The following is a 57,671-nucleotide window of genomic DNA, read 5'->3' on the forward strand; positions in this document are numbered from 1 at the left end:
GGTTGACCTGCTAATTCAAAAGAAATAAAAGGCGCTGGATCGCCAGGAGCATTTGTAAACGGACTCACCGTAAATGCCGTTATATCTCCATTTGGCACTGCCGTTGTAGGCTCTTCAGATGGATAAACATCTAAACAATCACCTGTACATGTACTATTATTACTAGCATCTAGAACCGCCAGATTTGTACCTGGGTATGTTGCTCCTATTACTGTACCGTCTGGATTAGTAGCTGGAGGGTTTCCAGTTCCATAGGCTTCTCCATCACCTCCATCGGCGTTAGGATCTAAATAGGCCTCATTGGCATCACTACAACCGTCACCATCACTATCGGTGTCTAAATGATTAGGGATGCCATCATCATCGGTATCAAATACATCTGGAACTCCATTACCATTTAAGTCTGTATAATCTGTTGTTGACCCATCTCCAGCTCCACCATTATCAATGGTATCAACAAAGTTTGGAACACCATCTCCATCCTCATCTCCTATAGGATTATTTCCACCTTCAGCTTCAGCTGTATCTAAAATCCCATCATTATCGTCATCTAAATCTTCTGTATCTAGTACTCCATCACCATCTGAATCAATCACATCTCTAAAATCGACGTCATTTATACCATCAGTATTTTGTAATATAGACGTTGCATTAATTATACCATTAGGATCTTCCAATCCTGCGGTAACGTCTATGGCGTCATCCAGTCCATCGAAATCTGTATCATTTCCAGTAAGGGTAATTACTGCTTCAATTGTATCTGATTGACCGTCGTTGTCGGAATCTAAATCTAAGTAATCTGGTATAGTATCACTTGTAGCCAAAAGCCCATCAGTATTTACTGGTGAAATACCATTACTGCCAGCTGGACCACCACTTGGAGTGGTGTCGTAAGTATCTGCTAAACCGTCACCATCTGAATCGTCTGGAATTCCATCGCTATTTGAGTCTAAAGGTGCGACATAAGCTCCGGTAGTCTGGGCTTCGTTATTATCTGGAATTCCATCACCGTCTGAATCTAAGTCGTAACCGTTTGGGATTCCATCACCATCCGTATCCGTAAAGTTGGTAAGCGGGTTGTTATCTAAATCTATGTTTTCATCTTCCTCCGTATCGAGAATCCCATCATTATCATCATCAATATCTGCAGTATCTATAATACCATCTCCATCCCAATCCAGAGGATTCGCTCCAATCTCACAACCAAATCCATCATTCTGGCCTGATGGGTCAGCTATTAAAACTTTTGTAAAGGCAGAGCCTGTTGTGGCCGTGGTAACATCTAAAACTTGATAAATATCACCATTGCCATTATTAAATGCATAAAAATTGTCTTGTTCATCTTGCCATACAGCACCAAAAGTAGCATTTGTTATAGGGTCTGTATTTGTAGTTGCGTTAGCAAGGGTTAAATTAAACCTTTGCGAAAGACCCGTTGTAACATCAACTTTTGTTAATCGAGGTGTAGTTAAAGCACCATTCATTGTCATACCATAAACATGATTTCCAACCAAGGCGTAGTCAGCTGCACCGCTAAACCCACCATTAGGACCTGGATCATTAGACACAACTATTTCACTTGCCGCTACCGTCGCTGGATAAGAACTAATCCCAGTAACATCGAAAGTGACCAGGTAATTTGTACCTGCATTAGAATTTATGTAGCCAACTGTATTACCAATTGAAAATAACCTAAATGTAAAAGGTGCTGAAGCGCCTGTGACAGTTATTTCACCAACAAAAGCGTAATTATTACTTGGGTCATAAACTCTAACTACATTAGCAGCATTACTCGAATATATATATTGTGTAGCCGCACTGTATGCACTATTTGTAGCTGATGTATTTGGAACTCCAGGCAATGTACCTATATTTACATATGCCTGTAGAAATGGATTTAATCTAAATATCTCGGTAGTTCCATTGCCACTATTCCCTCTTGTTTGATACAGAGAATTAATCACCCCACATTGTAAGGAGGCCAACGCACAAACCGATGAGATTCCGTCCGTAACCGCAAAATTAGTTCCTAAGGAATATACCACACCAACTTCGATGACCAAACCATTGCCATCTACTGTGGCAGGATCACCAATTCCAAACTGGCCACCATCTCCACCATCAGCTCCGTTAAATCCATAAGCTTCATTAGCATCACTACAACTGTCATTATCGCTATCTAAGTTTTGAAAATCGAAACTACCATCACTATTTGTATCGATTGGTGTTGCTAGTTCTGCAATGTCGTCAGCTCCGTTTGAGTTAAAATCGTTAAAACCGGCATCATTAATATCTATACGACCGTCTGTATTAGTATCTTGAGATCCGTAACCAGCCTCCTGTAAATCATAAATACCATCGTTGTCAGAATCTAAATCTAAATAGTCTGGTATGCCATCACTATCTGTATCAGTAGGATTTGTTGAAGGATCATTATCAGAATCGGAATTTAAATCTTCAATATTATCTGGTATGCCATCGTTATCATCATCAACATCAGAAGCATTTAAAACTGAGTCAAAATCACAATCACCTGTCGGTGAAACATCAGCGCATTGCGCCGACAGACTCAAAGTGGTCATAGCAAGGAAAAATGCTAAAATAAATACGGTTCTGAATTCTTTGTAAGAAGACGAGTTTTGAGTATAGGTTTCCATATTATATGTAGTTGATGTTGTATTTAAATATATTTTGTATTGTAAATTTCTTATTATCAATACTTTAATCCTTTACCAAATAAAAATTGTGTTATAATAATTTCAATACACTTTTATCGATAATACGCAAATATATTCGATAAAGTGTATTTAACAAATTATAATTCTAATATTTTTAGAATATTTTAATAGTCTATATCGGCTTAATATCCTTAAGACACTTTAAGCCTAAGCCAAGTCACAAATAATAAAAAAACTCTGAGGGATAGTTTTAGAAGAGTATAGCTATTAATCTTCTTAAAAATAGGTTGTTTATTTCTGTTATTTGGGACAGGGTTGAAATCAATTCTATTTTGTCAATTCAATTTATTCGAAAGCAAAGTACAGATTATTACAATCTACTTACTAATTATTCGATTAAAAGTCAAATTTTCAACTGAACGAATCTTTTTGGGCGTTTTTAAGTCTTTATTTCTTTATCCAGACCACTTTAACTACTGTTTATTTTTACATTTGCAGCCAATAAAACGGCCATATGAATTTTAAAGCTGAAATAAATAGACGACGTACGTTTGGGATAATTTCTCACCCTGATGCTGGTAAAACTACCCTGACAGAAAAACTCCTATTATTTGGTGGTGCCATACAAGAGGCTGGTGCTGTAAAAAGTAATAAAATAAAAAAAGGCGCGACGAGTGATTTTATGGAGATTGAGCGTCAACGGGGCATTTCAGTGGCTACTTCGGTTTTAGCATTTGAGTATAAAGACATTAAAATAAATATTCTCGATACACCTGGTCATAAAGATTTTGCTGAAGATACCTTTAGAACATTAACTGCTGTTGATAGCGCTATTGTTGTTATTGACGTTGCCAAAGGTGTTGAGGAGCAAACAGAAAAGCTCGTTGAAGTTTGCCGTATGCGCAATATTCCCATGATTGTATTTATAAACAAATTAGACCGCGAGGGAAAAGATGCCTTTGATTTACTCGACGAAGTTGAGCAAAAGCTAGGGTTACGAGTTACTCCTTTGAGTTTCCCTATTGGCATGGGCTATGACTTTAAAGGTATATACAATATTTGGGAGCACAACGTAAATCTTTTTACAGGTAATAGCAAACAACATATAAATGACACGATTGAGATTAGCGATTTAACGTCTTCAAAACTCGATGAATTGGTTGGGGAAAATGGAGCACAAACACTACGAGAAGAAATTGAACTTGTAAAAGGTATTTATCCGGAATTTAAGAAAGATGAATATCTTGATGGACACCTACAACCCGTATTTTTTGGTTCGGCCTTAAATAACTTTGGTGTCAGGGAACTTTTAGATTGTTTTATTGAAATAGCACCAAAACCAAGACCCAAACAAAGTGAGGAACGATTAGTGCATCCGGATGAGGATAAATTCACAGGGTTTGTTTTTAAGATTCATGCTAATATGGATCCCAACCATAGAAACCGTCTGGCCTTTGTAAAAATCGTTTCTGGCGAGTTTAAGCGTAATACACCTTATTTACACGTACGGCATAATAAGAACCTAAAATTCTCTAGTCCCAATGCTTTCTTTGCGGAGAAAAAAGAAATTGTAGATGTGTCCTTCCCTGGAGATATTGTAGGTCTACAAGATAGCGGAAACTTTAAAATAGGTGACACCCTTACGGAAGGTGAAATAATAAATTACAAAGGCGTTCCAAGCTTTTCGCCAGAACATTTTAGATATATAAATAATGCTGACCCTTTAAAATCGAAACAGCTCAACAAAGGCATTGACCAATTAATGGATGAAGGTGTAGCCCAATTATTTACATTAGACTACAACGGAAGAAAGGTTATTGGAACCGTTGGAGCTTTACAATATGAAGTGATTCAATATAGACTTGAACATGAATATGGCGCTAAATGCACGTATGAGAATCTTAATGTACATAAGGCTTGTTGGGTAGAAACCAAAGATGAAAAATCTGAAGAATATAAAGATTTTCTGAGGGTAAAACAGCGCTTTCTTGCGAGAGACAAACAGAATCAATTGGTTTTCTTAGCAGATTCCATGTTTTCATTACAGATGACCCAGCAAAAGTATCCGAGTATTATCTTTCACATGTCTTCTGAATTCTAGTTATTGGATTGTGTAGTTCGTCGAATTATTATTTAAATTATTGTGTTTTACCGACGAAATTTACTTTTAATCGATAATGTAGACTTTGTATTTCTTTAAATCCTACCTTCTTTCTCAGATTAACCCCAAATAATCTACTTATTATGGAACCGAATCCTAATTGTTTCAGTAATGAAGAAATTACTGTAACCTACAACCCAAAGTGCTGTAAAAATGTTGGTTTTTGTGCGGCACAACTTTCGAACGTCTTTAGAACTACGGTAATCCCATGGATTGATTTAGATGGCGCAAGTAGCGATGCTATAATCGCCCAGATTAAAAAATGTCCATCGGGAGCGCTAACCTATTACGTCAATAAAAAAGAAGTGGCTTAAAACTTATTAGATGTTCTGAACCCCTCTAAAACCCGTAACCCAAAATAGCAGCTCTTACTCATTAAACTTGACCCGTTGGTCCGAAATTTAATGGTATTGGCGGTTGCTGCATGTAAACATGTCGAGCAACCTCTCATAACCTAGGCTTGACCCGTTGGTCCGAAATTTAATGGTATTGGCGGTTGCTCGTAATCCTTGATTTCTCCATGAGCTTTCTCAAAACGCGCAACGTTATCACCTAAAGCTTTTAATAACCGTTTGGCATGTTGTGGTGTTAAAATAATGCGGGATTTGACCTTACTTTTTGGTGTACCTGGCATAATACTCACAAAATCAACCACAAACTCAGATACTGAATGGTTAATTATCGCCAAATTAGAATAGGTTCCCTCAGCAACCTTCTCGTCTAATTCTATATTTATTTGTCCCTTCTTAGGGTTTTTTTTGTCTTCTGCCATTTCTATATGTTTTAAAAATTAAATATAAAAGCCTTCATGCCATAGGCTTGAAGGCTTTTTATTATCTCAAAGTCTAGATTTCCTTGAATTAATTAAAATTCAATTCTTCCTTTGCTTTCATCATTTCGTCAAACTCTGCTTTAGAGCCAACGATAATATTATCATAGTCCCTAACACCTGTACCAGCAGGGATTCTATGACCAACAATAACATTCTCTTTAAGACCTTCAAGACTATCAATCTTACCATTAACAGCTGCTTCGTTAAGAACTTTTGTTGTTTCTTGGAATGAAGCTGCCGAAATAAAGGATTTTGTTTGAAGCGAGGCTCTAGTAATACCTTGTAATATAGGTGTTGCTGTTGCTGGTTTTGCTTCTCTTGCTGTTACAAGATTTTTATCCTCTCTTCTTAAAATCGAATTTTCATCTCTCAATTGTCTTACAGAAACCATTTGACCAGATTTTAAGTTTTCAGAGTCACCCGCATCTTCAACAATCTTCATTCCGAAAATCTTATCATTCTCTTCAATGAAATCTGATTTGTGAACTAATTGATTTTCTAAGAATATCGTATCGCCAGAGTCTATAATTCTGACTTTACGCATCATTTGTCTAACAACTACCTCAAAGTGCTTGTCGTTAATCTTAACACCTTGTAAACGATATACTTCTTGTACTTCGTTAACTAAGTATTGTTGCACTGCAGAAGGCCCTTTAATATTTAAAATATCATTCGGTGTAATTGAACCATCAGATAAAGGCATACCCGCTTTTACATAATCATTTTCTTGAACAAGAATTTGATTAGATAACTTCACTAAGTACTTTTTAATTTCACCTAATTTAGACTCAATTATAATCTCACGGTTACCACGTTTAATCTTACCAAAAGACACCACACCATCAATCTCACTTACAACAGCAGGATTAGACGGATTACGTGCTTCAAATAATTCTGTTACACGAGGAAGACCACCAGTAATATCACCAGCCTTAGCAGACTTACGAGGAATCTTAACAAGGATTTTACCTATATCAATTTTATCACCATCGTCAATCATTATATGTGCTCCAACTGGTAAGTTGTATGAACGAATAGTTTCTCCTTTAGAATCTTCGATTAATAAAGTTGGTATTAACTTTTTGTTTCTTGATTCTGAAATAACTTTCTCTTGGAAACCTGTTTGCTCATCTATTTCTACTTGGTAAGTTACACCTTGCTCAATATTCTCATAACGTACTTTACCAGCAAATTCTGAAATAATAACACCGTTGTATGGGTCCCATTGACAAATAACATCACCTGTCTTAACCTTAGCACCAGGTTTAACAAAAATATGAGAACCATATGGTATGTTATTGGTGCTTAATACAATACCTGTTTTAGCGTCTACCAATTTAAGTTCTGAAGTCCTAGAAATTACTACGTCTACTTCTTTGCCTTCGTTATCTTTAGATTTAACCGTTTTTAAATCATCAATTTCTGCAACACCATCGAATTTAACAGTTAACTTATTCTCCTCAGAAATATTACCTGCAATACCACCAACGTGGAATGTACGCAATGTTAACTGAGTTCCTGGCTCTCCAATGGATTGTGCGGCTACAACACCAACAGCCTCGCCTCTTTGTACCATTTTACCAGTCGCTAGATTACGACCGTAACAATTAACACATATTCCCTTTTTGGCTTCACATGTCAGTGGCGAACGCACTTCAATTGATTCAACTGGAGAATTCTCAATTCTCTTGGCAATTTCATCGTTTATATGAGCGCCAGCTTCAACAAGTAATTCCTCAGTTAACGGATGATAGACATCGTTAAGCGATGTTCTACCTACAATTCTATCTTCTAACTTTTCTACGACTTCTTCGTTCTTCTTAAGGGCTGATACCTCAATACCTCTTAATGTGCCACAATCTTCTTCATAAACTATAACATCTTGCGATACATCTACTAAACGACGTGTTAAATAACCAGCATCGGCAGTCTTAAGAGCCGTATCTGCTAATCCTTTACGTGCGCCGTGAGTTGAAATAAAGTATTCTAAAATTGAAAGTCCTTCCTTAAAGTTAGATAGAATCGGATTTTCAATAATCTCGCCACCACCTGCATTAGATTTTTTAGGTTTAGCCATTAAACCACGCATACCGGTTAACTGACGAATTTGCTCTTTAGAACCACGAGCTCCTGAATCTAACATCATATATACAGAGTTAAATCCTTGCTGATCTTCTCTAATTCGCTTCATTGAAAGCTCAGTCAATTCGGCATTGGTAGATGTCCAAATATCAATAACTTGGTTATAACGTTCATTATTGGTAATAAGACCCATGTTATAATTAGCCATAATACCATCAACTTGCTTATTAGCCGAGTCTATCATCCCTTGTTTTTCTTGAGGAATGATAATGTCACCTAAACTAAAAGATAAACCTCCTTGAAATGCAAATTTATACCCTAAGGTTTTGATTTCATCAAGGAATTCTGCAGTTTCAGGAACACTAGTTACTTTTAAGATGTTACCAATAATATCTCTTAAAGACTTTTTGGTCAATACTTCATTAACATATCCTGCTGCCTCAGGTACTTTTTCGTTGAACAATACCCTTCCAACAGTAGTTTCAATAATTTGGCTTGTTAATTCACCTTCTTCATTGAAGTCTTTTGTTCTTACCTTAATGCCAGCATTCAAATCAACTTGTTTCTCATTGTAGGCAATAGTTACTTCTTCTGGAGAATAAAAAGTTAGGCCTTCACCTTTAACCTTATATTCCTTATCCGTTTTTCTATGCTTGGTCATATAATATAGACCAAGTACCATATCTTGAGAAGGTACTGTTACTGGTGATCCATTAGCTGGATTTAATATGTTATGTGAAGCCAACATTAATAGTTGAGCTTCTAATATTGCTTCTGGTCCTAATGGCAAGTGCACGGCCATTTGGTCGCCATCGAAATCCGCATTAAATGCCGTACATACTAACGGATGCAACTGTATTGCTTTTCCTTCAATAAGTTTTGGCTGGAATGCTTGAATACCCAGTCTGTGTAATGTAGGAGCACGGTTTAGTAATACGGGATGTCCTTTAAGAACATTTTCTAAGATATCCCAAACAACAGGCTCTTTTCTATCTATAATTTTCTTAGCAGACTTTACTGTTTTTACAATACCTCTTTCAATCAGTTTTCTGATGATGAAAGGTTTGTAAAGTTCAGCTGCCATATTTTTTGGCAATCCACATTCGAATAATTTTAATTCTGGTCCAACAACAATTACAGAACGTGCAGAGTAATCAACACGCTTACCAAGCAAGTTTTGACGAAAACGCCCTTGCTTACCTTTTAAAGAATCAGAAAGAGATTTTAATGGTCTGTTTGAGTCTGTTTTAACCGCAGACGATTTACGTGTGTTGTCAAATAAAGAGTCTACCGATTCTTGTAACATACGCTTTTCGTTGCGTAAAATCACCTCTGGAGCCTTAATCTCAACTAACCTTTTAAGACGATTATTTCTTATAATTACACGACGATATAAATCATTTAAATCAGACGTTGCAAAACGGCCACCATCTAAAGGCACTAAAGGTCTTAATTCTGGTGGTATTACCGGAATAGCCTTCATGATCATCCATTCTGGCTTATTCTCTCTATTCATATTAGACTCTCTAAATGCTTCTACTACTTGCAGACGCTTTAAAGCTTCTGTTTTACGTTGCTTGGATGTTTCGTTGTTTGCTTTGTGTCTTAGGTCATAAGATAATTGATCTAAATCAATTCTTGCCAAAATATCAATAAGGCACTCTGCACCCATCTTTGCAATAAACTTGTTTGGATCGGAATCCTCTAAGTATTGGTTTTCTTGAGGAAGCGTTTCTAAAATATTTAGATATTCTTCTTCTGTCAGGAAGTCCATTTTCTGAACTGGTTCACCTTCAGCATTCATGGCAATTCCTGGTTGAATTACCACGTATCGCTCATAATAAATGATCATATCTAATTTCTTAGACGGTAAACCAAGTAGATAACCAATTTTATTAGGTAGTGAACGGAAGTACCAAATATGAGCAACAGGAACTACTAAATTAATATGCCCCACTCTATCTCTTCGTACTTTTTTCTCAGTTACCTCAACACCACATCTGTCACAAACAATACCTTTATAGCGTATTCTTTTATATTTACCACAAGCACATTCGTAATCCTTTACAGGACCAAAAATTCGCTCACAGAACAAACCATCTCTCTCAGGTTTGTGTGTCCGATAATTTATAGTTTCCGGCTTTAAAACCTCACCTCTTGATGCCGCTAAAACGGATTCTGGTGATGCTAAACCGATTGAAATTTTATTAAATTTCACTACTGTGTTCTTATCTTGTCTTCTAGCCATGTTTTGTTTAGTATTCAGTCTCAGTCTCAGTAATCAGTTCACTCAGATTGTAAACTGAGTACTGCGACTGCCTACTATTTTATTATTCTTCTAATCTAATGTCTAATCCTAATCCTTTTAATTCGTGCATAAGTACGTTGAAGGATTCTGGAAGTCCTGGTTCTGGCATTGGCTCTCCTTTGACGATTGCTTCGTAAGTTTTAGCTCTACCTATTACATCATCTGATTTTACAGTAAGTATCTCACGTAAGGTGCTAGAAGCTCCATAGGCTTCTAATGCCCAAACTTCCATTTCACCAAACCTTTGACCACCAAACTGAGCCTTACCACCCAATGGTTGTTGTGTAATCAATGAGTATGGACCAATAGATCTTGCATGCATCTTATCGTCAATCATGTGCCCTAACTTAATCATGTAAATCACACCAACTGTTGCTGCTTGGTCAAAACGCTCTCCAGTACCACCGTCATAAAGATAAGTATGTCCAAACCTTGGAATACCAGCTTCATCAGTATACTCATTGATTTGATCAAGTGTTGCTCCGTCAAAAATTGGAGTCGCATATGTTCTACCAAGGTCTTGACCGGCCCATCCAAGGACTGTTTCATAGATCTGTCCAATATTCATACGTGATGGTACACCTAATGGATTTAATACAATATCTACAGGTGTTCCATCCTCCAAGAATGGCATATCTTCCTGACGCACAATTCTGGCTACAATACCTTTGTTACCATGACGACCTGCCATCTTATCACCAACTTTAAGTTTACGCTTTTTAGCAATATAAACTTTAGCTAACTTAATAATACCTGCAGGTAACTCATCTCCAACAGAAATTGTAAACTTCTCACGTCTTAATGACCCTTGCAAATCGTTCTCCTTTATTTTGTAATTATGGATTAGATCAGCTACGAGTGTATTAGTATGGTCATCTGTAGTCCATTTTCCCGATGTTAAGTGGGTATAATCATCTACAGCATTCAACATCTTCAAAGTATATTTCTTACCTTTTGGGATAATCTCCTCACCTAAATCATTGTAAATACCTTGGGCTGTTTTACCATTTACTATTGCAAATAATTTTTCAACTAAGACATTTTTTAGATCATCAAAACGGTTATCGTAAGCATTCTCTAAAGCCTCGATATCTTCTTTATCTTGAGCTCTCTTACGTTTATCCTTAACTGCACGAGCAAACAATTTTTTATCAATTACCACTCCATTTAATGAAGGAGAAGCCTTTAAAGAGGCATCTTTAACATCACCTGCTTTGTCACCAAAAATAGCTCTTAAGAGCTTTTCTTCTGGTGTTGGATCAGATTCTCCTTTTGGTGTTATTTTACCAATAAGAATATCGCCAGGCCTAATCTCTGCACCAACTCTAATCATACCATTTTCATCAAGATCTTTAGTCGCCTCTTCCGAAACATTAGGTATGTCATTAGTCAATTCTTCATTTCCAAGTTTAGTGTCTCTAACCTCTAACGAATATTCATCAATGTGAATGGATGTAAAAATATCATCTCGTACTACTTTTTCGGAAATTACGATGGCGTCCTCAAAATTATAACCTTTCCAAGGCATGAAAGCAACTTTCATATTTCTTCCTAAGGCCAACTCACCATTCTGAGTTGCATATCCTTCACAAAGCACTTGTCCCCTCGAGACTTTATCACCTTTTTGAACAATTGGCTTAAGGTTGATTGAAGTTCCTTGGTTTGTTTTTCTAAACTTAACCAATTGGTATTCTTTGGTATCACTATCAAAGCTTACCATAGCTTCTTCATCGGTGCGCTCGTACTTTATAACAATTTTATCCGCATCAACATATTCTACTACACCATCACCTTCAGCATTTATCAGAACCCTTGAATCTGAAGCCACTTGGCGTTCTAATCCTGTTCCAACAATTGGAGCTTCTGGTCTTAATAATGGCACTGCTTGGCGCATCATATTAGATCCCATTAAGGCACGGTTTGCATCATCATGCTCTAAGAAAGGAATCAAGGATGCTGAGATAGAAGCAATTTGATTTGGTGCTACATCTGTATAATTAACATTTGATGGCTCAATTACTGGGAAATCACCTTCTTGACGAGCAATTACCTTATCGTGAGTTATTTTACCTTTGCTATCAACATCAACTGTAGCTTGTGCAATTAGCATATCTTCTTCCTCTTCTGCACTAAGGTATGTTGGTACATTTTTAATATCGACTGCTCCATTTTCAACCTTACGATATGGTGTCTCAATGAAGCCCATTGAATTAACCTTTGCATAAACTGAAAGAGAAGAAATAAGTCCAATGTTTGGTCCCTCTGGTGTTTCTATAGGACATAAACGCCCATAATGTGTATAATGAACATCACGCACCTCGAAACCTGCTCTTTCTCTTGACAGACCACCAGGACCTAGGGCGGACAATCTTCTCTTGTGTGTTATCTCTGCTAGAGGATTAGTTTGATCCATAAACTGAGACAATTGGTTTGTGCCAAAGAACGAATTAATTACCGAAGATAAGGTCTTAGCATTAATTAAATCTATTGGTGTAAACACTTCATTATCACGGACGTTCATACGCTCACGAATAGTACGCGCCATACGAGCCAAGCCAACACCAAATTGAGAAGACAACTGCTCACCTACAGTACGTACACGACGGTTAGATAAGTGATCGATATCATCAATCTCTGCTTTTGAGTTGATTAGTTCTATTAAATATTTAATGATAGTTATGATATCTTCTTTGGTAAGCACTTGCTTATCCATACCAATATCTAACTGTAATTTCTTATTCATTCTATAACGACCTACTTCTCCTAAAGAATAACGTTGATCAGAAAAGAATAATTTGTCTATAATACCCCGTGCCGTCTCTTCGTCTGGTGGTTCTGCATTACGCAGTTGACGGTAAATATGTTCAACAGCTTCTTTCTCTGAATTTGTTGGATCTTTTTGTAAGGTATTATGAATTATTGCGTAATCGCCTTGTTGTGCACTTTCTTTGTGTAAAAGAATCGTTTTAACATCAGCTTCAAGAATTTCTTCAATGTTTTCTTTGTCGATTACAGTATCGCGATCTAGGACTATTTCGTTACGCTCAATAGATACAACTTCACCAGTATCTTCGTCTACAAAATCCTCATGCCACGTATTTAGAACACGCGCTGCAAGCTTACGACCAATTACCTTTTTTAATCCTGTTTTTGAAACTTTAACTTCTTCAGCTAAATCAAAAATCTCTAAAATATCTTTGTCCCTTTCAAATCCAATTGCTCGGAAAAGAGTTGTAACAGGAAGTTTTTTCTTTCTATCAATGTAAGCATACATAACACTATTGATATCCGTTGCAAACTCTATCCAAGAACCTTTAAATGGTATAACTCTTGCAGAGTACAACTTTGTACCATTAGCGTGAAAAGATTGGCTAAAGAATACACCTGGAGACCTATGTAATTGAGATACAACTACACGTTCTGCACCATTGATACAGAATGTACCACTCGGTGTCATGTATGGAATAGTCCCTAGATACACATCTTGGACAATCGTCTCAAAATCTTCATGCTCTGGGTCGGTACAATACAGTTTTAATCTAGCTTTTAACGGCACGCTGTATGTTAATCCTCTTTCGATACACTCTTCAATGGTATATCTTGGCGGATCTATAAAATAATCTAGAAACTCTAGTACAAATTGGTTACGAGTATCCGTAATTGGGAAGTTCTCCATGAAGGTATTGTACAAGCCTTCGTTCCCTCTTTCTTCTGACTTTGTTTCTAATTGGAAAAAATCCTGGAAGGATTTAATTTGGATATCCAAAAAGTCTGGGTAATCTGTCCTATTTACAATAGAAGAGAAATTAATTCTTTCAGCCTTTTTTGCTAACATTGATGAACGAGATTTTTATTAAATAAAAACTAAATTTTGTGCCTATCCTTTATATACACAAAAGGGTCTAAGTCTTATCCCGCAAAAAAATGCGGGATAGACCTAAACCATATATTGTAGGTTAAGATGAGCTTACTTAAGCTCAACCTCAGCTCCTGCTTCTTCTAAAGAAGATTTTAAGCCTTCAGCTTCATCTTTAGAAACACCTTCTTTAATTGTGCTTGGTGCTTCATCTACTAAACCTTTAGCGTCTTTTAAACCAAGGCCTGTTAATTCCTTAACTAATTTTACAACTGCAAGTTTAGAACCTCCTGCGGCTTTTAATACTACATCAAATTCAGTTTTTTCGTCTGCGGCGTCTTCACCACCAGCAGCACCACCACCAGCAGCAACTGCAACCGCAGCAGCAGCAGGCTCAATGCCATACTCATCCTTTAATATAGTAGCTAATTCATTAACTTCCTTTACGGTTAAATTAACTAATTGTTCTGCGAAATCTTTTAAATCTGCCATTTTTCTATTGTTTTAAATATATGTGTGTTTTCTTTTAATTGTATTTTTTATCCTTCTTTTTCGGATAAAGTTTTTACTATTCCAGCTATGGTACCTCCACTAGATTTAAGTGCAGAGATGACGTTCTTAGCAGGAGACTGTAGTATTGTTACTATTTCTCCAAGAAGTTCTTCTCTTGACTTAATGTTTACTAATGTATCTAATAAATCGTCACCAATATAAATAGCTTCTTCTATGAACGCACCTTTAAGTAAAGGTCTTTCAGATTTCTTGCGAAATTCCTTTATCACCTTTGCAGGAGCGTTTCCAGTTTCTGCATACATTACTGAAGTATTACCTTTTAAAGTCGTAGGCAAGTCTCCAAAATCTTTATCAGAGGCTTCCATGGCCTTTTCGAGTAATGTGTTTTTTACAACAGCTAACTTGATATTAGATTTGAAACATGCTCTTCTTAATTTTGAAGTTGTTCCTGCGTCTAATCCAGAAATATCTGTTAAGTAGATATTTGTATTTTCACCTAATTGAGCAGTTAACTCTTCAATTACTTGGGATTTTTCTTCTCTTGTCATAATATTCTAAGTTTAACTACTATCCTATTTTTGTGTCAATTGGAATACTTGGACTCATGGTACTTGACATAAAAATACTTTTCATGTAAGTTCCTTTTGAAGCAGTTGGCTTCATCTTTAATAAGGTTGTAAGCAACTCGTTGGCGTTACCAACTAGTTTTTCTGTACTGAACGAAGCTTTCCCTATTGGAGCATGTACAATACCGGTCTTATCAACCCTAAAATCAATTTTACCAGCCTTAACTTCGCTTACTGCCTTTGCTACATCCATTGTAACCGTCCCTGTCTTTGGATTAGGCATAAGACCTCTTGGTCCTAATACCCTACCTAATGGTCCTAACTTACCCATAACACTTGGCATGGTGATGATAACATCTACATCTGTCCATCCCTCTTTTATTTTCTGTAAGTATTCGTCTAACCCTACATAATCAGCACCCGCATCTTTAGCTTCTGCTTCTTTATCTGGAGTCACTAACGCAAGTACCTTCATATCTTTACCTGTACCGTGAGGTAAGGAAACTACTCCACGCACCATTTGGTTCGCTTTCCGTGGATCAACCCCTAATCTAACCGCTAAGTCTACAGAAGCATCAAACTTGGTAAAAGTGATTTCCTTAAGTAAAGCTGAAGCTTCTTCAAGAGAATAAAGTTTATTTCTATCGACCTTAGCTCTCGCTTCTTTTTGCTTTTTTGTTAATCTTGCCATTTCAAAAAATTTAGTTTGGGGCCTCGCCTCCTTTAACAGTGATACCCATCGATCTTGCTGTACCAGCTACCATTTTCATAGCTGACTCAATCGTAAATGCATTTAAATCCTGCATTTTGTCTTCTGCAATAGCCTTTACTTGATCCCAAGTGACTTTTGCTACTTTACGTCGGTTAGGTTCTCCTGATCCTTTCTTTACTTTGGCCGCTTCTAATAATTGTACTGCTGCTGGTGGCGTTTTGATTACAAAGTCAAATGATTTGTCTTTGAAAACGCTAATTACCACAGGTAATACTTTACCTGGTTTATCCTGAGTTCTAGCATTAAACTGCTTACAGAACTCCATGATATTAACTCCAGCGGCACCTAAAGCGGGTCCAACCGGTGGCGATGGATTCGCAGCACCTCCCCGAACTTGTAATTTAACTACTTTATCTAGTTCTTTTGCCATTTTTAATAGTTTATGCGCTTGTTATCTTAGTTGGAAGCAATAACTACACGCTTTATATAGTGTAACAATTATTACAATTTTTCTACTTGCATATAACTTAATTCCAATGGTGTTTTTCTTCCGAAAATTTTCACCATTACCTCAAGTTTACGTTTTTCTTCGTTTATTTTCTCAATGGTACCATCGAAACCATTAAAAGGTCCATCAATCACTTTTACAGTTTCACCTTTTGTAAATGGTATTGCCACATTAGAATCTGCTTCAATAGCCAGCTCGTCAACCTTACCTAACATTCTGTTAACTTCGGATTGTCTCAATGGTACAGGGTCGCCTCCCTTTGTTTCTCCCAGAAAGCCAATAACATTAGTTATAGATTTTATGATATGAGGAATCTCACCACTTAAATTAGCCTGAATCATAATGTAACCTGGAAAATAAACTTTTTCTTTATTAATTTTTTTTCCGTTTCGTATTTGAATAACCTTTTCAGTTGGCACTAAAACCTGTTCAACATAATCTTCGAGCCCTAACCTTGCGATTTCATTCTCGATGTAGGTCTTTATCTTATTTTCCTGACCACTTACCGCTCTAACAACATACCACTTTTTTTCAGACATCTTCTTAAGTATTGTTAGTTAATAAATTGAAAATAAGCTTTGACCGCTTTACTAAAAACAGTATCAACACCCCAAATCGCTAAAGAAAAAATAATTGAAAATACAGCTACTATAACCGTTAATCTTTGTGCCTCTGGCCAAGGGGTCCAAGACACATTATTCTTTAACTCTTCGAACGATTCTTTAATGTATATTATTAATCCTGTCATGTGTTATTCTTTTATTGGGTTGGGCTAACTCATCACCCAATGTTTAATCGCACGGGTTGAGAGACTCGAACTCCCGACACCTGGTTTTGGAGACCAGTGCTCTACCAACTGAGCTAAACCCGTAAATAATAATCAAGGCATCCCGATTTTTCGAGACACCTTAATTACTTATTTAACTGTAATGCTTAGTCTAAAATTTCAGTAACCTGACCAGCACCAACTGTACGCCCACCCTCACGGATAGCAAAACGTAAACCTACGTTCATTGCAATTGGCTGAATCAATTCTACAGTAATAGTAAGGTTATCACCAGGCATTACCATTTCAACTCCATCAGGAAGCGCAATGTTTCCAGTTACATCAGTTGTACGCACGTAGAACTGTGGACGGTAGTTATTGTGGAATGGTGTGTGACGACCACCTTCTTCTTTTTTAAGGATATAAACCTCAGCTTTAAATTTAGCATGTGGTGTTACAGATCCAGGCTTGGTAATTACCATACCTCTCGAGATTTGAGTTTTCTCAATACCTCTTAATAAGATACCTGCGTTATCTCCTGCCTCACCTCTGTCAAGAATCTGACGGAACATTTCGATACCTGTAATAGTAGATGTCAATTTCTCAGCACCCATACCGATGATTTCAACAGGATCACCAGTTGAAGCCACACCAGTCTCTATACGACCAGTTGCAACTGTACCACGCCCAGTAATTGAAAATACATCTTCAATAGGCATTAAGAAAGGCTTATCCATATCTCTCACTGGCTCTTCGATCCAGCTATCAACAGCTTCCATTAATTCTAATACTGTATCAACCCACTTTTGCTCACCGTTAAGTGCACCTAAAGCAGAACCGGATACAACAGGCCCGTTATCTCCATCATACTCATAGAAGTTTAATAAGTCTCTAACTTCCATATCTACAAGCTCTAAAAGCTCTTCATCGTCAACCATGTCAACTTTGTTCAAAAAGACAACAATTCTTGGGATACCTACCTGACGTCCTAATAAGATGTGCTCACGAGTTTGTGGCATTGGGCCATCAGTTGCAGCAACAACCAAAATTGCACCGTCCATTTGAGCAGCACCGGTAACCATATTCTTTACGTAATCCGCGTGACCTGGACAGTCAACGTGTGCGTAGTGACGGTTAGCTGTCTGATACTCAACGTGAGACGTATTAATTGTAATACCTCTCTCTTTTTCTTCTGGAGCGTTATCAATTTGATCAAAAGATCTAGCTTCAGAATATCCTGCATCTGCTAATACTTTAGTAATTGCAGCAGTTAATGTTGTTTTACCATGATCTACGTGTCCAATAGTACCTATATTAAGGTGTGGTTTTGAACGATCGAAAGTTGCCTTTGCCATTTTAAATGTATTTAATCTTATTTAATATTAGTGTTCAATTTTATTCTAAATCTAATTTAGAAAAAGAGCCAATGACGAGATTTGAACTCGTGACCTCTTCCTTACCAAGGAAACGCTCTACCCCTGAGCTACACCGGCGTAAAGTGTTTACTTCCCCATTTTACCAATGAGATTCCTGCCTTCGCAGGAATTTTAGAGCGGGAGACCGGGTTCGAACCGGCGACATTCAGCTTGGAAGGCTGACGCTCTACCAACTGAGCTACTCCCGCAATACTTACTTTTCAATACTTCAAATCCCAAACATCCACGCAATTCTTGATATTTGGGTCTGGAATCAATAATTCCATTTAATGTGGGGAGAGCAGGATTCGAACCTGCGAAGGTGAAAACCAACAGATTTACAGTCTGTCCTCGTTGGCCGCTTGAGTATCTCCCCAATTCGTAAAACAAAACCCAAAACTCAACGAAGTGGGACTTTTCAAAGAGCCGATAGAGGGACTCGAACCCACGACCTGCTGATTACAAATCAGCTGCTCTAGCCAGCTGAGCTATATCGGCTTTTCTTACTTTTTTTCCATTAAAAAATGACCATAAAAAAGCCCGCTATTTCTAACGGACTGCAAATGTAGTGTTTTATTTTTTTTTTCAAAACATTTTTGAGAAATTTTTGACTATGCTCTTGACCTTAGTTTTTGCTTTCTCTTTTTAATCTGCCTTTCTAAAGAAGCGATAGCTATATCTGCTCCTTCTTCAAATGTTTTGCACTGTTTTTTTACAATGAAACTATCACCAGGAACTTTGAGCTTGGCTTCAAAAATCTTATTCTCTTTGTCACTCGTGTTTTCGACCTTTAAATAAACATCTGATTGAATAATTTTATCGTAAAACAAATCTAATTTATCCATTCGTTTTTGAATGAAATCAATAAGCTTTTTATCGGCCGTAAAATTTACAGATTGGGTGTTTACTTTCATATATAAGATTTTAGGTTAAACAAGTCTTTAAGTTATAACACGGAATTTCATATTGATAATTAAACATCTACCTTTTGTTTCTTGGATGTGCCTTGACATAAACCTTTTTTAACTCTGCAATACTGTTATGCGTATATACCTGAGTTGCTGCTAAACTAGTATGTCCGAGAAGTTCTTTCACCGCATTTAAATCCGCTCCTCCATTTAGCAAATGCGTAGCAAATGAATGTCTTAAGACATGCGGACTACATTTTGCTTTTGAAGAAGCTTTACTAAAATACTTATTTATAATTCTGTAAACAAGCGTTTCATAAATTTTAAGACCCTTTTCTGTTAAGAACAAATACTCAAAATCCTCTATGTGTGATAATCCTTTCCTAAACTCTAAATAATTATGAAGCGATTGAATTGTAGAGTCTAAAAGTGGTATATATCTCTCTTTATTTCGCTTTCCTAATACTTTTAACTGCTTTAAATTAAAATCTAAATCTGCTATTTTAATATTAATCAGTTCTATTCTTCTTATTCCCGTGGTATAAAATAACTCTATGATGGTATAATTTCTAGAGCTAACGAAATCATCAACTAGTATTGTTTCATTTAAAACCAGCCTTAATTCTTCTTGAGAAAACGGTACGTTTATTTTTTTTCCAACTTTTAAGGCTTTGTGCTGATTTAATGGGTTGGTATCTGTTATACCAATTTTCTGTAGAAATTTGAAATATACATTGAGAGAAGAAACCTTTCTATTTATAGTTCTGTTAGATATCCCTTTTTCGACTAAAATTACAATCCACTGTCTTATCTCGGAATAGCCAATTTCTTTAATTTTTACGACATCATGCTCTTGTTTTAAGAAATCCTGGAACGCCTTTATATCGTTAAGATATGCCTTTACGGTATGGTCTGAATAGTTTCGTTCTAGAATTAAATAATCTGAAAATTCAGTTTTACTCACGGTTTAATCAAATATCCTTAAAGATAATCAAATGATTTTGGATTTTATATTTAAAAAAAATCCCACGGAAGTCGTGGGATCAATTTTGTTTATCTTAGTTTAAGACAACTCCATATCTTTCAAAATCTGAATGTACTTAGCCTTTTGGAGTTGTTTTCTCCTTTTAACTGAAGGCTTGGCAAACTCTTTACACGTTTGCAATTGGCGCTTTGCTCCTGCTCTATCAAACTTTTGCTTGTAACGCTTTAAAGCTCTTTCAATATTCTCACCTTCGCTAACTGCAATTTTGAACATATCGCCTTAACCTCACCTCGTTTAAATTTGCGGCGCAAATATAACAAGTAAATAATTATCTACAATTCATTTTACTTCATTGAGTCTCTTACTATAAATCTTTCTGATTCATCTTAGCGTTAATTTGGAATAATTTTCGCCAATCTGGCTATTTAAAACCTATGTTGCGGGCTTATAGTCTTTATCGTCGATTACCATCTTGGCGATAATTTGGGATAATTTTCGCCAATCCAGCTATTTAAAACCTATGTTGCGGGCTTATAGTCTTTTTCGTCCATTACCATCTTGGCGATAATTTGAAATATTTTTCGCCAATCTGGTTATTTAAAACCTATGTTGCGGGCTTATAGTCTTTATCGTCGATTACCATCTTGGCGATAATTTGGGATAATTTTCGCCAATCTGGCTATTTAAAACCTATGTTGCAGGCTTATAGTCTTTATCGTCGATTACCATCTTGGCGATAATTTGGGATAATTTTCGCCAATCTGGCTATTTAAAACCTATGTTGCGGGCTTATAGTCTTTATCGTCGATTACCATCTTGGCGATAATTTCTCTTAAAATTTCAGAAGTACCGCCTCCGATTGGTCCTAAACGACTATCTCTCGACATTCTTGCTAAAGGATACTCTTCCATGTAGCCATATCCTCCTAAGAATTGTAAGCATTGATAAATCACATCATCTGCCATTTTAGTGGATTGTAGCTTGGACATTGTAGCTTCTTTAACTACATAGTCTCCCTTATCTAGTCTTTTAGTTACATAATAATTGAATTGCTTACAAATCTCCATTTGGGTTTCGCAATCCGCAAAGGTGTGTCTTAACGCTTGAAATTTATCAATAGTTTTACCAAAGGCTGTTCTTTCGCTCATATACCGTTTTGCATACTCCAAGGCATATTGTGCTCTAGCATGAGCATTTACGCCCATAATTAGACGCTCAAGAGCAAAGTGCTGCATTATATAAGGAAATCCTTGATTTACCTCACCCATTAAATTAGTGGCAGGAATCTCAACATTGTCAAAGGCTATTTCTCCAGTATCAGAAGCGCGCCATCCAAGTTTATCGAGTTTTGTAGCTGAAACACCTGCAGTATCTCTATCTACTAGAAAAATACTAATTCCCTTATTTCCTAATTCAGGACTAGTCTTTGCTGCCACCACTAAATAATCACTATAAACACCATTCGTTATAAATGTTTTTGAACCGTTGATAACATAGCTATCTCCTTTTTTTACAGCGGTGGTTCTCATACCTGCTACATCGCTTCCGCCAAACGGTTCCGTGATACAGAGGCAACCTATCATATCTCCACTTATACTCGCAGTCAAATATTTATTCTTCATTGCCTCATCCCCTTCTTTATTGAGATGAGTCATAGCCAAATAGGCGTGTGCCCAAATAGCAGCCGCAAAGCCACCCGAATTTATTCGTTGTAATTCTTCTAATAGTATTATAGTATAGAATAAGTCTAGATCTAGACCTCCATATGCTTCTGGATAAGCCAAACCAAAGTAGCCCATATCTCCAAACTTCTTCCAAATAAAACGCTCTATCTGTCCCGTTTCTTCCCATTTTTCTATGTGTGGAACAACCTCTTTTTGCAAGAAATCACGCAGACTTTCTCTAAACAATTCATGTTCTTCGTTAAAGTATAGATTTGGCATTTTTTTATCAATTTTGATTATAAATGCAAATATAACTTAATAATCTCTATTTTTTTGACAGGAAATTGTTCAACTTTTGTTAATTCCTCAAAAGCTTTAAAGCCTTCTCTAAGGGTTCTTTCTTCGATAATATTATTAGCAATTTCGTAATCGATATACTTGATTTTAACCAAATCGTCTCGCGTGGCAGTATTTAAATCAAGCTTTGTAATTGATCTAGGTGTCTTTACAGTAAAGTTGTCTTTTATACGTTCTATGACTTCGGGTGTTAGCCCATAGACTTCAATCAACTCTACGTCGCTGTGGAATCCTCCCGAAAATTTACTTCTATATGCAACAATTCGTTCAGAAAGCTTTTCACCTACACCATAGACTTTTTGCAATTGAGAAGCCGAAGCCTTATTTAAATCTATTTTTTCATCATACGTCTTGGAAATATTATTGTCCTTTATATATGATGCTCGATTATTCCTATTTGAGCCAGGGTTTGTCACCCATTCAGGAAATTTGAAATATGGAGCTAATACTTTGAGTAGAGAATCTGAAACTTTTGTAACGTTCTGAAATTGTTTCACCGAATTTATCCATTGCTCCCTAGCCCTAAACTGATGGAGTCTGTCTATTTCTTCAGTAGACATTCCCAGAGTGTACCCTTTGTAGTCAGTAATATAATTAGGATTAAAAGGGTAAATTTTTGGCTTTCTATTTTCAATTTCTACTAGTATAATTGAATCTAACTCCTTTCTAAAGACGTCAAGTTCTCGAGCATCAATAGGAACATTATCTTTTGAAAAATCGACAAAAGCATAAACGCATTGTGCTAAAATGATAATAACGATCAATAAAAAAATCCCATTCCGTTCGTTATTAGAAAACTGAAAATGGGATTTCATATTAAGTTAATTTTTTTCTACAGCATTTCGTTCAAATCCTCTGCACCTTCTTCTATAGCTTCTTCTTTAACACTAATTGCCTTATAGTATTTATTCAATTCTTTCTTAATAATTGGCGAGAGCATTATAACACCAATGATGTTTGGCACTACCATTGCAAATATCATGGCATCCGAAAAATCAATTACCGCTCCAAGACTTATAGAAGCACCTATAACAACAAATATTAAAAACAAAAGTTTGTATGCCAAGTCTGAAACCTTGCCTTTACCAAACAAGAACACCCAACCTTGCATTCCATAATAAGACCATGAAATCATAGTTGAAAATGCAAATAATATAACAGCTATAGTTAAAATAATGGAAAAATGAGGTATTACCGAATCAAAAGCAGTAGCAGTGATTTCTACACCTTCCTTAATTTCAACGCCATATTCCATAAATGCTCCATCAAAGTTTGTAATCACAATTACCAATGCGGTCATAGTACAAATAACTACAGTATCTACAAATGGCTCTAATAACGCTACGATACCTTCGGATGCGGGATATTTAGTTCTAACAGCTGAATGCGCTATGGCAGCAGAACCTACTCCTGCTTCATTTGAAAATGCTCCTCTTCTTATACCTTGAATCATAACACCAATCAATCCTCCGGCGATTCCCAAACCAGAAAAGGCACCTTCATAAATCAGGCTGAAGGCATCATCTATTAAGGTAAAATTAGCTCCTAAAATAATAAGAGCAGCCAACACATATATTCCTGCCATAAACGGCACTATCTTCTCAGTAACCTTGGCTATACGTTTAATTCCTCCAATTATTACAATTGCAACAAGTACTGCCATTACAAGTCCAAAATATAAACCAGCATTAGAGCCTTCTAAATCAAATAATTTAATGAATTGTGCTGCCGCTTGATTGGCTTGGAACATGTTCCCTCCTCCGAAAGAACCACCAATAACAAATATGGCAAATAAAACAGCCAATACTTTACCCAAGCCCGCCATTCCTTTAGCCCGTAATCCCTTTGTAAGGTAATACATTGGACCTCCATAAACTGTTCCGTCTTCTCCAACGTCGCGATATTTTACGCCAAGAGTACATTCTGCAAACTTAGAAGCCATTCCCAGTAAACCGGCCAAAATCATCCAAAAGGTTGCACCTGGCCCACCAATAGATAGTGCCACAGCAACACCTGCTATATTTCCTAAACCAACCGTAGCGGACAACGCTGCTGTTAATGCCTGAAAATGTGAAACTTCTCCGTCTGCGCCTTCATCTCTAATGGTTTCAATTATATCTGCTCCTTCATTGGGTGTACTGTCGCCATATAAAGTATCAGCGCCATGTTTTTCAATATCTTCATACTTACCGCTAACCACTCTGATTGCAGTCCTAAAACCGGTTACATTGATAAACTTAAAGTAAATTGTAAAAAACAATGCACCTCCCACCAATACTATTAATACCCAAGGAATCTTATATTGTTCAGAAAAGGGTATTTCATAAAAAATGGCGTCGACAAACCATCCCGTATAATCCTTAAAAATAGTATCAATTTTTTCTGATATTGTCTCTTGAGCAAAATTGAGTAAAGGGAATAAAAGAGCACAAGTAAGTATGAATGCCTTCTTCATTTAGTTTATTTGTTAGTTAGATTATGATTTTTAAAGCTGACAAGATGCTAAAAAAAAATGAGGTTTTAAAGCCTAATTCGTTAAAATGGATTTAAAATCTAGCCAATATTGTATTCTGAATTTAGTCTTTGAATCTGTTCGGGGCGACCCAAGACCACAATTTTAGAACCTGATACGAGTTTTGTATCTGCCTCAGGATTTACTATGTATTCCCCTTTTTCATCCTTAAAGCCAATAACCGAACAGCCTGTTTTCTTTCTTAAGTCTAATTCTCTAATGGTTTTTACTTGTTTAGTATCATATAATTGGTCGGCCTTAACTTCTTCTACATTAATATTGCGTTCACCGACAATTCCTAAATTGTCGATAAACTCCACAAGATCCGGAATAACAACTAGAGAGGCCATATGGTCGCCACCAATTTTATCAGGTAAAATTACGTTGTTGGCACCTGCTAATTTTAATTTATTGTAAGAAGTCTCTTCTGAGGCCCTACTAATAATTATTAAATTTTTATTTATTTGCCTTGCAGAAAGCACCACAAACAGATTATCTGCATCGCTAGGCAATGCACTTATTAAAGTACTAGCCTTTTCAATACCAGCTTCAAGAAGAGTTTCGTCTTCATTAGCATTTCCATATACAAAGGGAATATTATCTTCTTGGAATCTTTCAACAATCTCTTTATCGCGTTCAATTATTACAAATGGTCTTTTGTAAGCCAATAGTTTTCTGGCAGCTTGCTTTCCGTTGCGACCAAAACCACATATAATAATATGGTCTGTCATTGAATTTATTCGCTTTTGCATCTTCCTTTGTTTTATATCTTCAAAATTATTTCTGCTTAATATATATTCGGTAATTATAGATATGGCATAACCGACAATAACCACACTTGCCAGTATTAAAAAAATGGTAAATATTTTTGAGGCGGTATCTAGGGGATTAACTTCCGCAAACCCAACCGTGGTAATGGTTATAACCGTCATATAGGCGGCATCAATCCATTCATAGCCAGATATAAATTTATAACCTAAAACACCTATGCACATTAAAATGATAAGCATCACTAATGCCGTATATATCTTAGAACGGAATAATCGGATTAATGGGTTACTCATAGTTTACAAATCAAATACCGACGTGCGTTTTGTATAGATAATGTCTTTAATTCGCATCCAGAATGCTAAGAATAGATATAGCGCAAAACCAAAGCCTAAGGTGACAAAGGTGAGGTATATAAAAGAAGTTCTTACTATTTTTGCTCTAATTCCCAAACGGTCTGCAATCCTTTGACACACGTAGTATCCACGCTTTTGAAAATATAGTAATAGAGCATAAAACCATTTCATATCGCAATGTAATTATTTTTTAAGGATTAGACTATTGCCAATACGACAATATAGGCATCTGTTTTTATCACAATATTCTTGTTTTAATTCTAGCAGCGCTTGTGAAACCAATGCACTTTTGTTTAAGGATTTTAGGTCTAAAAATTTATTGACAATCGAATTACTTTCAATTTTTATATTTTGAACAAGGTCTAACAAGTTATCTTCTACAGAATTACTATATGTTTTAGCATAACTAAACTTAATTGGAATTATGGTATTGATTAAAAGTAGGTCTATAAATAATTTTGAAAGTTTTTTATTTGATGATTTTGATGATTTTGAAAATGTATAGTGGGTCTTCCAAAATTCTGATGTGCCAACACCAAAAAAATCATAAAATTCCTTAAGCTCTTTCATCTCAATAATTTTTGAGAATAATGCCGTTCTTTGGGCATAAATATTTGCCAATTGCGATAATCTTATTGTTGGAAAACTAGAAGGTCTCAATCTAAAAAAATTAACTTGGGCTACACTAGAATTATCTAATGTGAATTTATGCCTGAGAAAAGTATATCGTTCCTTTAAATCCTTGAAATAACTTTCCTCAAAATCTTTCTCTAACAATTTTCCTTGTCCAAAAAACAAAGCCTCTATGTCTAGGTTATTATTTTGAAGTTTTCTAACAATAGAAAAATCAAATGAGTTTGAAATACTCTTAAAGGAATTAGCATTGACTTTAAGTCCAAAATTTTTAAATAGCATTTTAAACAATACAGCTTCCCAATCATTATTTGAAACTACCAACAACTCCTGTATTCTCTGTGATTTACGTTCTAGACGGTGCACGTACAATCGATCTAACCAGTTGTCTAATAAAAAATCATCGACTTCTGAAAAATTGGATTCGCAATTAATCCAAGATTTAGATTTAATTAAACTGAGATAATTATTTTCTAGACTACGGTCAACATAGGGCTTAATTTCTAAAGTTGGTATCTCGGTGTTATTGTTTCGGTAAACGGCTGAATCATGTACCCAAACCACATGTAAGATAACATTGTCATAGGCCTTATCAATTTCATGATGATGGGCGTACCAATCTGATGCCTTAATATGAATCTCAACATTACCAGCCCAAAGCTGACCTCCTATTCTAATTTTTGCATTGAAAAAATCTGGACCAGTATTTTTATTGTATTGCCCAGGATTTACAATTTCAATTGGCTCCTTGTCTGAAGAAACAAATTGAAGCGTATTGAATTTTTGATATTTCCAGATATAGTGAAGAAACTCTTCTTGCATACCAATAAAAATAAAAAATCTCAACTTCAAAAGTCAAGATTTTTTAATTCAATTTTATTTATTGATTCTTTTAGTCCCGTAGCTTAATCTACATATCCCATCTTTCGCATCCAATCATCATTAAACATCTTACCTACATAGCGACTACCATGATCGTGAAACAGCACCACCACAACATCTTCTGGTTTAAAATGTTCTTTTAATTGTAAAACGCCCTTTATAGCAGCACCAGCGGAGTTTCCCAAGAACATACCTTCTTCCTTAGCAAGCCTCTGTGTATAAATTGCCGCATCTTTATCTGTTACCTTCGTAAATCCATCAATTACTCCAAAATTTACATTGGCTGGTAAGATATCTTCTCCAATACCTTCGGTAACATAAGGGTAAATCTCCTTTTCATCAAAAATGCCAGTCTCATGATACTTCTTAAATACAGAACCGTAGGTATCTACTCCCCAAATCTTTACGTTAGGGTTTTTCATTTTTAGATAACTCCCTACTCCAGAAATAGTACCACCTGTTCCTACACCAACTACAAAGTGGGTGACTTTACCATCTGTTTGTTCCCAAATTTCTGGTCCTGTAGTTTTAAAATGCGCCTTGCAATTACTAGGATTATCATATTGATTTACATACCAAGCGTTTGGGGTTTCTTTAGCCAAACGTTTTGAAACGGAATAGTAACTCCTTGGGTCATCGGGTTCTACTTCTGTAGGACAAACAACAACCTCCGCTCCAACGGCTCTTAAGATGTCCATTTTTTCCTTTGACTGTTTATCACTAATCACAAAAACACACTTATAGCCTTTGACGATTGCTGCAAGTGCCAGTCCCATTCCTGTATTACCAGACGTACCTTCAATTATGGTTCCTCCTGGTTTTAATCTTCCATCTGCCTCAGCATCTTCGATCATTTGCAAGGCCATACGGTCTTTAACTGAATTGCCTGGGTTGAACGTTTCGTATTTCGCTAAAACCAGGCACGGCAAATCTTCAACGAGCTTATTGATTTTTACCATTGGGGTGTTACCGATAGTACCAAGTATATTTTCTGAGTAATCCATAGCATAATTTTGCGCTGCAAAAATAAGTTAATCTTATATTTTTATGGCAATAGTTCTATTATTGTTCTACAAAACTTTAGCTAAACAATGATAAATTCTTAATCAAATCTTATGGCTTTTACAGGAGAAATTTTAGAAATGATTACTGATGGAACCAATAACATAACTAAGCAACAAATAAATGTCCCTAAATTTAGAAGTAGAATATAATCTAAACTGAGATATACCGGAGCTTCCGTTACGTAATACGTTTCTGGATTAAGTGGAAATAGTTTAAAATATTTCTGGATGAATAAAATCCCTAAACCAATGAGGTTTCCCCAAAAAAGACCTAAACCAATGAGGTAAGACGCATTTAGCAGAAACACCTTTCTAATTGACCAATTTGAACTCCCAAGAGCCTTGAGAATACCAATCATTGTAGTGCGTTCTAATATGAGAACAAGCAAGGCGGTAATCATGTTAATACCTGCAACAATTATCATTATTACTATAATGCCAAAGGTATTATTATCAAATACCTTTATCCATTCAAAAATGGTATAATATTTTTGAGTTACTGGTGTTGCATCGAGTAGGGAAGGGATATCGTTGTAGACAGCCTCAGCCCTACCGTTAATATCATTAAAATCCTCAATAAAAACCTCGAAAGAACCGACTTGATTAGATTCCCACTTGTTCAAACGTTGAATGTGCCTTATATCGGCAATACAAAATTTTTCGTCCAATTCTTGAAATCCAGAATTGTAAATTCCAACAATTTTGTAATTTATAATTTGAGGTATACGGTTGAAATTTTCCCCAAAAAGAGTTTGAAATTTATCACCAACTTTAAACCCTAAGCGATTGGCAATGTAACTTGATACTAAAATCTCTTCGTTACGTTTTTTAGAAAAATCGGGCAATCGCCCATCTACTAAAAATTCTTCAAAATAAGACCAGTTGTAGTCATTACCAACGCCCTTTATAATTACACCTTCAAAATCAGATTCGGTTCGTATTACCGCGAACTTAGCAGCAACACCTTGGATATGAGTTATCCCTTCCACAGAATGGAATTTTGGATAGAATTTTTGCGCTGTTGAAATTGGAACCTGAGATTCATCAGAGTTATTAGTATCGTAGTTGGTAATTTCTATATGACCATTGAAAGCAACCACTTTATCCCTGATTTTTTGCTGAAGTCCTAATCCGGTAGCAATAGCTATAAGCATCACAATAATACCAATGGCAATAGCAGCAATACCAATTTTAATTATTGGTGCCGAAACACTACTTTTATACGCTTTACTACTTATTATGCGTTTAGCTATAAAAAACTCAAAATTCAAAGTCTAATAATGGAATTAAAGGTCTTCAAAAATACAGTTTTATTATTTGTCTTTATAGCAGTTTCATGCGTTAATAAGACAAAACAAAACTTGGCAATTTCAAAAGGAGGAGGAAATAAAAGCACCCATTCCAATAAACACGTTACACAGCATAAGGAAGTAATTGTTGGTGCAAACAAAACTGACCTCTACCTGCCTATTCTTGACGGCAAAAATATTGGTCTTGTGGCTAACCAGACCTCCGTGATTTTTAAAAGCACAACGAACAACTCGGCAAATGATTCTGAGAGGAACTATATTCATTTAGTCGATTCTCTGCTCAAACTCAATATTAGCGTTAAGAGTGTTTTTGCCCCAGAACATGGATTTAGAGGAACAGCTGATGCTGGCGAAGCTGTTAAAGACGGCATAGATATTAAAACGGGATTACCACTTGTTTCACTTTATGGCAATAATAAAAAACCAAACGCAAAACAATTAGAAGGTATCGATTTTGTGGTTTTTGATATACAAGATGTTGGTGCACGATTTTACACCTACATCTCAACATTGCATTATGTCATGGAAGCTTGCGCCGAATTGGATATTCCTGTTTTAGTTTTAGATCGACCAAATCCTAACGGACATTATATAGACGGCCCTATTTTGGAACCAGAGCATAAAAGTTTTGTGGGTATGCATCCTGTTCCTGTTGTCCATGGAATGACTATCGGTGAATATGCCAAGATGATAAATGGCGAAGGTTGGTTGAAAAATAGCATCACCTGTGAATTAACAGTTATTCCAGTAAGTAATTATACTCACAAAACCGCATACAGCCTCCCGATAAAACCATCTCCTAATCTTCCAAACGACGTTTCAATCAACCTTTATCCAAGTCTTTGCTTTTTTGAAGGGACCAATGTGAGCGTTGGTAGAGGAACGGACAAACAATTTCAAATAGTTGGTTCTCCGTTCTTTAAAATAGCACAAGAGACTTTTAATTTTACTCCTAAACCCAATGATGGTGCAAAATATCCCAAGCATCAAGACAAGGTATGTTATGGTTATGATTTGTCAAAATCTAAGTCATTAGATCAAATCAACCTAAGCTGGCTGATAGAGTTCTATGAGGCTAACACCAAAAAAGCCCCTAATAAACTATTTTTTACTGATTTTTTCACAACCCTTGCGGGTACAAAAACTCTGCAACAACAAATAGAGAAAGGTCTAAAGCAAAAAGAGATTAAGGCAGGTTGGCAAGAAGGTTTGAATAACTACAAAGAGCTACGACAACATTATCTTTTATATAAGGACTAAAAATTAGTTGTTCTCAGCTACTTCTACCTTAATAGGCTCAACAGCTTTAGAATTGCCCTGGGTAAACTTTTCTTCTTGGTCTAGATCCTCTAATATATGAACTACAAAAACAATTCGTTTAGGCGATTGTACCGCCACCATGACGTGCTTACCTTTTGATAATTTCTTCAATGGGAGTTTGAACGATTTGGCATTGACATAAAGGTCATACTCCCTACCGTAATTTTTGTTAATAGTGTATAGATAATTAATCTTCTTCTCACTTTCTAGAATAAGCGTATCCCTCGTTTCATTTAAATAGTGAACGAGTTCTTTGGCTTCAATATTTTTGTTTTTTTCGAGTTTGGCCAAGTAGGACTGGGCCTTCAAAGAGAAACTCAGCAGGAAGATAAGCACTACTAATAAGCAGATGCGAATAAAATTTTTCAAAAGCGTACTATTAAGTTAAACAATATGTTTGTACTCAACAGTAATTAATCAATCCACGCTAAACATAGAAGTATTTTCTTACCAAAAATAATTTTTCCTTTGAAATGCATAAAAATTAGAGCAACAGAACAAATTGTTAATAACTCTGTTAATAACCTCTATTTGAGAATATCTAGTAATATGTTTGGGTAGTCCGTTATAATGCCGTCTGCGCCCCAAGACAAAAGCTTTTTCATATCTGCTTTAGCATTTACAGTCCATGGAATCACTAAGAAGTTTTTATTTTGATATTTCCGAACACTTTCTTTAGACAGAAGTTTGTAATAAGGACTTAAAAGTTCTGGTTGAAAGCTTAACTGGCTTAGCTTTTTATCGATATCCTCATCTTCATCAACGAGCAAGGCTACTACCGTATCTGGCGACTGTAATTTAATTTCTTCAAGAATATTTAAATCGAAGGACTGCAAATTACTTTTCTCCTTCATACCGTTAGCCTCAATTTCATTTAGAACTAACATTACATACTCTTCAGGTTCTGGTGTATAAATTCCGTAGTATTCTGGCTTGGATTTAATTTCAATATTGAATCGTACTTTGGTATTATTTGCTTTTACCAAATCAAAAACTTCTCTTAATAAGGGTTTATAAACCGTAATTTTTTGCTGTTCTGGATAACCCTTATGAAATTTTTTACCACAATCAAAAGCCTTGATTTCCGTATGAGACATATTGTAAAGGTTATATGCCTTATCCTTTGACTCAGGAATCCCTTGCCCCGTTGAATCCAAGCATATCACTCGACTCATAAAAGGCTCATGAGAAACTACAACTTGCTTATCTTTTGTAATAGCGATATCTAACTCTAAGGTATTTACACCTAAATCAATGGCTTTCTTAAATGCAGGTAAACTGTTTTCTGGCATTAATCCTCTACAACCTCGGTGACCTTGAACATCAATATCTTCTTTTGTGGAACAGGCCATTATAAAAAGAATTAAAAGACATAAAAAGCTAGACTTCTGACTCTGCAGAAAGCGTGGGTTTTTCATATTTCTGAAAGGGCTGTTTTAGGAGTTCACCAATATGACTGTTCTTTTGTTCATCAGGAAATACATCAACGCCATAAACCAACTTCTCTCGATCTAAATACATATACGTGCCTAACAATCTATCCCAAATACTAAAAATGTTTCCGTAATTAGAGTCCGTAAATGGCAATCTGTAGTGGTGGTGTGTTTTATGCATATCTGGAGAAACAATGACATAACTCAATGCCTTATCTAATTTTTTCGACAATTTGAGGTTGGCATGAGTGAATTGAGAAAACACCAACGATAAAGATTGATATAAAAAGACCAATGCTATCGGTGTCCCAACAAGAAAGACACCTAATAATGTAAACGCAAAACGGATAACACTCTCTAAAGGATGATGTCTATTAGCAGTTGTAGTATCTACTTTATGATCGGTATGATGGACCAAATGCACCATCCATAAAGGTTTTACCCTATGCTCAACATAATGGGCCAAATACGCACCAAAAAAGTCTAGCAGCAAAACACCTAACAACGCATATAACCACAACGGCATTTCTGGAAGCCAGTTTATTATCCCAAATTTATTTGTTTTTACCCAATCAGCTGTACCTAAAAGCATCCAAGCCAGACCGAAATTGATAACCACAGTTGTTAAGGTAAAAAATAAATTCGGCAGTGCATGTCTCCATTTACTATACTTAAATCTAAAAAGTGGTAATCCACTCTCCAGCAACCAAAATAAGGTTAAACCACCAACAAGTATGATACTTCTGTGTGATGAAGGAATGGTTTCAAAATAGTTAATTATAGTCTCCAAACCGCTAATTATTGAGGTTTATAATTTTTTGAGATTTTTTCAAATTTACAGAAGAAATATTAGACTTCCATGCACTCGCCTCTTTTGGACGATCTAAACACATATTTGTGGTATAAAACAAAAAAGAGTACATGGTTAAATTAGCTTCTTCGATACCGTCTTTTTCCATACGTTTTAATTTACGGATTGCAGGTCTTGGCTTATCAGTAATCAAATCCTTCTGTATTTCCAATAATTCTAGACGCTGCCTTATCACAGGTTTTTCTTCCGTGTTGGTTTTATCTAACAAAAGATGAATATCATTAATGTAGAGCTCTGCCAATTCAATCACTTCAGCTCTTATATTCTTTTCCATTAACATGGCAAAATCTAAATATTTTGAAGCTAAATAATATCCAGAATATACATCTTTTTTATCGCGATAATTTCTTAATTCCGTATTTATAAATTCAGTATGTAAAGCATATTTCTGTATTATTTTAGAAATATTTTCATACATATCATAACTTGGAGAGGCATTAAGAATGTAGCCATTAACATCCATGATTTTTATACTGTCATCATTAAACTTCTCCAAATAGCTTTGCTTGCGCTTTTCTTCAAGATTAGCATACATATCCTCATACTGATCTTCGCTGACAATAACAGGAACAAAGTAATCCCAAATAATTGGGCTAATATATTCATCTGTAAACAAATCTCTTACAATTAGTTTACGGCCTTTATCATCCTCTACTATCACTGGGTAAGGATACCGTGTCGTTTCCTCCCAAACCATAAGAACCATTTTGTCTTGTACTAAAGCGAGGTTTTGAGCCACAGAAAGTGACCTCATCCATTCTTGACCTTTGATGCTATTGGAAAATAACGAGCAAAAAATTAAAAAGATAAAATACTTCTTCATAGTCACAATTTCTTTTTAGGCCGCAAAAATTATTCCGAATAAATTTATCATAATGTAATGCGTTTTTTCATTTCCTCAACGATGTTGAACGCCGCAGGACAAATAGCTATATTTTTTAATGTGAGATTAGAAATCTGCTGAAACTTTTTTCTATCTGTATGCGGAAATTCACGGCAGGCCTTTGGCCTGACATCATATATTGAACAATAATTATCGTCACCTAAAAATGCACATGGTACGCGCTGTAAAACATAATCATTATCCTCATCTAACCTCAAATAAGTATCTATGAAAAGTTGCGCTTTCATTTTGAAATACTTAGAGATACGTTGTATATCTTTATCTGTGAAAAGAGGTCCTGTAGTCTTGCAACAATTAGCGCATTGCAAACAATCCGTCCGTTCAAATTCTTGAGTATGCAAATCTTGCATCAGGTAATCTAATTGCTTTGGTGGCTTTTTTCTCAGCTTGGTAAAAAAACCCTTATTCTCATTATGTCTCTTTTTTGCCAATTCGGGCAACCTGTCAATTTTATCTTGCATATAGTAAAAATACAAAGTTGTAAGATTTCCTGTTGTACCTTTATGTTTTATTTAAGTTGATGAAAGACCTATTCGGCAAAGCACTTTTAGATTATTACCAAGGTAATTATTCGGTAGACATTGTCACATCTACCAACATTTCTGAGGAGGACACCTTACCCTTGCCCTATTTGTTCAGGGATTTTTCAGAGATGCCTACGCTAGAACAAAACGCTTTAAATTTATGCAAAGGTCATATTTTAGATGTTGGATGTGGAGCTGGCAACCACGCGCTGTGGTTGCAAAGTAAAGGATTCAACGTGAAGGCCATAGATAATTCGAAAGGTGCCATTGAAGTCACCAAAAAGCGTGGTGTTATCAATGCCGAATTTAAATCGCTTTTAAACGAAACCGAAACATTTGACACTATTCTCTTATTAATGAATGGCACAGGGATTTTTCAATACTTAGATTCAGCCCCAAGGTATTTAAAGCATCTAAAATCACTTCTTAATAAAGAAGGCCAAATACTAATAGATTCCTCTGATATTAAATACATGTATGAAGATGATGATGGTGGCTATTGGTTAGATATCAATGCTAATTACTACGGCGAGTTAGATTACTATATCTCTTATAAAGGAGAGAAAGACATTGCTTTGAAATGGCTTTATTTAGATTTCGACACCTTAAATGAACTATGCATGCACGCAGGATTACGTTGTGAAAAAGTAGCGGTTGGCGCACATTATGACTATCTCGCTAAATTAACTCACCTCATAAACTAGAAATCAAATTGATAGGTAGCTCCTGCCAAAACTTGAATGCCCTGAACAGAGAAATTTAAATACCTCTGATAATCCTGATTTAGCAAATTATTACCTTTTGCAAAAACAGTAAATTGATCATTTACCCTATAACCCAAGTGCGTATTAAGATCTAAATAACTATCTAAAGTAACAATACGTGCTGATGATGGGCCTAATGTCCCAATCAATTGCTCTCTGTCTTTTCGCTCTCCAACAAAAAAGGCACTTGCCCCTGCGTACCATTGGTCTGTAATTTGAACATCTGCAAAAATTGATGCGGTAACATCAGGTAAGTTCCAAGGCTCAGCTTGGTTCTCCATTGAATAATTAAAATATGCCCCTTTTATTCCTAAGGTTACATTTCTGTTAACATCGAAGTTAAGTTCTCCCTCAATAGATAAGGTAGTTACATCATCATAAACCACACCAAATGAATTACCAAATTGATAATCTCTTGTAGCAAAAGTTTGTGCATCATTTAATCTAAATAAGACCCTATTCTCTTCCGCGAAATAATTACCCTTGACATTATAACTCACACTGCTAGAGAGTTTACCTTTTAAACCAATAAAACCATTATACCTTTGGTCCGTAGGCGCAATTAACAATGTGGGTGACACAAAAGGATTTTCATTAGCTAATTGGTTATATGAATTTTGGATTAAACCTCCCTTAATACCACCATAAGCGATAAGGATATCACTTACTACTCTATAAGTAGCTTCAATATCAGGGTATATAAAGAATTTGTTTTCACTAAATTCAGTATCGTTTAAAAAAACCAAACCTACACCCAAATCAACCGTTAGATTATCTTGCTTTAATTGATAGCTTGGTGATAGGCCTACGGTAATATTGCCATAGTTTATCTCGGTATTAGAAGCAAAGTCATTATCAAAATTTCCACTAATATAATCGATATAAACATCTGTTTTTATCATCTCGCCGCTAATGGGAATATCTAAGCCTGTCTTAGCGATAAAACGGTTTTCTCCGGAGTCTTGGTCGTCAGAAAATCGCCTAAAGCGTACACTTCCTTTTTTTACAATACCATCATCAAATCCAATTACTCCTCCAATATTGAAACCACTAAAAGCATGACCTGGATCTATAAGATTGGCTTCTGCCTGACCAAAGAAATTCTCTGGCAATCCATACCAGTTGTACGACTGGAGGCTGAACCCTGTATCAACTTTCCAAGAAAAATCTCTCATCTTTTGAGAATAATAGGCATTGATATTGGTTTTTGTAAAATCGTCATCCAATAATAAGCCATTAATACCACCCTGCGAAGAGTGATGACTTAAATAACCACCAACATTTGTGGTATTATTGAGCTCATGGTTAAGATAAACCTCACCCAAAATTGTAGTGTAAGACCCAAAACCTAATGACGCATAATTATCATATAGCTTTATAGATTTTGCTTTTTCTACATTAGCAGCTTTGCCTTTAGCAGGCGTGAAGGTTGAGGCCACGGGAATAGAAAAGATATTGTACTTAACAACCTTTTTCTTAATTGCATTGGAATCACTCAAGCGAGGCACATCCTTAATTTTAAAAGCATCTGAAATTGTTGGCTTATATGGCTTTACCACATTTACAACCTGATTATCAATAGTATCCTTTTTCCGATCTTGTGCATTTATTTTACCAATAAAAGCGACTAAAAAAAATACTATTACATACTTAGATTTCATTTTACCCATTTTGATTTTTTGATTGATACAAACCGATAAAACCTTTAATTATCTTCGGTTTCAATTGATGAATTTGTTTTGGCCTGTTCTGCTTTAATTCTGTCCAGTTCTTGACTAGCTTCTTCTACTACATCTTCAAACTCAGGGAAATTAGAAACCACGCTTTCTAAAATATAGGTAGCCTGAAAAGCATCCTTTAGCTCATAAAAATTCTTAGCCATTATCACTAGACCTTTAGAGCTATAGTATTTATAGCCGCTATAGTCTTTTGCCAATTTCTGTATAGTAACATTTGAAGCCTCAAACTTCCCTTCTTTATGCTTAAAATACGCGTTATAATAAAGTGCCTCAGCAGCAATTTTGCCAATTGCTATCTTTTCAAGATTAGCGTAAGCAGCTTTGGCTTTAGAGTAATTGCCAGTTTTAATGGCCGACCTAGCTATAACTAACTGCGCATCACTTTTTACCTTTTTATCTAATTTGTCGTTACCTAAAACCTTATCTGCATAAGCCTCAGCTTTAGAATAATCTTGCATTTGATAATAGGCGTTCATAAGGTTGGATTGTGCATAAAGTTCATTTTGCGGATAGCTCGCCTCGCTCTCTAGGCGCTCAAGTAATGGCACAGCTTCTGTCCAGTTATTTGAAGTCAAATAAATTTCACACAATCTAACTAGTGCCTGTTCTGAAAATTCGCTTTTAGAAGCTTCAACAACATAGATGTAATGTGGCTGTGCATTTTCCAACAAATCCTTTTTGAAATATAATTGTGCTAGATAGAAGTGTGATTTTAACACATGAATACCGTTTGGAAATTGATTTAAATACTTATTGAATTGCCTAATACTTTTGTCCGTATCACCATCTAAGAAAGGTTTTTCAGCAGCTGAGTACATCGTATTATCTAATTCTACATCTGAAACCTCAACATAATCCAAACTACTCACCCAATTGGCGTAATCATCTACCCTACCAAGATCAATATAAATTAACCTGGCAGTAGCAACAGCCTGGACAGCCTCACCCGAACCCGGAAAATCACCGGCGACCTTTTTAAATTTTACAAGCGCTTTTTCATTTTCATTTGAATTGTAATATACCAAGCCTTGGCGCAATAAAGCTTTAGAAGCAAATGCACCGCTTCTGTACTCGGAATTTAAGCGATTATACATCATCATAGCTTTATCCAATTCATTACTTTTTACGTAAGAGTTAGCCAATTCGTACATAGCATCATCTCTGAGACCCGATTTTGGATAGGCCTCTATGAAGTTATTTAATTCAACAACCTTTGTTTTGCGATTCCCTAAATAACCGTAGCTCATCGCTTTTTGGAACGCAGCATAATCTATTTCAATTTCATTAATTTGAATGGCCCTGTCATAATTAGCAATAGCCTCGCTGTATTGACTTCTTACAAAATAACCATCGGCAAGTCGCAAATAAGCGTCATTGCGCCTTAATCTATCAGATGTATTTTTAGCTATAAACCGCTTAAAATATTCTGAAGCAGATTCGTAATTTTTTAGTTTGAAGTAGGTATACCCTAAGTTGTAATCTAAATTCTCCCTTTCTGGTAAAGCAGGCGTATCTTTCATACTTACGAATTGCTTGAACCCTATCAATGCATCATTAAAATTTGAGAGGTTATATTCAACCTCAGCTTTCCAAAATGTAGCTTTAGCAGTGAAAATAGGATCTAGAGGCTCTTTTAATGAATTATTAAACAACTCTAAAGCGTCATTGTAATTTGATTCATCATAAAGTTCTACACCTCTTAAGAAAGCTACTCTTTGATAGGCTAACTTATTATCGTAGCTCTTTTTTCTCTTTAACAAGACAAGTGCTTCCTGATAATTTTTAGATGTGATATAGGAATCTATGAGTAGAGTCTCTATCTCTTCTTTGTAGCTGGTCTCTGGGTAAGTATCTAAATATTCAGACAATACCTCGGGTACCGCTTGATAAGGATTTCCAATGTCATAGCTGATTTTAGCATAATTGAGCCAAGCGTCTTCTTGGATTTTTAAATCAAAATCCATTTGTGAGGCATTTCTAAAAGCGTTGAGCGCTTCCTGTTTTTTACCTAGGTTTATATAACTTTCCCCTAGGTGATGATAAGCATTTTGAGCGACTGCATTACTACCATCAACTATTTTGTTAAACTCCGAAATGGCGCTTTCAAAATCATTTTGTTTATAATAAGCGTAACCCAGTTGATAATAGTCTGTGTTATTCCATTTACCTACTTTACCTTTATAATTCTTTAAATAGGGAATGGCATCTTCATAATTGTTAAGATTAAAGTAACTTTCTCCAATGATCTTAGATAATTCAGAGGCTTCTCTTTCATTACTTTTTGGGAGTTGCTCCAAAGCCAATTCTATTGCCTTTTCAAATTTTCCGAGTTTAAAATTTAAATCCGCCTGATAATACGATAACTTTTCCTTGTACTTTTCATCATTGCCAACCTCATCAAAATACTGATTTGCCGTGTCGTAATCATCACCTTCATAGGCCATGTAGCCCAAATAGTATTTGGCTTGTGACCCATAAGCCTCTGTATCCTTAACCCGGTTAAGATATTTAGCAGCTTGTTGCTCACTGCCAGTGGCATAAAGACTATAACCAAAATTAAAATAAAAGTTATTTTTTTCGGAACGTGCTATACTTAGTTCATCTACCTTGTCGTACCATTTACGTGCATAAGCATATTTAGAATTTTCAAAATAATAGTCTGCAATATCCATAAAAGCCGAATTGCGCTTAGTACTTGTTGGATAGTCCTCGACAAATCCTTCGACTAAATCATCAGCATTATTTTGATTTAGCCTCACAGCACAATTAGCGATATAATACGAACAATCAGATTCTACGACACTGTCTTCTGAATTATACTTTATACTCTCAAACAATGATTGCGCGGCTTTAAACTGATTGTTATTGTACAGTGTTAATGCCTTTTGAAAATCTCTAAGTTCACTGGTGTATATTTCACTCTCTTGCGCGGAAATTGCGCATGAAATTGCAATAACAACATAGAGAATCTGTTTTTTAATGGATTGCATTAGTCTTGTTTTTTGATTGAAATTAAGTGAACACCCCAAATATATAGTAATACCAATTCTATAACGGAAGATTAGAATTGAAATTATAAACGTATTTATTAAATTTCTTAAAAGATGTAACTCCTCTAGAGCACTAATGCAAATAGAATAAACCTAATCACCAGACAATAATCTAATACTTAAAGGTTTTTTTTAATACTTTAAGTAATTTCCAATATTTGGGAATTGTTTTTTTAAACAATACTTTTACTCAAATCTAAAATAGATATATAAACTATGTCCGAAACGGTTTTACAGTTAAAAAATGTAACGATTTACCAAGGTGGAAACATGGTACTTTCAGAGGTTAATTTTGAATTACAAAAAGGAGACTTCGTATATCTTATAGGTAAAACTGGAAGTGGAAAAAGTAGTTTTATGAAAACGCTCTATGGCGACCTAGAACTCACAGAAGGGGAAGGTTCTGTGGTTGGTTTTAATTTAAGGACCATAAAAGAAAAGGATATTCCGTTTTTAAGACGAAAACTAGGTATCGTCTTTCAGGACTTTAAGCTTTTACCTGATAGAACTATTAACGGTAATTTAGAGTTTGTGCTTAAAGCTACAGGATGGAAGGAAAAAGATAAGATTAAAGATCGTATAGAACAGGTTTTAGATAAAGTAGGCATGAAAACCAAAGGCTTTAAATTCCCACACGAGCTCTCTGGTGGAGAACAGCAGCGCATTGCAATAGCAAGAGCTTTGCTCAATGACCCTGAACTCATCCTCGCAGACGAGCCTACAGGTAATCTAGATCCTCAAACTAGTATTGAAGTTATGGAAGTTCTACAAGACATAAATAAAAACGGAAATACGATACTGATGGCGACGCATGATTATGCTTTACTTTTAAAATACCCAAGCAAAACCCTAAAGTGTGACGAGAATAAAGTATTTGAGGTTGTTCAACGTAAGACCTCATAACACTATTGTAAAGCTCTGCAAACTCTCAATATGTCATTATGCTTTCTATTTTAATACCTGTTTATAATTATCCTATTGCAACTCTTTTAGAAGGCTTAAGTCAGAGCATAGAGCAGATTAACTTTAATGTTGAAATATTGTGCCTAGAAGATGGGTCAACTCAATTTGTAGACAATAATAAGAGCATTTGCTCAGGAATAAAGCATGCCTCGCACATAATATCCCAGAAAAATAAAGGTAGAATTACGTCTAGAAAACATTTAGCAGCACAAGCCAAATACAGCTGGTTATTATTTCTCGACGCGGATGTAGAACTCAAAGACAATCAATTCTTAAACAACTATTCAAGCTATTTTAAATCGGATTTTGAGGCCATTTATGGCGGATGCACTTATGATGTTGAGAAACCAATTGATAGTAAATTACTGCGCTGGAAATATGGCAAGACCTATGAGGATATAGAGGCATCATTGCGAAATAAATCTCCATATAAATACATAGTTTCAGCAAACTTTTTAATTAAAAAGACATTACTTAAAGATTTATTCTCAAGCATTGAAGACGAAGGTTATGGCTATGATATTCTTTTAGGTGCTTTGATGAAATCTAATAACACGAGAGTCCTTCACATCAATAATCCAGTTATTCATAAAGGCTTAGATGACAATAAAGAATTCTTCAACAAGGTTAGAAAAGCTGTAGTGACTTCCTACATGTTACATAGAGATGCCAGACTACAAATCTCTAGCAGCAGTCTAGTCAAAACCTTCAATTTTCTAAAAAAACTAGGATTAGTAAGATTGGTCAGTCTTATTTTTAAATTCACTAAAAGCAAGTTAACCCAGAATTTGTTAGGCATTAATCCAAATATTAAACTCCTTCAGTTTTATAAATTAGGCTACCTTTGTACTATAAGCTTAAAAGAGTAAATGACACCATATTTTTCGGTAGTTACAACAGTTTATAATAAAGCCCATTTTGTTAAGTCTACTATAGAAAGTATACTAGAGCAATCATTTTCTGATTTTGAACTTTTAATAGTTGATGATGGTAGCTCGGACAATAGTTTGGAGATATTAAATTCTATCGCAGACGATAGGATTACAGTTTATTCTACTAAAAACCAAGGGGTCTCTAAAGCAAGAAATTACGGCATCAGTAAAGCAAAAGGTAAATACATCGCACTTTGCGATGGAGACGATATTTGGTTAGACAATCATTTATCTGAACTAGATTCTCTTACTAAAGCCTTCCCAAATTGTGGTATATATTCCACAGCTTATGAGAAGCATTATTTTGAAACTTATATTAAAGCGCCAACTTTTAGTCATGTTGACCATCCGTTCTTTGGAATTGTTGAAGATTATTTTAAAACAAGTTTAGCTGATAGCATCTTATGGACCTCAGTGGTGGCCATTCCAAAAACGGTAACAGACAAAGGCTATATTTTTGATGATGAACTAGGATGGGGAGAAGACAATGATTTATGGATAAGACTTGCTTGTAATTTCAAAGTGGCCTTTTCTTCTAAACCAACAGCGCATAAGAAAATCTACGCAGAGGAAAATCATTTGTCTCTTACCAAAAATATACCAAACTTGTTAAAAATGTTAGCCAAACACAAGGTCGCAGAACAGGAGAATCCCTCGTTAAAAGCCTATTTAGATGTTAATAGATTTATGATTGCGATGGAGGCAAAACTTAGAGGTGATTATTCTAATTACAAAAAGGCGAAAAATGAAATTGACTTAAAACACCTAAACAAAAAACTTAGGCTTTTACTAATATTACCTTCAAGTATGTTACAACTGCTTAAGAGGCTTAAATTCTTCCTTTTAAGAAATCAGATTTATTCGTCTCCTTTTAATTGACAAAACGTATCGTAATCCCTAATATATTCAGATTCGTCAAATTCCGTTGAAGCTAAGACCAAGCATACAGCTCCTGAAGAAAAGTTATCTATCTCTCTCCAAATATGAGTAGGTATATACAACCCTTGAGTAGGTTTATTAAGTATAATACGTTTTTTAGATTTTCCATTGTCCACTATGACCTCAAAGCTCCCACTTAAAGCCAAGATAAGCGACTCTTGTTTTTTGTGTGCATGTCCTCCTCTATAGCTATCACTAGGTACATCAAAGAGATAATAAACACGTTTAATATGAAATGGAATAGCTTCCTTTTCAACAACAGCCAACGAACCACGTTCATCATGTACTTTTGGTATATCTATTAGTTTTATTCTATTAAGATTCATAACATAAAGACTAAGTTATAAGCTTGTTCCACTGTTGTGCTATCTTCTCCATTGAAAAACGCTCTACACTTTCTGCAGCATTGGCCTTACAATGTAAGTATAAATCTTTATCCTCTAACATTAGATTCATGGCGTTGGCAAAAGCTTCAGCATTATGATTTTCTACAAGTAAACCATTTTTCTTATGGATTATAATTTCATTAGGCCCAGTTTCACAATCTACTGAAACAACTGGCGTACCCATTGATAAAGATTCAACAATAACCATTGGAAAACCTTCATACCTACTTGTTAAAACAACAAAAATAGCATCGGATACAATTTGAAAAGGATTGGTATTATAAGACAAAAATTGTACATGAGAATTTAATCCTAAGGCTTTTACTTTGTGTTTTAGTTTAGTTTTATCTTCACCCTCTCCGAGAATTTTGAGCTTTATTTTAGCTTGTATTAGATTAGATTTTGAATAGGCCTCTAATAAAAGTGAGATATTTTTAATATCATCAATTAGGCGACCATAAAACAAAATATAACTCTCAAATTCTCGCTTATCCCTATTTTCATTTTGAACATAGGTTACATCCATAGCGTTGTAAATGGTCGTAACATTTTTTACCTTATAGATATCTTCAATTTTTTTTGCTATTGAGTTTGATACTGCCACAATACGATGTGCATTGCCATATAATAATTTCCCTAGTCGCTTAGAAGTATTGAGATAGGCCTTTAAATTAGAACTATGAACCACGTAAATAGTCTGCCGAGCTTTGTACAAGAATTTTGAGATTATAAACTCTTTTAAGCTCCCAATACGTGTTCTAGTGTCTATGATATAGTCAAAATTATGTTGCGCTAAATATCTTTTTAAAACGCCATATCGACTTATCCTAGATCCTATTGTATTTTTTTTGGGTTTAAGTGCCCCTAGATTTAATAACTGGCCCGAATAAGGAAACTCAATATTGTCCATAACGCTAACCACATGCACCTCATGGCCTAAATTATATAAAATCTTGGATAATAACCCTGAAGCTCTTTCTGCACCTCCACCTCCAAGTGAGGATACCACAATACATATTTTTTTAATTCTAGGTTTAATCATTAAAATGGAGGCGTTCTTGCAGAAAAAACTAATTTTTTTCTAAACATATTAAATTTTATAAAACTCAAGCCAACAAAAATTTAGTTCGCTTTTTTTCAATTTAATTTAAATTCTGAATGAAAAAATTCATATACTTTTGAAAACAAATGTAACGATATAAATGAAACATCCGCTTATGAGTGTTGGCGTTTTAAAACCATCGGAATAGGACTTTATAAATATCCTCTTCAACATTATAATCTATCCTATGAAAATCTTATTGGTTGGTGAATACAACAGAACGCATTGGAACTTAAAAAGAGGGCTCCAAACGCTAGGACATGAGGTCTTGGTCATAGGTTTTAGAGATGGGTTTAAAAAAGTTGATATAGATATTGAAATTAAAGACCCTTTAAGTTCTAGGTTTTTAAAAAAAGTTAGGGTCTTAATTTATAAATTTTTCAAAATAGATCTTCTTGCTCATTCGGTAAAAAAACAGATTTTATCAAAAAAAGATGAATTATCAGGTTACGATGTTATACAACTCGTAAATGAGTCACCTTTTTTAATCGACCTTAAATGCCAGCTTGAGATCCTTAAATGGCTTATAAACTGGAATGACAAAACCTTCCTTCTCTCAACGGGTCCGGATTACGTCAGTGTTATGCATGCCTACAATAAGAAGTTTAGGTATTCTATTTTAACACCCTATTTTGAGGGCAAAATAACTAACAAAAACTTTCAACATGTTTTAAGCTATTTTTCTCCAGAACATAAAAAGATTCATGCTTATCTCACTAAAACTATTGAAGGCATAATTTCTAACGACCTTGATTACCATATACCCTTAATAGACCATCCTAATTATCTTGGCATGATTCCACACGCTATTGAGCTAAGCCAACTTCATTATAAGACACCAAATCTGGATAATAAAATCGTGATCTTCCATGGTATTAACAGCAAGAACTATTATAAGAAAGGAAATGATATTTTTGAGCAAGCCCTTGATTTGATTTCAGTAAGACATAAAAATAAAATTGAAATAATCACAGTGACTGACCTTAAGTATGTAGACTTTATAAAATCCTTTGATAAAGCTCATATTTTATTAGATCAAGTCTATGCCTATGACCAAGGTTTTAATGCTCTAGAAGCCATGGCAAAAGGTAAAGTAGTCTTTACTGGTGCAGAACAAGAATGGCTAGAACACTATAACCTTGAAGAAGACAGTGTGGCCATAAATGCCCTACCTGATGCTCAAAACATTGCCGACAAATTAGAATGGCTGATTCTTAATCCCAATAAAATTATTGAAATATCAAAAAATGCAAGAGCATTCGTTGAGACCCATCACGACCACATTAATTGCGCTCAACACTATCTAAAAAAATGGTCAACTTAACCATTAGCTTTGGGAAAGCGTAATTCAAGTGAAATTCTAGTAGTATCTTCATTTTGATTTACAGCGGCCCCATGAATTAAAAAAGGAGAGAATAGAAGTGCTTCGCCCTCTTGTGGATTAGGTCTTATCATTTTCATTGCACCTAATTTAGTTTCTAATATACAGGGTACGTAATATACATTTCCATTAATTTTCGCCCCTTTACTTTCGGTTCTTAAGATCTCGTCCTCGGGCAATAAATGACTACCAGGTAAGACTGGCAAAGATGATTTTTGGTTACAACCTTCGATAGGTAGCCAAACATTTACTATATCTTCCCAATAACTTAAATAGCCATCGCGATGTGGCGGATTAATATCTAAAGAACTTGGACGGCTTATTCTAATTTGAATATGTGATTTTTGAAGTTCTTCTACCCACGAAGTGAGTTCATAACCCAAAATATCTCCGAAACGTTTTGCAAGAATTTCAATATCAAAATCAAAATCCGAAACTTCTAGGTTCCGGGTTATATTTATCAATTTATTGTGAAGCGAATCTGTTGTAACATATTTGTGGTAATCTGCAAGCTTAAAAGTATCCTCATCTACCCTAATTCCATTTTCTTTTAGGGCATTTAAAACAATCTTCTTTATTGATTTTTTCAACTTTGAAAATTCGTCTTTTTCAAAAGCACCTAAGGTCTTATAGCCATCATTTTGCCATTTCACTTTTGAAAGCACATTATCTACCTTAGGGTATAACAACACCTTTTTTCCCCAAAAAAAATCACCTTCAACTTCAAAATGAAAAGGTTCATTATCTATAAATAATTTACAAATTCTCTGCATTTAAACCTCTTTTCCCTGCTTATCAAAATACTTCCTAATGACAATGATAACAATTATTAAATAAATTACATAACGTATAAAATGAGCAATGACTATACCTTCAGTCCCATAATATTGGACAAATATTTTAGACATAGTAAAAAACAGCAACAAAGAAATTATTTCGGTAATTATAAAACTTTTTACCATGCGTTTTGCTAAAAACTGGTGTGCCAATACCAATGAGCAAAGACGAATAAAATCCCCTAATAATTGCCATTTGAATAAAGGCTCCATTCCTGTAAAATCTGGGTAAATAATTTCAATAATAAAATTTCTCAATAGGTAAACCAACAGCATACCCAAGCCAAAAATTGGTAATATGGTTTTATAAATATTTAAGACTTCGTTTTTAAATGTCTCTTTTTCATAAATATTTGCGAATCTTGGTATAACGTAGAGTGTAAATAATCCCGAAGCAAATACCATATAATTTTTAGAAATAAAGTTTAGAGCTGTCCAATACCCAGCCTCATTGATATTGAGTTCTGCGGTAATAAGAGTTCTTATATCCAGTTCTATGTAGTTTAGCATAAAAGTTGAAACAAAAGACATAAGAGTGAATGCGAGTAACTTATTCTTGTAAAACAAACTCCACGTCAGGGAGTTAAATTGAACATAATCTGAAAGTCGTGGACCAAAAATGGCTAAAACAACACCTAATTGTATTACAGGCGCTACAATAATTGCAATAAGAACACCTTCTAGATTCCCAGTATACAGTCCTATAATAATGGCAACTGTCGCTAATAAATAACTTATAAGTTCAATTTTTGCATACTTCTTATATTCGGATAACCCGTTAACAACCGCGCTGATAACCCTATTGAGAGCAACAAATGGAGTGAGTACTGCAAGTAACTGGAGCACAAAACCATAAGAATTGGTTCCGAAAAAATAGATTGAAAACGTTTCTGCTCCAAAAAAAAGGACCATAGCTGTTAAGGCCGATCCAATAAGAAGAAAAACAAGTGTCGTAGAAAATAATTTAGCAAGTTCCATTAGGTTTTGCCTATACTGTGCTACATACTTAACTATTCCACTAAAGGTCCCAAAAGTAGAAGTGCTGGTAACCATGCCTATTAAATTGCGGACCTGACCAATATTAGCAATTCCGGCTTCACCAAGATTTACAGCCAACAAGCGTTGGATAAATACTGAGACAATAAGCCTTATAGTAATCACGACCGCATTAAGAGAAGTGATTTTAAGTATCAAATTACCACGAAAAAAACGTTGAAGTTTCACATTTATCTAATTAATTGTCTTCAATCTCTTCCGGAGAGATAACACCAAACAATGAGCTTCCAAAAATCAGTAAAATAATAGCAAAGTGCATAAAATAACTAAGGCAGTGTCCCATCACCGCACCCTTTAGGCCAAAAATATCAATAAAGTAAATGCTAGATAGGTACATAATCACAAAGAGGAATACCTCTAAAACAATAAAATGTGCAAACATTTTTTTTGCTAAAAACTGATAAGCGATTACCATTGACAATACCCTCATAAAGTCACCTAAAATTTGATATCCAAACAGCTCTGTCACTGGACTAAACTCCTCTGAAAATAAAAGGGTAACAAGAACCGATCTACTCAAAAAAATGATAATTAATATTATGGCGAAAAAAGGCATTATGGTTTTATAAAAACTAAAAACCTCTTTTCTAAATTCTTTTCTAGTACTAATTTCTGAAAAACGTGGAAGTATATACAGCGCCATTAAAGAATTTACAAACATGAGATAGTAGTCTGAGATTCTATTCATTGCTTGCCAGTACCCAGCTTCTTTCATACCTATTTCATATATAATATAATTTCTTATAAGTATTAGCACAATGGGAATAGCAATGGAAGAGACTAAAGCCATCATCATGTAAGGGCTCAAATTCTTTATAACTGAAAAATCAATATTGGTTATCTTAATTGAAGACATTAAATTTTTTCGGTAGAGAATACCAACAAGCGTAATAAGTAAATTAAGGGCTGGTGATATTACTACTGCCACTAATGCACCATCTATATGTTCTTGCCAAATAAGAAGAAGTGTAACGGATAATCCTAAAATCTGGCCAATTATATTTATAATGAGTAATATCTTAAATTTGGAAAACCCATTCATAATAGAAAAGGCGAACATATTTAGTGCGTAGAAAGGCAACACTATTGCCATAGTCTCAACAACATAGGTGTAATTATAATTTTCCGCGAAGATGAAATTATTAATATGCTCTGCATTGAAGTAGCATAAAAACGCTAAGAGCATTGATGTAAAAAATCCAAAATAAAATACCGTTGAGAGGGTTCTAGCTAATGCTACGGCGTCATTTTTGCATCTTCCAATAAACTTTACTAAACCTTTATACAGACCTGCTATGGCTATAGACTGCACAGCGCTCAAAAAATTTCTAAGGTTACCAATAAGAGCCATTCCTTCTGGCCCAATAAAAATTGCTATGAATTTAGAAATTAGAATACCAGCTAATATCTTAAGACTAATATTGGCTGTTTTAAGTCCAGCCGCCTTAACAAGAACTTCATTATTTATGTATTGGATAAATTTTTTCAATTAGTAGGCATTTAAAACTTTTATCACGGCATCTACTTCATTTTCTTTCATCACAGGGCTTATTGGCAAACTTACAACCCTTTTATGAATTTGCTCAGCAACAGACAATTCTAGCTCAGAGAACTGCTTAAGGGCTTGCTGCTTATGTGGTGGTATAGGATAATGAATTAAGCAACCTACATCGTTAGCTTTTAGATAAATCTGAAAATCGGAACGATTCTCAACCTCAATCACAAAAGCATAAAAAACATGATTGTCTGAGCCATCAAAATAAGGCAACTCTATTTTGGGATTCTTAATTTCGCTAATGTATCGCTTTGCAATTTGTCTTCGCCTAGCATTATCTTTATCAAGCAGTTTTAATTTTACACTTAAAAACGCCGCTTGTATATCATCTAGACGACTATTATGGCCAATAATTTTATTTACATATTTCTCATTGCTACCATAATTTCCATAAAGCCTAACAACATCAGCAAGATGGGTGTCATTGGTTGTTACCGCTCCACCGTCTCCTAAGGCTCCCAAATTTTTGCTAGGATAAAAACTAAAAGCCGCTGCATCTGCTAAACTCCCAGATTTTCCCAATTTACTTTGAGCGCCATGGGATTGTGCCGCATCGGCAATAAGAAGAATATCTCTATCACGACTCAGATTTCGTAATCCTTCAACATCCGCTAATTGTCCATAAAGATGGACTATTATTATAGCCTTAATTTCTCTACTTAAGGACTCTTTAACACCGTGTTTATCTAAATTATAGGTTTTTGGATTAGGTTCTACAAAAACTGGATTAAGACCTGCATGAAGTACAGATAGAATAGTAGCTATAAAGGTGTTAGATGGCACCAAGACATGGTCTCCTTTTTTAAGCTTTCCTAAATGGATATACCCTTTAAGAATTAGCGTTAGCGCATCTAGTCCATTAGCAACTCCTATACAATGTTTGGTACCGCAATAATGAGCAAACTCTTCCTCAAAGGCCGAAACATTCGCCCCTAATACATATTGACCAGAAGTCATTGCATACTTTAGAGCTTGTTGAAACTGGGCTTCAAACCTTTGATTGATTTTATGTAAATCCAAAAACTTTATCATATCATTACATCCTCCAACAGCTTGTAGTTTTTAGTTGATATCTCAAAAAAGCCTTGTGTTATAGATCTTGCTCCAAATCCTTCTTTCCAAAATTGCAGTCCTGCATTTACTTGCTGCCCAGCGTTAATGTTAGAGGTTCCAAAACTAAAGAACTTTTTAGTGCTAAATACTTCTGTTATGAGATGTCCATGTAAAAAGTCTAAACTTCCAGAAGAGTTCTTACTACTATCGCCAGAAATGTATTGACAATGCACAATACTTTTCATCTCAAAAATAGTAGTACCTGCAATAATCCTATCTTGGTCATAAACGTTAAACTGCCTAATATTATTAGTAAATTTAGACTTAAGCGATTTTATTTCACTTAAGGAATGTACTGGAATTACACCATGTTTTGATTTTAAATTTGGAATCAAAATATCATTCCAAAATAACTCTAAAGTTTCTGATTCTTTTACAACCAAACCTGCTTTTTTACCTCTTTTAACTCCTTCTTTTCTGCTATTTGAAAGCTTGTATTGTTCAAGATTAATAATAGAATGCATATCGACCCTTTTACAAAGAGCCTCAGTCTTAAATAGGATATATGACATTGAATTATTAACGCTGTTTTCTAGATATACGTATGGGAGCTCTTTGAGAAAGAGTGTATTACATGAATTTTTATGCAAAAACTTTAATATCGCACACCAAATATTAATTGCATCAGAAGATTTTAAAAATTTCTTGTAAACCAAACCTCCATAGGTTAACCCTTGATGAGAAAACAAAATATCATTTTCCTTATTGGCAGGCAGTAATGCTACCAATTTTGAATCCCTGTAAATCATCAACGAGGAATCCTGAAACCTATCTTTATGATAGTCCATAAAATCCCTTAAGAACAAAAAGGTGTCACAATTACTTTGTGATACAAATTCATCCCATTCAGGTTTGTTAGCAGAAGAATATATGTTAACCTTAAACTCTTGCATGGTGCTAAAATATAGCAATTAAATGAACCTCCTAAATCAGAAGCAGACTAATTTTTAATCACCTAAGTCATTATTTAAGGGTAGATTTTTGAGATTTATAAATATTAAAATAAGAATTGCTCCAAACCACTTGATAATTATTGTAACTTATAAAGCGATTCATAGCTACCACCCTATTTCTATTGTAATAATAATTCTCTTGTTTGTCTTCAGACATATAATCGAGTACTGGAAGGGAAAAAGCATCAATAGTCTCAAATTTTTGCTGTACAATGATAGGTAGTGATTCAATTTCTAACGAAGCTCTTTGCAGTTGCTTTTCAAATGTTTGTCCATCGTAAACCCAAACCCAAGAATTATACATGTAAGGCATGGTTTCGGTTAAAAAGTTAAGCATTGGAATTTTGTCATATGCTAATAGATAATCTCCTTTTTTAACAAATTCATCGAGAGCTTCGAGGACTTCATTAGTAATTGCTGCTCGCTCTTTGGTCGTATAAATTCCAGAAGCTAGTTGGTTATCTATAGCATGGGTTTTATCCCATCGGCTTCCTGGATCAAAGTAAGCATTTTGTGCAATACTATTTATACGAGTTAATGCAAAACCAATCAATACAGGCAACACAATTTTTAGACATGACGCACCTCTAGAGTTTAAACTCCATTTAAAGCGAGATAACGGCGCATTAAAGCCATTTTTATTTAAAACCCACATAGTGATAGGAAGCATTAACCATATAGACATATACCCCACATTATTGACACCACCATCACTTCCTAATGGTTGCAAAATCATTACAGCAAACGCCAAAAAAAGAATGCTGTTAAACCGCTTAGATGCCTTCCCCTTGGTTAAAATATAAACCAAACAAATGATACAGTTTAAAGCATAAATCCCATAGATAGTTTTATAATTAAAAACATAAACAAACCCTGCTATTCCAATGACATACCATATACCTTGCCTAAATTTGCTCTGTTTTAAATATGGTTTTAAAATGATTAAACCTGCGAATAATAGCAGTAACTTAATGACTTTCTTGGCAACGAGGATATAGTTGCCCACATAGACTTTAAAAAGGGTTAAAAGATTATGATTACTATTATTTTGACCTTTGTTAAAAATACCTTTGAGCGACTTTTGAAAAATATCTTCATGCCCAAGACTATAAATAATTGTAAAAGATAAACCTATTCCCAATATAACCCCCAACCCATAACTAAGCAGTTGTTTTGCCGGGAATGTTTTACCATTGCCCTCTTGTAACCATAAATAATATAGAGGTATAACAAGAGCTAGAGCAAGAAGTGTAAAATTAGGTAGTCGTACAAAAATATTAATTGCGGTTAATCCTCCTGCTAGTGCAAAAAATGTGTTTCTATCATTTGTAAGCCCTCGCATTAAAAAATAAACTATAAAGACTGTAATGAGTGCAGACAAATGGTTGTAATAAAAGGAGAGGTAACCAAAATCGGTAACAAACATTACCATTAGTAATCCTACAATTGCCGCTATCTTGGATATATAATACTTTAGAATTGAATAGGACATATAAAAGATAGAAGTGATGGTTAATGCCGCTAAAATCCTAAAAGCCAAAACACCACCATCAGGAAAAAGCTCATACCACAGACCTCCGATAAGTCCTGTAAAGTAAAACACAAAATTATATTCTACGGTTTCTGGATGATTAAAAAACTGCTGGTAAAACGTAAGATACCAACCTTCATCAACCATATCGAATCCTTGCAAACCCAATAATAATAGAATACAAAATGCCGCTAAAGCCACATAAAAAAAAGGAATGGCCTTAATGCTTTTCAAAACAGGCTTTACCATTTTTGTTTAACACTTTATAAATGCCAACTGGAGCACCATTATCAATGGTAAGGTAACTAGAATTTTCTTCTAAATCGTCTAGCAAGGTTTTGTCTTCAGATAAAAACGAAAAAACAACCCTGAATAAATTGACTGAAGACTTTAGAGTGTCATCATAGGCTGTAGAATCCCCTGTCCATTTAATAGCCAATAACGTGGAGAAAACAGAATTTAAATCGGATAGTTTATCCGTTTTTATATGAGCGTCAGAACTGTATTCAAAACCTACAAAACCACCATGATCCGCAGCAATAATAATAAGTGCATTATTATCATTGTCTTGAATTAGCGCAATAATATCTTTAAGCCATGTATTAGCTGCATCCAATTTCTCTAGGTATTGCAATCGTTCCTTCTCCTTACCTTTTGAATTAGACTTAAGGTTTGCAATATGTCCTGGCAACATTTTTTCTATAAAATAAAAATGATGTCCTTCTTTATTATCTAAAATCTGAGTCTTTAAATTTTCCAACACATTTTTTTTCAGGTCAAACCCGTTGGACAGATACGAAACATCCCTATAATCTATATTACAGGTCTTTAAATACAATTTAGGCCTACTGACCATTAAATAAGGTGATTCTAAAATAGCGTGTGTCTTATAGTTGTTTTGATGTAATACCGATAAGACTGTGTTGTGCCCTAGTATATTCTTTCTTGCCCTAAGCATTTCAGAATCTGTATCTGCCAAAGAATTATAGAAATGGTGTTTCATAGAGAAAATGGCACTATTAGAACTCAATGTAGAAAAGTAATTACTTCTAAAGTCTGGATAGACTTTAAATCCTTTATTTTGCAGTATAGTATCGAATTTGTAGTTATCAATCATATAATGCCCCTTTTTAATTTCTGAAGTTCCTATATAACCATCTGGTTGTATAAAATAAATATTTGGTTTTGAGGTAAACCTTGCATCTTCAATAGCATCGTTGTGTGTTTTCCAATCTTCACTGAGATTTAAATACTCAATCAATATTGGGACTAAAAAAATGAAACCAATAATAGCCAAAAGCAATTGAAACCTCACAATTTTCATGATGAATTTAGAAAGCGAAATTCCGAGAATCACAGCCAATCCAAATGCTAACACTAAGAGTTTTTTATCAAAGTGATTTGTTGCGTATAGCACTAGTACTATAAAAACGAAGAGGTTAATAAATAATAGGATTTGTTTCTTTTTATTTTTAATAAACTCAAACTTGGACCCTATCAATTTAATTAGTACCGAAACTGCAATTGGAATAACAATAAACAAGCCCAACAATATCATAAACTGAGGCCAGGATGATAATAAGGTGTGATTAGACGTATATAAATACAAAAAAGGATATAAACCCGAAGCAAGCCCAATTAAAAAAATGTGGTATTGCCTCAATTCGATATCTCTACTATCTTTTTTAATAAGTCCTAGTTATTTATTTCCTCTTAAGAAAATATATAATTCTGTTTGAATCTTCAATTGGGACCCTCTCTACTAAGTTAAATAAATTTAGATAGGCATTTTCAAAATTTTCTTGATTGTAGAATCCAAAATGCGCTTCAAAATCTACTTTAGATTTTAATAAACGTTCCACCCAAGAATCGTTTCTTTTCGGAAACTCAATAATTAAATTTTCACTAAACTGAGCAAAGAATTCTGCTGACATTGAAAATGGAACATTACCTGTAATAGACATGTGATGAATCAATGCCAAGGCCATTGTAACATTGGGTTTAAAAGTGGTAATCCTATCTAAAAACGATTGGCGCTCTTTATTGTTAAGCCCTATGGCTGGTGATGGCTGAAGCACATCTAACACAAATGGAATTATTGAAGTTTCCTTATATCGTTTAATCTGTGAATAATTAAAGTCTATTGCATTATTATCAACATCACAGACCAAGGATTGTTTTGGGGCAAACTTTAGCTTCCTAACAAAAGTACCATCATTACCTCCTACATCTATTAAATTCTCAGGTTTTAAGCTAGCTATCCATTCATTAATAACCGTGGCCTTATGGTCAAAAGCAACACCGCTATAATTTATTTTATCATAATAATCTCCCCATTCAGAGGCTTCTTTGAGTTTTAAATTTTTAATAAAACCATAAAGACTTTCTACAATATTAAGCAAGCCCTTTTTTGATAATGTGGCCCTTTTAGCTTCAGATCTACTCTCCTCGTGGTATTTAGCTTCGGACTTAGCTAAAAGATGTATATTAGTTAAAACCGTAGGATTAAATTTTGTATGGAAAGGCAACATCTTACTTACCATATGTAATGGAACACCATCAATAAATTGCTTTAAAAACCCTAGAGACTCATTGCCATAGTGTTTGGCGAGCAATAAAGGCCCTAAAAAGTGCATTACAAACTGTTTATAGGCACGCCAAGGTGTGTTTTCTTCATAAAAATCAAAAGAAAGGGTATCGATAAAGATAGCCTTTCCCTTAAAAAAGGTAACATTAAAAGCAGTAGCATCCTTTAGAGAAAACCCTTCTTCTAAAGCTATTTTTTGAAGTTTTAGTGTAAGCAAAGCAGCCTCTTTATACATATTGAAGCTCCACTCGTATGGATAGGTAATAAAGGGAATCCGTTCAGCCTTTAATACAATTTGGTCTTCGGACGAAGCTATTTCTTTATGAGGCACTAAGAGTGCGTTCTTAATCAAAAAATCGTAAAATCCAGATGATTTTAAGGCCTCATACTGTTTAAAATAAATTGGGTTAATGACACGCTTAACTTCATCATTTTCAATAAAAATATAACCCGAAGGGTCCCTAAATGAAGAAGAATGTGGTCTATGGGAATTCACGTTACTCCGGCTGATCTTTGCTCTTATCTTCTAAATCTAAGTCATCGAAAATATCATCCTCTTGTGGTTTTGCCAAACCCAAAAATAATTTAATCTTGTACATTAGGTTTTTAGAAAACAAAATAAACCCAGCTACTGCCGCAATAATGGTTTGAATAATCATTGCTCCAAGACCTGGATCAAAATAAAGAAAATACATCATAAATATTTTTGTAAATATATAATATTAAAAGTCTTGCTTCTAGTAAATCTATAATTTTGAGCTATCACCATAATATCAAAGCTACTCCTTAAGGCACTTTATTAAAAACTATTTCACCAGTCTCATCGATATACTCATACACACCTTCAGGCGCACCTTGGTTAATGATGACATAGCTTTTATCCTCACTAAGATTTTTAAGATAGTTTTGGTTGTCACTCAAATAGGAAAAAACGGTCCTAAATAAATTAACACTAGTTTTTAAGTCCGTGTCATATAGACCATTATTGCTGTTTGGCCATTTAATGGCTAACGCTGATGAGAAAATAGATGCTATCAATAAAGGATTATCCTCTTTAATTTCACATTGTTTCATATATTCAAAACCCACGTAGCCACCATGGTCTGCCGCAATGATAATAAGGCTATTTGGGTCTTCTGTTTCAATGAATTCAATTAGTTCTATTAACCAGTCATTGGCATTTTTTAGGCGTTGTGCATAAAGCTCAGCTTCTTTTTCAATACCTCCAGAATTAGACTTCCATGTGGCAATATGCCCTGGTTGCATGGCTTCAATAAAAAAGAAATTAGGAGTTGTCTTATTGGATAAAATAGCTTTTTTAGTATCCTCTAAAAGGTTTTTTTGAAGTGAGAATCCCCTTGAAATAAACGAAATCTCATCTAATGAAATATTAGAATAATCAAAACCCACTTTCGGTCTGTTGGCGAGTAAATAAGGCACGTCTAGCATTAAAAATGTCTTGTAATTATTCCTCTTGAAAATATCCAAAACAGGATTATCCCCAACAATTTCGTTACGTTTATTATGAGAAGGGTTTATGCCAAATGTTCGGTTACCATAGTAATGATGGCCCATACCAAACAGCGCACTATTTGAGCTAAGAGTTGTTGCATAATTACTCCGATAATCATCATAATCAACAAAACCTTTTGAATCCAAGTAATCTTCGAAGCGGTCATTTTTAATCTGATACAACCTACTATTTAAGTCTGAAAAGTTGGTGTAACCATCTGGTTGAATGAGATAAATATTTGGTTTAATCCGAAATTTAACCTCAGCAATTGAATCCTGCTGTACCATCCAATCCCTAGAATACACTAACTCCCTATACAAATCTGGTATAAGCTTTGGCAATACTAATACGCATAAAATGAGCTGTATGGTAATTACTTTTAC

General features: G+C 35.0%; 48 protein-coding genes, 5 tRNA genes and 1 pseudogene (1 of these 54 running past the window's edge). 8 read left to right on the top strand and 46 right to left on the bottom strand.

The window, feature by feature from the left end; translation table 11 throughout:
• A pseudogene (locus tag J4050_RS12660) lies at positions 1–2,657 on the bottom strand (hypothetical protein); the annotation flags it as partial.
• A 535-nt stretch (positions 2,658–3,192) separates the two neighbouring features.
• Between J4050_RS12660 and J4050_RS12665 the strand changes: the two are divergent.
• Both J4050_RS12665 and J4050_RS12670 read left to right on the top strand, forming a co-directional pair.
• Positions 3,193–4,779 (top strand): peptide chain release factor 3, encoded by a 1,587-nt coding sequence (locus J4050_RS12665; RefSeq protein WP_208154965.1) that lies wholly within the window; start codon positions 3,193–3,195, stop codon positions 4,777–4,779.
• Positions 4,780–4,922: 143 nt separating this feature from the next.
• Positions 4,923–5,153: a (4Fe-4S)-binding protein gene (locus tag J4050_RS12670; RefSeq protein WP_208154966.1), complete on the top strand. Its 231-nt coding sequence runs from the start codon at positions 4,923–4,925 to the stop codon at positions 5,151–5,153.
• A gap of 140 nt (positions 5,154–5,293) precedes the next feature.
• Here J4050_RS12670 and J4050_RS12675 read toward each other — a convergent pair whose 3' ends face one another.
• From J4050_RS12675 to J4050_RS12800, 26 genes are all read right to left on the bottom strand, one after another.
• Complete coding sequence (locus tag J4050_RS12675) at positions 5,294–5,611, bottom strand: DUF3467 domain-containing protein (protein WP_208154967.1); 318 nt, start codon at positions 5,609–5,611, stop codon at positions 5,294–5,296.
• Positions 5,612–5,699: 88 nt separating this feature from the next.
• On the bottom strand, positions 5,700–10,001 hold the full coding sequence (gene rpoC, locus J4050_RS12680) for a DNA-directed RNA polymerase subunit beta' (protein ID WP_208154968.1): 4,302 nt from the start codon (positions 9,999–10,001) through the stop codon (positions 5,700–5,702).
• 82 nt (positions 10,002–10,083) lie between these two features.
• A complete protein-coding gene (gene rpoB / locus J4050_RS12685) occupies positions 10,084–13,896 on the bottom strand; it encodes a DNA-directed RNA polymerase subunit beta (RefSeq protein WP_208154969.1) in 3,813 nt (1,270 codons plus the stop codon).
• Between the two features lie 132 nt (positions 13,897–14,028).
• Positions 14,029–14,409 (bottom strand): 50S ribosomal protein L7/L12, encoded by a 381-nt coding sequence (gene rplL, locus J4050_RS12690; protein ID WP_208154970.1) that lies wholly within the window; start codon positions 14,407–14,409, stop codon positions 14,029–14,031.
• A 47-nt stretch (positions 14,410–14,456) separates the two neighbouring features.
• Complete coding sequence (gene rplJ / locus J4050_RS12695; protein WP_208154971.1) at positions 14,457–14,978, bottom strand: 50S ribosomal protein L10; 522 nt, start codon at positions 14,976–14,978, stop codon at positions 14,457–14,459.
• Between the two features lie 19 nt (positions 14,979–14,997).
• Entirely contained in the window at positions 14,998–15,687 is a 690-nt protein-coding gene (gene rplA, locus J4050_RS12700; RefSeq protein WP_208154972.1) for a 50S ribosomal protein L1, read from the bottom strand.
• 10 nt (positions 15,688–15,697) lie between these two features.
• Complete coding sequence (rplK, locus tag J4050_RS12705; RefSeq protein WP_208154973.1) at positions 15,698–16,138, bottom strand: 50S ribosomal protein L11; 441 nt, start codon at positions 16,136–16,138, stop codon at positions 15,698–15,700.
• Between the two features lie 71 nt (positions 16,139–16,209).
• Positions 16,210–16,755, bottom strand: a complete 546-nt coding sequence (gene nusG / locus J4050_RS12710; RefSeq protein ID WP_208154974.1) for a transcription termination/antitermination protein NusG — start codon at positions 16,753–16,755, stop codon at positions 16,210–16,212.
• A 14-nt stretch (positions 16,756–16,769) separates the two neighbouring features.
• A complete protein-coding gene (gene secE, locus J4050_RS12715) occupies positions 16,770–16,964 on the bottom strand; it encodes a preprotein translocase subunit SecE (RefSeq protein WP_208154975.1) in 195 nt (64 codons plus the stop codon).
• A gap of 50 nt (positions 16,965–17,014) precedes the next feature.
• Positions 17,015–17,087: transfer RNA gene (locus J4050_RS12720), tRNA-Trp, on the bottom strand.
• A 62-nt stretch (positions 17,088–17,149) separates the two neighbouring features.
• On the bottom strand, positions 17,150–18,337 hold the full coding sequence (gene tuf / locus J4050_RS12725; RefSeq protein WP_208154976.1) for an elongation factor Tu: 1,188 nt from the start codon (positions 18,335–18,337) through the stop codon (positions 17,150–17,152).
• Positions 18,338–18,403: 66 nt separating this feature from the next.
• Positions 18,404–18,475 (bottom strand) — tRNA-Thr (locus tag J4050_RS12730).
• A 58-nt stretch (positions 18,476–18,533) separates the two neighbouring features.
• A tRNA-Gly gene (locus J4050_RS12735) sits at positions 18,534–18,606 on the bottom strand.
• 84 nt (positions 18,607–18,690) lie between these two features.
• Positions 18,691–18,773 (bottom strand) — tRNA-Tyr (locus tag J4050_RS12740).
• 48 nt (positions 18,774–18,821) lie between these two features.
• Positions 18,822–18,895: transfer RNA gene (locus J4050_RS12745), tRNA-Thr, on the bottom strand.
• 113 nt (positions 18,896–19,008) lie between these two features.
• The gene (locus tag J4050_RS12750) at positions 19,009–19,311 is read right to left on the bottom strand and encodes an HPF/RaiA family ribosome-associated protein (protein WP_208154977.1); all 303 of its coding nucleotides are present in this window, start codon (positions 19,309–19,311) and stop codon (positions 19,009–19,011) included.
• A gap of 67 nt (positions 19,312–19,378) precedes the next feature.
• Positions 19,379–20,269 (bottom strand): tyrosine-type recombinase/integrase, encoded by an 891-nt coding sequence (locus tag J4050_RS12755; RefSeq protein WP_208154978.1) that lies wholly within the window; start codon positions 20,267–20,269, stop codon positions 19,379–19,381.
• Positions 20,270–20,368: 99 nt separating this feature from the next.
• Positions 20,369–20,563, bottom strand: a complete 195-nt coding sequence (gene rpsU / locus J4050_RS12760; RefSeq protein WP_208154979.1) for a 30S ribosomal protein S21 — start codon at positions 20,561–20,563, stop codon at positions 20,369–20,371.
• 503 nt (positions 20,564–21,066) lie between these two features.
• Positions 21,067–22,233 carry an acyl-CoA dehydrogenase family protein gene (locus tag J4050_RS12765; protein ID WP_208154980.1) on the bottom strand — a complete coding sequence of 389 codons (1,167 nt, stop codon included), beginning with the start codon at positions 22,231–22,233 and terminating at the stop codon, positions 21,067–21,069.
• Between the two features lie 17 nt (positions 22,234–22,250).
• The gene (locus J4050_RS12770) at positions 22,251–23,126 is read right to left on the bottom strand and encodes a ComEA family DNA-binding protein (RefSeq protein WP_208154981.1); all 876 of its coding nucleotides are present in this window, start codon (positions 23,124–23,126) and stop codon (positions 22,251–22,253) included.
• A gap of 17 nt (positions 23,127–23,143) precedes the next feature.
• Positions 23,144–24,766, bottom strand: a complete 1,623-nt coding sequence (locus J4050_RS12775; protein WP_208154982.1) for an alanine/glycine:cation symporter family protein — start codon at positions 24,764–24,766, stop codon at positions 23,144–23,146.
• 98 nt (positions 24,767–24,864) lie between these two features.
• Positions 24,865–25,887 carry a potassium channel family protein gene (locus J4050_RS12780; protein ID WP_208154983.1) on the bottom strand — a complete coding sequence of 341 codons (1,023 nt, stop codon included), beginning with the start codon at positions 25,885–25,887 and terminating at the stop codon, positions 24,865–24,867.
• Positions 25,888–25,890: 3 nt separating this feature from the next.
• Positions 25,891–26,118 (bottom strand): PspC domain-containing protein, encoded by a 228-nt coding sequence (locus J4050_RS12785; protein ID WP_208154984.1) that lies wholly within the window; start codon positions 26,116–26,118, stop codon positions 25,891–25,893.
• Between the two features lie 12 nt (positions 26,119–26,130).
• Complete coding sequence (locus tag J4050_RS12790; RefSeq protein ID WP_347879119.1) at positions 26,131–27,432, bottom strand: DUF2851 family protein; 1,302 nt, start codon at positions 27,430–27,432, stop codon at positions 26,131–26,133.
• Positions 27,433–27,485: 53 nt separating this feature from the next.
• A complete protein-coding gene (locus tag J4050_RS12795; RefSeq protein ID WP_208154985.1) occupies positions 27,486–28,466 on the bottom strand; it encodes a PLP-dependent cysteine synthase family protein in 981 nt (326 codons plus the stop codon).
• A 98-nt stretch (positions 28,467–28,564) separates the two neighbouring features.
• The gene (locus tag J4050_RS12800) at positions 28,565–29,797 is read right to left on the bottom strand and encodes an ABC transporter permease (RefSeq protein WP_208154986.1); all 1,233 of its coding nucleotides are present in this window, start codon (positions 29,795–29,797) and stop codon (positions 28,565–28,567) included.
• Between the two features lie 9 nt (positions 29,798–29,806).
• On the opposite strand from J4050_RS12800, the gene J4050_RS12805 reads away from it, so the two are divergent.
• Positions 29,807–31,096: an exo-beta-N-acetylmuramidase NamZ family protein gene (locus J4050_RS12805; protein ID WP_208154987.1), complete on the top strand. Its 1,290-nt coding sequence runs from the start codon at positions 29,807–29,809 to the stop codon at positions 31,094–31,096.
• 3 nt (positions 31,097–31,099) lie between these two features.
• Here the strand turns inward: J4050_RS12805 and J4050_RS12810 are convergent, their stop codons facing one another.
• The 5 genes from J4050_RS12810 to J4050_RS12830 all read right to left on the bottom strand — a co-directional run bounded on the left by J4050_RS12810 (position 31,100) and on the right by J4050_RS12830 (position 34,825).
• Positions 31,100–31,447, bottom strand: a complete 348-nt coding sequence (locus tag J4050_RS12810) for a hypothetical protein (protein WP_208154988.1) — start codon at positions 31,445–31,447, stop codon at positions 31,100–31,102.
• Between the two features lie 236 nt (positions 31,448–31,683).
• Positions 31,684–32,508, bottom strand: a complete 825-nt coding sequence (locus tag J4050_RS12815) for a glycerophosphodiester phosphodiesterase family protein (protein ID WP_208154989.1) — start codon at positions 32,506–32,508, stop codon at positions 31,684–31,686.
• Positions 32,509–32,536: 28 nt separating this feature from the next.
• Positions 32,537–33,379, bottom strand: a complete 843-nt coding sequence (locus J4050_RS12820; RefSeq protein WP_208154990.1) for a sterol desaturase family protein — start codon at positions 33,377–33,379, stop codon at positions 32,537–32,539.
• A gap of 4 nt (positions 33,380–33,383) precedes the next feature.
• The gene (locus J4050_RS12825) at positions 33,384–34,283 is read right to left on the bottom strand and encodes a hypothetical protein (RefSeq protein WP_208154991.1); all 900 of its coding nucleotides are present in this window, start codon (positions 34,281–34,283) and stop codon (positions 33,384–33,386) included.
• 47 nt (positions 34,284–34,330) lie between these two features.
• The gene (locus tag J4050_RS12830; protein ID WP_208154992.1) at positions 34,331–34,825 is read right to left on the bottom strand and encodes a YkgJ family cysteine cluster protein; all 495 of its coding nucleotides are present in this window, start codon (positions 34,823–34,825) and stop codon (positions 34,331–34,333) included.
• Positions 34,826–34,884: 59 nt separating this feature from the next.
• Here J4050_RS12830 and J4050_RS12835 point away from each other — a divergent pair, with 59 nt between their 5' ends.
• Entirely contained in the window at positions 34,885–35,592 is a 708-nt protein-coding gene (locus J4050_RS12835; protein WP_208154993.1) for a class I SAM-dependent methyltransferase, read from the top strand.
• Here the strand turns inward: J4050_RS12835 and J4050_RS12840 are convergent.
• Positions 35,589–37,313: a TonB-dependent receptor gene (locus J4050_RS12840; protein WP_208154994.1), complete on the bottom strand. Its 1,725-nt coding sequence runs from the start codon at positions 37,311–37,313 to the stop codon at positions 35,589–35,591. The genes J4050_RS12835 and J4050_RS12840 overlap by 4 nt on opposite strands.
• Positions 37,314–37,357: 44 nt before the next feature.
• Positions 37,358–40,381 (bottom strand): tetratricopeptide repeat protein, encoded by a 3,024-nt coding sequence (locus tag J4050_RS12845; protein WP_208154995.1) that lies wholly within the window; start codon positions 40,379–40,381, stop codon positions 37,358–37,360.
• A 276-nt stretch (positions 40,382–40,657) separates the two neighbouring features.
• Here J4050_RS12845 and J4050_RS12850 point away from each other — a divergent pair, with 276 nt between their 5' ends.
• The 3 genes from J4050_RS12850 to J4050_RS12860 are packed head-to-tail and all read left to right on the top strand — an operon-like array spanning position 40,658 to position 43,215.
• The gene (locus J4050_RS12850; protein ID WP_208154996.1) at positions 40,658–41,344 is read left to right on the top strand and encodes a cell division ATP-binding protein FtsE; all 687 of its coding nucleotides are present in this window, start codon (positions 40,658–40,660) and stop codon (positions 41,342–41,344) included.
• 38 nt (positions 41,345–41,382) lie between these two features.
• Positions 41,383–42,273 (top strand): glycosyltransferase family 2 protein, encoded by an 891-nt coding sequence (locus J4050_RS12855; protein ID WP_208154997.1) that lies wholly within the window; start codon positions 41,383–41,385, stop codon positions 42,271–42,273.
• A complete protein-coding gene (locus tag J4050_RS12860; protein WP_208154998.1) occupies positions 42,274–43,215 on the top strand; it encodes a glycosyltransferase family 2 protein in 942 nt (313 codons plus the stop codon).
• On the opposite strand, the gene J4050_RS12865 is transcribed toward J4050_RS12860, so the two are convergent.
• Both J4050_RS12865 and J4050_RS12870 read right to left on the bottom strand, forming a co-directional pair.
• Positions 43,194–43,601 (bottom strand): sugar 3,4-ketoisomerase, encoded by a 408-nt coding sequence (locus tag J4050_RS12865; protein WP_208154999.1) that lies wholly within the window; start codon positions 43,599–43,601, stop codon positions 43,194–43,196. The two genes, J4050_RS12860 and J4050_RS12865, sit on opposite strands and share 22 nt — an antisense overlap.
• Positions 43,602–43,611: 10 nt before the next feature.
• Positions 43,612–44,703, bottom strand: a complete 1,092-nt coding sequence (locus tag J4050_RS12870) for a glycosyltransferase (protein ID WP_208155000.1) — start codon at positions 44,701–44,703, stop codon at positions 43,612–43,614.
• 247 nt (positions 44,704–44,950) lie between these two features.
• On the opposite strand from J4050_RS12870, the gene J4050_RS12875 reads away from it, so the two are divergent.
• Positions 44,951–46,087 (top strand): glycosyltransferase, encoded by a 1,137-nt coding sequence (locus J4050_RS12875; RefSeq protein ID WP_208155001.1) that lies wholly within the window; start codon positions 44,951–44,953, stop codon positions 46,085–46,087.
• Here the strand turns inward: J4050_RS12875 and J4050_RS12880 are convergent.
• The 10 genes from J4050_RS12880 to J4050_RS12925 form a co-directional block, all read right to left on the bottom strand.
• Positions 46,084–46,917 carry a phytanoyl-CoA dioxygenase family protein gene (locus J4050_RS12880; RefSeq protein WP_208155002.1) on the bottom strand — a complete coding sequence of 278 codons (834 nt, stop codon included), beginning with the start codon at positions 46,915–46,917 and terminating at the stop codon, positions 46,084–46,086. The two genes, J4050_RS12875 and J4050_RS12880, sit on opposite strands and share 4 nt — an antisense overlap.
• Positions 46,918–48,204 carry an oligosaccharide flippase family protein gene (locus J4050_RS12885; RefSeq protein WP_208155003.1) on the bottom strand — a complete coding sequence of 429 codons (1,287 nt, stop codon included), beginning with the start codon at positions 48,202–48,204 and terminating at the stop codon, positions 46,918–46,920.
• A 10-nt stretch (positions 48,205–48,214) separates the two neighbouring features.
• Positions 48,215–49,525 carry an O-antigen translocase gene (locus J4050_RS12890; RefSeq protein ID WP_208155004.1) on the bottom strand — a complete coding sequence of 437 codons (1,311 nt, stop codon included), beginning with the start codon at positions 49,523–49,525 and terminating at the stop codon, positions 48,215–48,217.
• Entirely contained in the window at positions 49,526–50,623 is a 1,098-nt protein-coding gene (locus tag J4050_RS12895) for a DegT/DnrJ/EryC1/StrS family aminotransferase (protein ID WP_208155005.1), read from the bottom strand.
• A complete protein-coding gene (locus J4050_RS12900; RefSeq protein ID WP_208155006.1) occupies positions 50,620–51,597 on the bottom strand; it encodes a GNAT family N-acetyltransferase in 978 nt (325 codons plus the stop codon). The genes J4050_RS12895 and J4050_RS12900 overlap by 4 nt, the downstream gene beginning before the upstream one ends.
• A 70-nt stretch (positions 51,598–51,667) precedes the next feature.
• Positions 51,668–53,422: a glycosyltransferase family protein gene (locus J4050_RS12905; RefSeq protein WP_208155007.1), complete on the bottom strand. Its 1,755-nt coding sequence runs from the start codon at positions 53,420–53,422 to the stop codon at positions 51,668–51,670.
• Positions 53,409–54,566 (bottom strand): hypothetical protein, encoded by a 1,158-nt coding sequence (locus J4050_RS12910; protein WP_208155008.1) that lies wholly within the window; start codon positions 54,564–54,566, stop codon positions 53,409–53,411. Before J4050_RS12910 ends, J4050_RS12905 begins: the two co-directional genes overlap by 14 nt.
• Before the next feature lie 325 nt (positions 54,567–54,891).
• The gene (locus J4050_RS12915) at positions 54,892–56,271 is read right to left on the bottom strand and encodes a class I SAM-dependent methyltransferase (protein ID WP_208155009.1); all 1,380 of its coding nucleotides are present in this window, start codon (positions 56,269–56,271) and stop codon (positions 54,892–54,894) included.
• 1 nt (position 56,272) lies between these two features.
• Entirely contained in the window at positions 56,273–56,473 is a 201-nt protein-coding gene (locus J4050_RS12920; RefSeq protein WP_243878635.1) for a hypothetical protein, read from the bottom strand.
• An 88-nt stretch (positions 56,474–56,561) separates the two neighbouring features.
• On the bottom strand, positions 56,562–57,671 hold the 3' portion of the coding sequence (locus J4050_RS12925) for an alkaline phosphatase family protein (RefSeq protein WP_208155010.1). The gene runs 99 nt beyond the window's last position; the window shows 1,110 of its 1,209 coding nt (coding positions 100–1,209); its start codon lies off the right edge, out of view; the stop codon is at positions 56,562–56,564.

The sequence above is a fragment of the Winogradskyella pelagia genome (genome assembly GCF_017581965.1).
GTDB lineage: Bacteria > Bacteroidota > Bacteroidia > Flavobacteriales > Flavobacteriaceae > Winogradskyella > Winogradskyella pelagia.

Coding starts and splice junctions, on each gene's coding strand:
- J4050_RS12795 (WP_208154985.1), bottom strand. CDS start 28,466: ATGGATTACTCAGAAAATATACTTGGTACTATCGGTAACACCCCAATG.
- J4050_RS12780 (WP_208154983.1), bottom strand. CDS start 25,887: ATGAGTAACCCATTAATCCGATTATTCCGTTCTAAGATATATACGGCA.
- J4050_RS12920 (WP_243878635.1), bottom strand. CDS start 56,473: ATGATGTATTTTCTTTATTTTGATCCAGGTCTTGGAGCAATGATTATT.
- J4050_RS12815 (WP_208154989.1), bottom strand. CDS start 32,508: ATGGCCTGTTCCACAAAAGAAGATATTGATGTTCAAGGTCACCGAGGT.
- tuf (WP_208154976.1), bottom strand. CDS start 18,337: ATGGCAAAGGCAACTTTCGATCGTTCAAAACCACACCTTAATATAGGT.
- rplA (WP_208154972.1), bottom strand. CDS start 15,687: ATGGCAAGATTAACAAAAAAGCAAAAAGAAGCGAGAGCTAAGGTCGAT.
- J4050_RS12765 (WP_208154980.1), bottom strand. CDS start 22,233: ATGCCAAATCTATACTTTAACGAAGAACATGAATTGTTTAGAGAAAGT.
- J4050_RS12670 (WP_208154966.1), top strand. CDS start 4,923: ATGGAACCGAATCCTAATTGTTTCAGTAATGAAGAAATTACTGTAACC.
- J4050_RS12830 (WP_208154992.1), bottom strand. CDS start 34,825: ATGCAAGATAAAATTGACAGGTTGCCCGAATTGGCAAAAAAGAGACAT.
- J4050_RS12865 (WP_208154999.1), bottom strand. CDS start 43,601: ATGAATCTTAATAGAATAAAACTAATAGATATACCAAAAGTACATGAT.
- nusG (WP_208154974.1), bottom strand. CDS start 16,755: ATGTCTGAAAAAAAGTGGTATGTTGTTAGAGCGGTAAGTGGTCAGGAA.
- rpoC (WP_208154968.1), bottom strand. CDS start 10,001: ATGGCTAGAAGACAAGATAAGAACACAGTAGTGAAATTTAATAAAATT.
- J4050_RS12665 (WP_208154965.1), top strand. CDS start 3,193: ATGAATTTTAAAGCTGAAATAAATAGACGACGTACGTTTGGGATAATT.
- J4050_RS12835 (WP_208154993.1), top strand. CDS start 34,885: ATGAAAGACCTATTCGGCAAAGCACTTTTAGATTATTACCAAGGTAAT.
- J4050_RS12775 (WP_208154982.1), bottom strand. CDS start 24,766: ATGAAGAAGGCATTCATACTTACTTGTGCTCTTTTATTCCCTTTACTC.
- J4050_RS12840 (WP_208154994.1), bottom strand. CDS start 37,313: ATGAAATCTAAGTATGTAATAGTATTTTTTTTAGTCGCTTTTATTGGT.
- J4050_RS12880 (WP_208155002.1), bottom strand. CDS start 46,917: ATGCAGAGAATTTGTAAATTATTTATAGATAATGAACCTTTTCATTTT.
- J4050_RS12805 (WP_208154987.1), top strand. CDS start 29,807: ATGGAATTAAAGGTCTTCAAAAATACAGTTTTATTATTTGTCTTTATA.
- J4050_RS12860 (WP_208154998.1), top strand. CDS start 42,274: ATGACACCATATTTTTCGGTAGTTACAACAGTTTATAATAAAGCCCAT.
- J4050_RS12870 (WP_208155000.1), bottom strand. CDS start 44,703: ATGATTAAACCTAGAATTAAAAAAATATGTATTGTGGTATCCTCACTT.
- J4050_RS12825 (WP_208154991.1), bottom strand. CDS start 34,283: ATGAAGAAGTATTTTATCTTTTTAATTTTTTGCTCGTTATTTTCCAAT.
- J4050_RS12770 (WP_208154981.1), bottom strand. CDS start 23,126: ATGAAATCCCATTTTCAGTTTTCTAATAACGAACGGAATGGGATTTTT.
- rplL (WP_208154970.1), bottom strand. CDS start 14,409: ATGGCAGATTTAAAAGATTTCGCAGAACAATTAGTTAATTTAACCGTA.
- secE (WP_208154975.1), bottom strand. CDS start 16,964: ATGACAGGATTAATAATATACATTAAAGAATCGTTCGAAGAGTTAAAG.
- rplJ (WP_208154971.1), bottom strand. CDS start 14,978: ATGACAAGAGAAGAAAAATCCCAAGTAATTGAAGAGTTAACTGCTCAA.
- J4050_RS12900 (WP_208155006.1), bottom strand. CDS start 51,597: ATGCAAGAGTTTAAGGTTAACATATATTCTTCTGCTAACAAACCTGAA.
- rplK (WP_208154973.1), bottom strand. CDS start 16,138: ATGGCAAAAGAACTAGATAAAGTAGTTAAATTACAAGTTCGGGGAGGT.
- J4050_RS12850 (WP_208154996.1), top strand. CDS start 40,658: ATGTCCGAAACGGTTTTACAGTTAAAAAATGTAACGATTTACCAAGGT.
- J4050_RS12785 (WP_208154984.1), bottom strand. CDS start 26,118: ATGAAATGGTTTTATGCTCTATTACTATATTTTCAAAAGCGTGGATAC.
- rpsU (WP_208154979.1), bottom strand. CDS start 20,563: ATGTTCAAAATTGCAGTTAGCGAAGGTGAGAATATTGAAAGAGCTTTA.
- J4050_RS12875 (WP_208155001.1), top strand. CDS start 44,951: ATGAAAATCTTATTGGTTGGTGAATACAACAGAACGCATTGGAACTTA.
- J4050_RS12675 (WP_208154967.1), bottom strand. CDS start 5,611: ATGGCAGAAGACAAAAAAAACCCTAAGAAGGGACAAATAAATATAGAA.
- J4050_RS12750 (WP_208154977.1), bottom strand. CDS start 19,311: ATGAAAGTAAACACCCAATCTGTAAATTTTACGGCCGATAAAAAGCTT.
- J4050_RS12895 (WP_208155005.1), bottom strand. CDS start 50,623: ATGATAAAGTTTTTGGATTTACATAAAATCAATCAAAGGTTTGAAGCC.
- J4050_RS12855 (WP_208154997.1), top strand. CDS start 41,383: ATGCTTTCTATTTTAATACCTGTTTATAATTATCCTATTGCAACTCTT.
- J4050_RS12845 (WP_208154995.1), bottom strand. CDS start 40,381: ATGCAATCCATTAAAAAACAGATTCTCTATGTTGTTATTGCAATTTCA.
- rpoB (WP_208154969.1), bottom strand. CDS start 13,896: ATGTTAGCAAAAAAGGCTGAAAGAATTAATTTCTCTTCTATTGTAAAT.